This is a genomic window from Streptomyces fumanus, assembly GCF_014655295.1.
GTDB classification, from domain to species: Bacteria; Actinomycetota; Actinomycetes; order Streptomycetales; family Streptomycetaceae; genus Streptomyces; species Streptomyces fumanus.
Window position 1 is genome coordinate 1 of the sequence record NZ_BNBI01000022.1, and the last position, 57,671, is coordinate 57,671.

Consider the following 57,671-nt stretch of genomic DNA (forward strand, 5'->3'; position numbering starts at 1 on the left):
ACCGGACACAGCCCCGAGTACGCCCAGTACGAGGGACTGCGTCCGGCACGCCGAGAGCACGCACCAGACGCCGCGGGGCCCGCCCTCCGGGCGGACGAAGGGACTTTGCGGACACGACCTAGAGCCGCTTCGGCGGCTCGCCGGGGTGCGGGTACGGGTACGGCTCCGGGTCTCGGGGGCCGAACAGCGACGTCAGGCCGAGGTGGACGAGGAGCGCCGCGATCGGCCAGGCCAGCAGCGCGCCCTTGGCGCCGAGCTTCAGGGGCGCGGGGAAGGTCGTGCCCCGGCCCGCCTCCCGGGCGTGCGCGATGACGTCCCCGGTGGGGCCCAGCCACACCCCGAGCCGCCAGGCCAGCAGCGAGCCGAGCAGCCCCCCGACGCCGAGCCCCACGACGATCGGGACGCCGCCGCGCCGCCGCAGCACGAAGACGACCAGCGCGCTGAGCGCACCGAGGCCCAGACCGAGCAGGGTGAACGTGCCGTCGACGCCGATCGCCTGTTCGCCCTCGGAGTCCTTGAGGTAGACCACCCAGCTCTTGTCGACCAGGTCGCCGACGAGCGGCACGCTCGGCGCCAGCCACCACCACAGCACCCCGAGCAGCGCACCGCAGACGGTGACCGCCACGGTGGTCACGGCGGCCTCGCGCAGCTCGGTGCGCAGGCCGGGGCCGTCCGGTCCGGGCTCCTCGTGCGCGCCGGCGGGCGGCGGCACCGGCGGGCCCTGGTACGGCGTCTGCGCGGACGAGTGGTCGTTCGGTGGCGGAGGCGGCGTCAGCGGTGCGGTCACCCTGCCATCGTGCCAGGCCCGGCTGTGCGCCGCGTCACCGGACGGCGGCCCGCCGGTACGCCCAGGTCGCGACGGCCAGCGAGACCACGCCGACCCCCGCGCACACCGCGAGGTCGCCCAGCACATAGGCCCAGTCGGGATGGTCGCCGAAGGTCCGGGCGAAGGCTTCCACGCCGTACGTCGAGGGCAGCAGGTCCCGGGCCAGCTTCACCGCCTGGGGCATCCGGTCGGCGGGCAGCACGCCCAGCAGCAGCGCCGCCGACATGCCGAGCTGCCCGAGCAGCGTGGCCAGTTCCGGCCGGGGCGCGAGCAGGCCGAGGGCGGCGCCGAGCCCGGCGAGCGCGGCACCGGCCAGCGGGATCACCGCGACGAGGATCCACAGGTGGGCCAGCGGCAGCCCGAACAGCAGACAGCCGGAGACGGCCGTCACCACCGTCCCCGGCACGGTGAAGGAGGCGTACGCCCCGGCCGCGCCCAGCACCACCGCGGCCGGCGGCACCGGCAGGGTGGCGTAGTGGTCGAGGCCGCCGCTGCCGCGCAACTGGCCGAAGTACTGGGCGAGCAGGTTGAGCGCGACGAACGCCACCACCAGCACCGCCGACCCGGCGACCACGGCCCGCGCCTCGCCGCCGCCGTCCACCACCCCGCGCATCAGGATCATGATGCCGACGGACTGGAAGGTGGCGACGAACAGCAGCGGGATCCGCGCGACCCGGGCCCGGGACAACTGCGCCCGGTAGACGGCCGCCAGCGCGGGCCAGAGCCGCGCCCGCGGACCCAGCTCGGCCGGGCCGGCCGCTCCGTCCCCGGCGGCCAGGACACCGCCCGGCAGGACATCGGCGGGTACGACACTCACGTCGCGGTGCTCCTCTTCGCTCCGGCGGTCGTGCTGCGGGGTACGTACGGATGCGGGGGCCGGGGTGCTCAGGGCCCTGGCGTTCACGCCTTCACCAGCCCCTGCCGCGCGGCCCCGCCCAGCGCCAGGTACACGTCCTCCAGGCTGGGGGTGGCCAGGGTGAAGTCGTCCAGGGCGGCGAAGGCGGCGCCGCCGGTGACGGTGGCCACCACCGCGCGGGCCTCCTCGGGGGCGAGCCGCAGCGTCCAGCGGCGGCCCGACTCCACTGTCCGGTCGCGCAGCGCGGCGACCTCGGGGACGTGCAGCGGCGCGGCCTCGCGCCACACCAGGTCGACCCGGACCTCGCCGGCCACCTTCTCCTTCAGCCCGGCGGGGCTGTCGCAGGCGATGACCCGGCCCCGGTCCAGGACGGCGACCCGGTCCAGGACCGTCTCGGCCTCGATGACGTTGTGGGTGACCAGCAGGACGGTGGCGCCGTGCTCGGCGCGGCGCCGGTCGACGGCGGCCCAGACCGCGCGCCGTGCCACCGGGTCCATGCCGGTGGTCGGCTCGTCCAGTACGAGCAGCGGGCGCTGACCCACCAGCGCGGCGGCGAAGCAGGCCAGGCGGCGCTGGCCGCCGGAGAGCTTCTTCAGCGGGCGGGCGGCGAGCGGGGCCAGGCCCAGTTCGTCGAGGACGGCGTCCCGTTCGGCGCGGGCCCGGCGGGCGTCCAGGCCGCGCAGCCGTCCGGTGGTCTCGGCGGCCAGCGAGACGGTCAGCTCGTCCAGGGCGGTGGACTCCTGGCCGAGGTAGGCGAGGATGCGGGCGGCCCGCTCGGGGTGGCGGACGATGTCGTGGCCGAGGATCTCCACGCTCCCGGCGTCGGGCCGCATCAGCCCGGTCATCTGCCGGACCAGCGTGGACTTCCCGGCGCCGTTGGGTCCGAGCAGGCCGAAGATCTCACCGCGCCGGATGTGCAGCGTCACGTCGTCGGTGGCGCGGACCTCGGGGGTGGCGGGGGCGCCGCGGCGGCCGCGTACCGCCGGATAGGTCTTGGTCAGCCCCCGCACCACGCACACGGCATCGCCACCGGGTCGAAGTGCCTGTGCCGCGCGCGTACTCACAAGGGACGAGGGTACGGGGTCCGCCCTCGCGCACCGCGTCCGGGTCGGCCCATAAGGGTCGATTCGCGTGTCGCCCGGGCGGCGGGGCTCACCCGCCCGCGGCGGTGGGCTCGGTCGTGGTGCGCACCCCGATCTCGCGCCAGAACCCGGCCCGGATCGCGTACCGGTCGTGCTCGTCGATCTGGTCGTCCTTGTGGGCCAGCAGTCCGAAGCGGGCCGCGTAGCGCAGCAGCTCGCCGTCGATGCGGTGCGGGACGCGGGGGTACATCGCGGACAGCTTCTGCAGATGGCTCTGGTCGCCGAGGCGCTCCACCCACCGGCGGGCGAACACCTGTCCGACCTCGTAGGGGTCGCCGCCGACGGTGGTGATGTCCTCCTCCCGGTCGGCCCAGCGCTGCTCGGCGGTGGTCAACTGGGCGAGCGTCGGCATCGAGGCGGCCTCGGGGGGCTCGGCCGCCGGCCGGTCCACCCAGCCCTTGTCGGAGGACCAGCGCAGGGTCGCGGAGGCGGGGGGCTGGGCGGGCTGGGGGCCGGGGGCGCGCAGGGCGGCCAGGTCCTTGGGGGTGGGGACGCCCTTGACGGCGGCGCCCCGCTCCTCGGAGCCGTTGCGCCCGGGGCCGGGGGCGGGGTGGGGCTGCTCCCCGGCGGTCCGCTCGGCCGCGGCGGCCAGCGCCGACTCGGGCAGCGGCGCGGAGAGGATCGCGGCGATCTCGGGGCGGGGCGCGGGCGGCGGGGCGCACACCCCGGTCAGCTCCTTGGCGCGGACCGCCTGGGTGATCCAGGCCCGGTCCAGGACCCGGCGCTCGTCGGCCTCGGCGACCAGGTCCTCGGACTGGTTGTAGTTGTTGTCGGCGGCCTGCACGGCCCACAGGTGGACGGCGACGCCGTGCTCCTTGGCGGCCATCATGCCCGGCAGCAGGTCCCCGTCGCCGGTGACCAGGACGATGTCGGAGCAGGCGCGGTTGCGGGCCAGCTCGGTCAGCTCGGCGTGCATGGCCGCGTCCACGCCCTTCTGCGCCCAGCGGCCGTCGCTGCGGGTCAGCGCGCCCAGCCGGACGGTGACCCGGGGCATCACGCGCAGCCTGCGGTGCTCGGGCTGCGGGACCCGGTCGGGAGCGCCGTCGAACCAGTAGATCCGCAGCAGCGGCTGCTGGGTGTCGGACTCGGCGCGTTCGCGCAGGCCCTGGATGAGGGCGGTGTGGTCCACGGTGATCCGGGACCGGGAGGGCTCCCCGGCGAGGAGACTGGCGGCGGCCCCCAGCAGATACCCGGCGTCCACCAGGACGATGCAGCGGTCCACGCGATCCACCCTCTTTCCGGGAGGTTTGCTTCGGGCTTGCTTCGAGTCTGCCCGACCACGCGGGGGTTAACGGTCGGAACTCGATCTTCGGCGTGGCGTTTGCGGGCGGAGGGGACCCGACGGCCCGTGTCACGGACGGTAATTGCCCGACATGCGTTCTTTATCGGCCTGTGTGAATCTGAACGCGGCCCTGGCCCCTAACTTCCCACAGGAGGCACCACCATGGCCAAGAACCGGAACAACCGTGACCGTAAGCAGCCCCGGGCCGAGCGCGCCGGGCAGGGCACCCAGGCCGTCCTGGACCGCGAGGAAGAGCTGGCCCCGCCGCTGGCGACGCCGGACGAGGCCCCCCGCGGCAAGCGGCGCAAGCGCTTCGGCCACAACTGATCCGCGGGCCGGGGGCCGTTGCGGCCCGGGTACGCGGCGAGGGGCGCGTCCGGCACCGGACGCGCCCCTCGGCCGTCGCGGGAGGCCGGTCAGCCGGCCAGGCAGGACGGGCCGAGCAGCACCTTCAGGTCGCCGAAGAGGGCCGGGTCCGGCTTGACCCGGTGCCGGTCCAGCCGGAGCACGGTGGTCTTGGTCGGCCCCTGGAGCTTGATCCGGACCTCGCTGTCGCCCCTGTGGTGGGTGAGGATCTCGCCGAGGCGGCTGACCATGGGCGGGGTGACGCGGGTGGCGGGGATGGTGAGCACCACGGGCGCGTTGGCCCCCGCGTTGGACAGGTCGGGGACCTGGAGTTCCATCGCGACCAGCCGGGGCACGTCCTCCCGCTTGTCCAGCCGGCCCTTGACGAACACCACGGCGTCCTCGACGAGTTGGGTCGAGACCAACTGGTAGGTCGCCGGGAAGAACATGCACTCGATGGAGCCCGCGAGGTCCTCGACGGTGGCGATCGCCCAGGCGTTGCCCTGCTTGGTCATCTTGCGCTGCAGGCCGGAGATGATGCCGCCGATGGTGACCACCGCGCCGTCCGCGTGCTCGCCGCCGGTCAACTGGGAGATGCCCGCGTCGGCCTTGTCGGACAGGATGTGCTCCAGGCCGAAGAGCGGGTGGTCGGAGACGTACAGACCGAGCATCTCCCGCTCCTGGGCGAGCAGATAGGTCTTGTCCCACTCCTCGGTGGAGAACTCCACGTCCAGGCCGAAGCCCGGTTCGTCGTTCTGCTCCTCGCCCATGCCGCCGAAGAGGTCGAACTGGCCCTCGGCCTCCTTGCGCTTGACCGCGACCACGTTGTCGATCATCGGCTCGTACTGGGCGGTGAGGCCCTTGCGGGTGTGGCCCAGGGAGTCGAAGGCACCGGCCTTGATCAGGGACTCGGTGGTGCGCTTGTTGCAGACCACCGCCTCGACCTTGTCCAGGTAGTCCGGGAAGGAGGCGTACTTCCCCTTGGCCTTGCGGCACCTGATGATCGAGTCGACCACGTTGGTGCCCACGTTGCGCACGGCGGAGAGGCCGAAGAGGATCACGTCGTCGCCCTGGGCGGCGAAGTTGGCCTCGGACTCGTTGACGTTGGGCGGCAGCACCTTGATGCCCATGCGGCGGCACTCGTTGAGGTAGACCGCCGACTTGTCCTTGTCGTCCTTGACCGAGGTGAGCAGCGCCGCCATGTACTCGGCGGGGTGGTTGGCCTTGAGGTACGCCGTCCAGTACGAGACCAGTCCGTACGCGGCGGAGTGCGCCTTGTTGAACGCGTAGCCGGCGAACGGCACCAGCACGTCCCACAGGGCCTGGATGGCCTCGTCGCTGTAGCCGTTGTTGCGGGCGCCGGACTGGAAGATGGTGAAGTTCTTCGCCAGTTCGTCGGGCTTCTTCTTGCCCATCACGCGGCGCAGGATGTCGGCCTCGCCGAGCGAGTACCCGGCGATGATCTGGGCGGCCTTCTGCACCTGCTCCTGGTAGACGATCAGGCCGTAGGTGACGTCCAGGACCTCCTTGAGCGGCTCCTCCAGCTCGGGGTGGATCGGGGTGATCTCCTGCTGGCCGTTCTTGCGCAGCGCGTAGTTGATGTGCGAGTTCATGCCCATCGGGCCCGGCCGGTACAGGGCCGAGACGGCGGAGATGTCCTCGAAGTTGTCGGGCTTCATCATGCGCAGCAGGGAGCGCATGGGGCCGCCGTCGAACTGGAAGACGCCGAGGGTGTCGCCGCGCTGGAGCAGCTCGAAGGTGGTCGGGTCGTCGAGCGGGAGGCTCAGGAGATCGATGTCGATCCCCTTGTTGGCCTTCACCATCTTGACGGCGTCGTCCATGATCGTGAGGTTGCGCAGGCCCAGGAAGTCCATCTTCAGCAGGCCGAGCGACTCGCAGCTCGGGTAGTCCCACTGGGTGATCGTGACGCCGTCGGTGTGCCGCACCCAGACCGGGACGTGGTCGGTGATGGTCTCGCTGGACATGATCACGCCGGCCGCGTGCACGCCCATCTGCCGCACCAGGCCCTCGACGCCCTTGGCGGTGTCGATGACCTTCTTCACGTCCGGCTCGTTCTCGTACATCGACCGGACCTCGCCGGCCTCCGAGTACCGGGGGTGGCTGGGGTCGGTGATGCCGGACAGCGGGATGCCCTTGCCGAGGACGTCGGCGGGCATGGCCTTGGTGATGCGGTCGCCCATCGCGTACGGGTAGCCCAGCACCCGCGCGGAGTCCTTGATCGCGTTCTTGGCCTTGATGGTGCCGTAGGTGCCGATCATGGCGACCTTGTCGGCGCCGTACTTCTCCGTCACGTACCGGATGACCTCGACGCGCCGGCGCTCGTCGAAGTCGATGTCGACGTCGGGCATGGAGACGCGCTCGGGGTTGAGGAACCGCTCGAAGATCAGGCCGTGCGGGATCGGGTCGAGGTCGGTGATGCCCATGGCGTAGGCCACGATCGAGCCGGCCGCGGAGCCCCGGCCGGGGCCGACCGCGATGCCGTTCTTCTTGGCCCACATGATGAAGTCGGCGACCACCAGGAAGTAGCCCGGGAACCCCATCTGGATGATGACGTCCATCTCGTACTCGGCCTGCTTCTGGCGGTCCTCGGGGATGCCGCCGGGGAAGCGGCGCTCCATGCCCCGGCGGACCTCCTCCTGGAACCAGGTGACCTCGGTGTAGCCCTCGGGGATGTCGAACTTGGGCATCAGGTCGCGCTTCTCGAACATGCCCGTGGTGTCGACCATCTCGGCGATCAGCAGGGTGTTGGCGCACCCCTCCTGCCAGGCGTCGGAGGAGTCGATGGCGTACATCTCCTCCGTCGACTTCAGGTAGTAGCCGGTGCCGTCGAACTTGAAGCGGTCGGGGTCGGAGAGGTTCTTGCCGGTCTGGATGCACAGCAGCGCGTCGTGGGCGCCCGCCTCGTGGGCGTACGTGTAGTGCGAGTCGTTGGTGACCAGCGGGGGGATGCCGAGCTTCCTGCCGATCTCCAGCAGGCCGTCGCGGACCCGGTGCTCGATGTCGATGCCGTGGTCCATCAGCTCCAGGAAGTACCGGTCCTTGCCGAAGATGTCCTGGTAGTCGGCGGCGGCTTTGAGGGCCTCGTCGAACTGGCCGAGCCGCAGCCGGGTCTGCACCTCCCCGGAGGGGCAGCCAGTGGAGGCGACGATCCCCTCGGACCACTGGGAGATCGTCTCCTTGTCCATCCGGGGCCACTTCTGCAGCCAGCCCTCGGCGTAGGCGTCGGAGGAGAGCCGGAACAGGTTGTGCAGACCCGTCTTGTTCACGGCCCACATCGTCTTGTGGGTGTAACCGCCGGAGCCGGAGACGTCGTCCCGCTTCTGGTGCGGCTGGCCCCACTGGATCTTGCGCTTGTTCCGCCGCGACTCGGGGGCGACGTACGCCTCGATCCCGATGATCGGGGTGATCCCGGCCTTCTGCGCGGAGTGGAAGAAGTCGTACGCCCCGTGCAGGTTGCCGTGGTCGGACATGGCGATGTGGGTCATGCCCATCTCGTTGCACGCGTTGAACATGTCCTTCAGCCGCGCGGCACCGTCCAGCAGGGAGTACTGGGTGTGGACGTGCAGGTGCGTGAACGGCGGCTTGGACACGTTCGGCCTCCTGGGAGAACTGTCGGCGACGGACCGGGAACGGTCCGGGGGGTCAGCGTCGAAGTCTATGCCTCGCGGCTGACACTCCGGGGGCTCGCCCGCGTACCGTCGTGCGGGGGCCCGCGTGTCGCGCGGACCCCCGGGGGCGCGGGCACTCGCCCGGCCCCTCGCACGTTGACGGCGGTGGAGACCCGCTCCACCCGTGACGCACCACCCGCACCAGGAGGCACCCAGCGATGTCGGTCCCGCAGCTCGACGAGGAGCACCGCGGCGAGGAGATCCTCGCCGTCTTCGACACCGCCTTCGGCGCGCTGCTGGCCGCCGACCCGGCCGCGTTCCGCGTGAAGTTCCGCAAGATGGCGGCGTCGGCCTTCGCCTTCTACCGGGGCACGGCCTGCCTCTTCTACCACGACCTGGACGCGGAGAAGGACGGCGGCCCGTACCTGGACGAGCGCACCTCGCGCGTGTGGATCCACGGCGACCTGCACGCGGAGAACTTCGGCACGTACATGGACTCCACCGGCCGCCTGATCTTCAACGTCAACGACTTCGACGAGGCGTACGTCGGCCCCTTCACCTGGGACCTGAAGCGGTTCGCCGCCTCGGTGGCGCTGATCGGGTACGCGAAGGCGCTCAGCGACGAGCAGATCACCGAGCTGGTGCGGGTCTACGCGGGCGCCTACCGGGAGCGGATCCGCGCGCTGGCCACCGGCGCCAAGCGCGACGAGGTGCCGCCGTTCACGCTGGACACCGCCGAGGGGCCGCTGCTGGGCGCGCTGCGGGTGGCCCGCTCGCTGACCCGGTTCGGGCTGCTGGACTCGATGACGGAGATCCGCGACTTCGAACGCCGGTTCGCGCCGGGCGGCGGCTCCATCGAGCTGGACGCCGCCACCCGCTACAAGGTGCTCGCGGCCTTCGACGGCTATCTGGAGACCCTCCCGGAGTCCTCGCTGACCCGCCCCGACTCCTACCGGGTGAAGGACGTGGTCGGCCGGCGCGGCATCGGCATCGGCTCGGCCGGGCTGCCGTCGTACAACATCCTGCTGGAGGGCAACAGCGACGCCCTGGAGAACGATGTGGTGATCTACATCAAGCAGGCCCAGACCCCGGCCGTCTCCCGGCACATCACCGACCCGTCCATCCGCGGCTACTTCCAGCACGAGGGCCACCGCACGGTGATCTCCCAGCGCGCCCTGCAGGCGCACGCCGACCCGTGGCTGGGCTGGACCGAGCTGGACGGCGCCGGGCAGTTGGTCGCCGAGGTCTCGCCGTACGCCGTCGACCTGGACTGGGGCGACATCGACGACCTGGAGGAGATCGCCGAGGTGGTCGCCGACCTGGGCCGGGCGACGGCCACCATGCACGCGGCGGCGGACGACCAGTCCGGCGAGTCCCTGGTGCCGTTCTCCACCGAGCGGGCCATCGACGCGGCGATCGCGGCCGACGAGGAGGGCTTCGCGCCCCTCCTGGTCGACTTCGCCCACTCCTACGGCGCCCGGGCCCGCAAGGACCACCAGATCTTCGTCGACCTGTTCCGCAACGGCCGGATCCCGGGGCTGTGATCCCGGGGCGGTGATCCCGGGCGTTCACAGCCACCCTTTAGGGTTCTTTTACCGGAGCCCGTGACACACTCTCCTACGCCATGGACATATCCGGAACCCCGCTCAGAGCCGTCCGCGCGGCGCTGTTCACGGCACTCGTCGTGACCCTCAGCACCGCGTCGCACGTGCTGCTGTCCGGGGTTCCGCTGCCGTTGCCCACGGTGGCCGCGGTCGCCGCCGCCGTGTTCGTCCCGGCGTACGCGCTGGCCGCCCGGGAGCGCACCTTCGGGCGGATCGCCGCCCTGCTGATCCCGCTGGAGCTGGCCGCCGACACGGTCTTCACCACCGGCCAGCACCTCTGCTACGGCCGGGCGGGCGGTCCGGTCACCGGCCCGCTGCGCGCGGTCGGCTTCGACGTGCTGTGCGGCGACGGCACCGGGGTGCGCGCCGGGGTCACCGCCCCGCTGACCCGGGTCACCGGCGCCGACACCGACCGGCTCGCCGCCCTGCTGGCGCACGCCGGCACCGGCACCTCCTGGCTGCTGCTCGCCGCCCACGTCGGCGTCGGCCTGCTCGCCGCCGCCTGGCTGCGCCGGGGCGAGCGCGCGCTGGCCCAGGTGCTGCGGGCGGTGACCGCGACCACGTTCCGGCCGCTGCTGCTGGCGGTGGCCGCGGTCGCCGCGCGGCCCGTCCCGGCCGCCGGCCGGCCCGCGTACCCGGCCCGCCGGCCCGTGCGGGCCCGGGACCGGATCCTCGCGCACTCCCTGGGACGGCGTGGACCGCCGTGCTCGGTCGCCCTCGGGTGACCCGACCGACCCCCGAGCACCAGTCCCCCGCACGTCCCCCGCACACCCGCGTGTGCGAATCCCACGGAGATCATCACCATGAGCAAGCGGAACAGCCAGACGGCGAAGACGGCGGCCCGTGAGCGGCTGCGCCAGGAGCGCGAGCGCCAGGCCAAGCGGCAGAAGGCCAAGCGGCAGGTCATCGTGGCCTGCTCGATCGTCGGTGTGCTGGCGATAGCCGGCGGCATCGGCTACGCCGTCGTCCAGGCCAACAAGCCCGACCACTGGGACGCCGTCGCCGACGAGCAGCTCGTCAAGCCGGCCAACACCTCCGGCACCGACGGCACCACCGTCGTCATCGGCAAGGCCGACGCCAAGAAGACCCTGGAGCTGTACGAGGACCCGCGCTGCCCGATCTGCGCCCAGTTCGAGCAGACCGTCGGCGAGACCGTCGCCAAGGACGTCGAGGACGGCAAGTACAAGATCCAGTTCATCGGCGCCACCTTCCTCGACGACAGCCTGAGCGGCGAGGGCTCCAAGAACGCCCTGAGCGCGCTGGGCGCCGCGCTGAACGTCAGCCCCGAGGCGTTCCTCGACTACAAGTCGGCGCTCTACTCGGCCAAGTGGCACCCCGAGGAGACCGACGACAAGTTCAAGGACGACGCCTATCTGATCAAGGTGGCGGACACGGTGGACGCCCTGAAGGGCAACAAGGAGTTCCAGGCCGCCGTGAAGGACGGCACCTACGACAAGTGGGCGCTGGAGATGTCGGACAAGTTCGACAAGAGCGGGGTGTCGGGCACGCCCACCCTGAAGATGGACGGCAAGGCCCTGACCGGCTCCGACGGCAAGAACGCGCCCATGACGGCGGCCGAGTTCAAGACGGCGGTCGACGCGGCGCTCAAGGGCTGACGCCCCGGCTGACCACTGGCTGAAAAGCGGGCGAACTTTTCCGGTTCGCCCGCTCCCGGGGCTTACCGATCAGTAGCCTGCTCGCCCGTGACCAGTCGATACAGAGCAACCGAGCCGTCCCCGGGCACCCGCCGCGCCACCGAGCAGCCTCCGGCCGTCCGTGCCGCCGCGCCGAGCCGTCGTACGGTCGTCAAGGCCGCGGCCGGGGCTGCCGGCACCGCCCTCGTGGCCGCGCCGCTCCTCGCCGCGCCGCCCGTGGGGGCCGCCGAGGCCGCCCCCGCCTTCCTGCACGGCGTCGCCTCCGGCGATCCGCTGCCCGACGGGATCCTGCTGTGGACCCGGGTGACCCCGGTGCCCGAGGCCATACCGGGCTCGGGGGCCGGCCCGGACACCCCGGTCGAGTGGACCGTCGCCCGGGACCGGGCCTTCACCGACGTCGTCGCCAAGGGCACCGTCACCGCGAGCGCCGCCGCCGACCACACCGTCAAGGCCGACGTGCGCGGTCTCGCCCCCGCGACCGACTACTACTTCCGCTTCTCCGCCGGGGGCACCGACTCCCCCGTCGGCCGCACCCGCACCGCGCCCGCCGCCGACGCCGCCGTCCCCGGCCTGCGCTTCGGCGTGGTCTCCTGCGCCAACTGGGAGGCCGGCCACTTCTCCGCGTACCGCCACCTCGCGGCCCGCGGCGACCTGGACGCCTGGCTGCACCTGGGCGACTACATCTACGAGTACGGCACCGGCCAGTACGGCACCCGCGGCACCGTCGTCCGCCCGCACGCCCCCGCCCACGAGATCACCGGTCTCGCCGACTACCGGGTCCGGCACGGCCGGTACAAGACCGACCCCGACCTCCAGGCCCTGCACGCGGCGGCGCCGGTCGTCGCCATCTGGGACGACCACGAGTTCGCCAACGACGCCTGGTCGGGCGGCGCCGAGAACCACACCGAGGGCGGGGAGGGCGCCTGGACGGCCCGGCAGGCCGCCGCCAAGCAGGCGTACTTCGAGTGGATGCCGGTGCGTCCGGCGCTGGCCGGCACCACCTACCGGCGACTGCGCTTCGGCCGGCTCGCCGACCTGTCGCTGCTCGACCTGCGCTCCTACCGCTCCCAGCAGGTCACGGCCGGCTCCGGCGCGGTCGACGACCCGGACCGCACCCTCACCGGCCGCGCCCAACTGGACTGGCTCAAGGCCGGGCTCTCCGCGTCCGACACCACCTGGCGGCTGGTCGGCAACCCGGTGATGATCTCCCCGTTCGCGATCGGCGCGCTCTCCGCCGAACTGCTGGCGCCGCTCGCCGAACTGCTGGGCCTGCCCCGGGAGGGCCTGGCCCTCAACCCCGACCAGTGGGACGGCTACACCGACGACCGCCGCGAACTCCTCGCCCATCTGCGGGCGGGCGCGATCCGCAACACCGTCTTCCTGACCGGTGACATCCACATGGCCTGGGCCAACGACGTGCCGGTGCACGCCGGTACGTACCCGCTGTCGGCCTCGGCGGCCACCGAGTTCGTCGTCACCTCGGTCACCTCCGACAACCTCGACGACGCGGTGAAGGCCCCCGAAGGCAGCATTTCTGCGGTCGCCGCCCCGCTGATCCGCGCCGCCAACCGGCACGTCCACTGGGTCGACACCGACCGCCACGGCTACGGCGTCCTGGACATCACCGCCGAGCGGGCGCAGATGGACTACTACGTGATCTCCGACCGCACCGACCCGGCGGCGACCTCCGCCTGGGCCCGCTCCTACCGCACCCGCAGCGGCACCCAGCGGGTCGAACGCGCCTACGACCCGGTCTGAGCCCGGCGCGGTCCGGGCCGGCCCCGCTCAGGACTCCAGCGACTCCAGGAAGCCGAGCGCCACCCGCCAGGTGGCCTCGGCGGCCTCCTCGTCGTAGTCCGGCAGCCCGGGGTCGGTGTAGAGGTGGCCGGCCCCGGCGTAGCGGAACACCTCGACATCGGCGCCGATCCGGCCCATCTGGAGGTACCAGGCGCTGAGCCAGTCGTCGGTCTCGAACGGGTCGGGCTCGGCGACGTGCAGTTGGACCGGCAGGTCGGCCACCGAGGCGTTGGGCGCGATGTCCGAGGTGCCGTGCAGCAGGAGCAGTCCGCGCGCCCGGTGGTCGCCGAGGGCGAGGGTCTGGGCGACGGAGGCGCCCAGCGAGAACCCGGCGTAGACCAGGCCCCGCTCGGAGTAGGGCGCGGCGGCCAGCACCGCCCGCCGCAGCAGTTCCTCCCGGCCGATCGACTCGTTGTGCGCCATGCCCTCCTCCACCGTGTCGAACGTCCGGCCCTCGAAGAGGTCCGGGGTCCACACCTGGTGACCGGCGTCACGCAGTCGGCCGGCGGCCTGCCGCACGGCGGGCCGGAGACCGAAGGTCGAGTGAAAGAGCACGATGTTCATGGGGCCATCGTGCCAGCCGGGCCCGGCGGCGCGGCCCGCCCGCTACCCAGGACCGCCGGGAAGTCACATGTTCAGTGCCCCGCGGTCCCGGTTACGTTCGTGGTCATGGAGAACATACTCCGCCCGCTGATCGTGGTCGGCGGCTCGGTCGTGCTGACCCTGTTCATCGGCTGGGCGACCGATCTGCTGCTGCGCAAGGCCGACGAACGACATCATGAGACACCCCTGTGGGGGCTGCTGCGCCGCGCCCGCATCCCGTACCAGCTCGTCCTGTGCGCGGCCCTGCTGAGAGGCTCCTACGTGGAGGCCCGGGTCTTCCCCTCGCACCGGGCCACCATCGGGCACGTGCTGTCGCTGGTGCTGATCGGCTCGGTGGCCTGGCTGGTCATACGCATCGCCGCGGCGATCGTGGAGACCTCCTACGACCGGTACGCCCACGCCCGTGTCCGGCGCGACCCGGCCCGGGTGCGCCGGGTCCGCACCCAGGTGTCGCTGATCATGCGGGTGGTCACCGCGGTGGTCGGCGTGGTCGCCGCGGCCTCGATGCTGCTGACGTTCCCGGAGATGCGGACCGCGGGCGCCTCGCTGCTGGCCTCCGCCGGTGTCCTCGGCATCGTCGCCGGCATCGCCGCCCAGTCCACGCTGAGCAACATGTTCGCCGGGTTCCAGATCGCCTTCGGCGACATGGTGCGGCTCGGCGACACGGTGGTCGTGGACGGCGAGTGGGGCACGGTCGAGGAGATCACGCTGACCTTCCTGACCGTGCGCACCTGGGACGAGCGCCGGATCACGATGCCGGTGTCGTACTTCACCTCCAAGCCGTTCGAGAACTGGTCGCGCGGCACCCCGGAGATGACCGGCGTCGTCTACTGGCACGTCGACCACGCGGCGCCGGTGGACGCGATGCGCGACAAGCTCCGCGACATCCTGCGCGAGTGCCCGGCCTGGGACGGCCGCGCCTACGGCCTGGACGTGACCGACACCACCCCCAACACCCTGCAGATCCGGGGCCTGGCCACCGCCAAGGACGCCGACGACCTGTGGACGGTACGGGTCACGATGCGCGAGCGGATGGTCCGCTGGCTGGCCGAGGAGCACCCGTACGCGCTGCCCCGCGTCAACACCGCGGAGGCGTATCTGCCGCCCGGCCGCGACCGGCGGCGCGGCCTCTCCCCCGACGGGGTGCCCCGCCGCTTCCCGGAGCAGCCGGCCCGGGAGCACTGAACGCCGGGGACCCGGCACGGCTCAGCGCAGGCTGCGGACGTCCAGGTGGCGCAGGACCCGGTCGACGATCTCCGGATCGGCGCCGGGTTCGCTGCGCGCCGCCAGCACCTCGTGCCGGGCGGCGCTGAGCATCTCGCCCTGGATCCGCCGGATCCGGCGCAGCCGCCGCACCCGCTGCTCCTGTGCCTCGCGGCGTTCCTCGTCCCCGATGTCGGGGCTGATCCGCACCCCGATGTCGAAGGCCCGCCGCAGCATCTGCTCGGACAGCTCCTCGGGGAGGTCCTCGACCGCCTCGATCTCGCGCAGCCGCCGCTTGGCGGCCTTGGCGGCGCGCACCGCCAGGTCCCGCTCCAGCCGCTGCTCCCGCTCCGAGTCCGCCCGGACGCCGAGCCGGTCCACCAGCCAGGGCAGGGTCAGCCCCTGGAGCAGCAGCGTCACCATGATCACCGCGAAGGCGATGAAGATGATCTCCTCGCGGTGCGGGAAGGCGGACCCGTCCTCCGTCTTCAGCGGGATGGCCAGGGCGAGCGCGACGGAGGCGACGCCGCGCATCCCGGCCCACCACATGACGATCGTCTCCCGCCAGCTCGTCGGGATGTCCTCGTCCTGGTCCCGCCGGGAGTGCAGCCGCTTGGTCAGCCAGGTGGCCGGCAGCAGCCACAGCAGCCGGACCAGGACGACCACGACGACCACCGCGGCGGCCCAGGTGAGCAGCTCGGCCCAGTGCCCGGACGCGGTGCGCAGCGCGTTGTGCAGCTCCAGCCCGATCAGCCCGAACGCCACCCCGGTGACGAGGGTGTCGACGACGTCCCAGACGGTGTGCCCGGCGAGCCGGGTGAGCACGTCGTCGGCGTCGGCGGCGTACTCGGCGAGGAACATCGCGGTGGTCAGCACCGCCAGCACCCCGGAGCCGTGCAGCTCCTCGGCCAGCACGTAGGAGGCGTACGGCACCAGCAGGGTGAGGCCGATCTGGAGGGTGGCGTCGCCCAGCAGCCCGTGCAGCTTGTTGGCGCCCCAGCCCAGGGCCAGGCCGACGGCGACGGCGACGACGGCGGACAGCACCAGGTCGCCCCCGGCGCTCCAGGGCGAGAAGGTCCCGCTGACCGCGGCGGCGATGGCCACGTGGTACAGGACGATGGCCGTCACGTCGTTGAACAGCCCCTCGCCCTCCAGGATGGACACCAGGCGGCGCGGCAGCCCCAACTGCCCGGCGACGGCGGTCGCGGCGACCGGGTCGGGCGGCGCGACCAGCGCCCCGAGCGCGAAGGCGGCGGCCAGCGGCAGCCCCGGCACGATGGCGTGGGCGACGGTGGCCACGCACGCCATGGTGACGAAGACCAGCGCCACCGCCAGCAGGAAGATCGGCCGTACGTTGACCGCGAACTGCCGCCAGGAGGTGCGCCGCACGGCCGCGTAGAGCAGCGGCGGCAGCAGCGCGGGCAGGATGAGGTCCGGCGGGATGTCGACATTGGGCACGAAGTCCAGCAGCGCCAGGACGATGCCGAACACGGTCATCAGCACCGGCGCCGGGAGCCTGAGGCGGTCCCCGACGGGGACGCTCACCAGGGCCCCGAGCAACAGCAGGAAAAGCAGGCCCAACTGATCCACGGTCAGCGCTCCGGTGTGTCTCGGCGGTCACGGGGCAGACGTCCACCCTGTCACCACCTGCCCCGTCAGCCGGTGCGGCACTCTCGGGTCACAGCGCCCGGCGCATCGCCCGGTGCGGTATCCCGGCGTCCGGGAACTCCGGGCCGTACGCCGTGTAGCCCAGCTTCTCGTAGAAGCCGAGGGCGTGGGTCTGGGCGTGCAGGTCGACCGCGGCGAGCCCGCGTGCCCGTGCGGCCTCCTCGATCGCCCGGACCAGCGCGGCGCCGACGCCCAGTCCGCGGGCGGCCCGGGTCACGGCGAGCCGCCCGAGCGAGCCGACGGACGGGTCGCCGCCGGTCCTGCCGGCCGCCGCCGCGCCGTACAGCAGCCGTCCGGTGCCGAGCGGCACGCCGTCCGCGCCGACCGCCAGGACGTGCACCGCGCCGGCGTCATGGGCGTCGTACTCGATGTCCTCCGGCACGCCCTGCTCGGCGACGAAGACGTCCTTGCGCACGGCGAAGCAGGCGTCCAGGTCGGCCCGGTCCTCGGCGACGCGCACCCGGTAGGGCGGGGTCATGCGTAGGTCTCCTCCCTGACCCGGTCCAGGGCCTGCTGGAGGTCGTCCGGGTAGTCGCTGGCGTACTCCACCCAGTCGCCGGTGCCGGGGTGCTCGAAGCCGAGGCGGACGGCGTGCAGCCACTGACGGGTCAGCTTCAGCCGCTTGGCCAGGGTGGGGTCGGCGCCGTAGGTCAGGTCGCCGACGCAGGGGTGGCGGTGGGCGGCCATGTGGACCCGGATCTGGTGGGTGCGGCCGGTCTCCAGCTTCACGTCGAGCAGGGAGGCCGCGCGGAACGCCTCGATCAGGTCGTAGTGCGTGACGGAGGGCTTGCCGTCCGCGGTGACCGCCCACTTGTAGTCGTGCTGCGGGTGGCGGCCGATGGGCGCGTCGATGGTGCCGCTGGTCGGGTCGGGGTGGCCCTGCACCAGGGTGTGGTAGCGCTTGTCGACCGTGCGCTCCTTGAACTGGCGCTTGAGGGAGGTGTAGGCGCGCTCCGACTTGGCGACCGCCATCAGCCCCGAGGTGCCGACGTCCAGGCGGTGCACGATGCCCTGCCGCTCGGCGGCGCCGGAGGTGGAGATCCGGTACCCGGCGGCGGCGAGCCCGCCGATCACGGTCGGGCCGGTCCAGCCGGGCGACGGGTGGGCGGCGACCCCGACCGGCTTGACGACGACCACGACGTCCTCGTCGTCATGGACGATCTCCATGCCCTCGACCGGCTCGGCGACGACCTGGACGGGCGCGGGCGCCTGGGGCATCTCGACCTCCAGCCAGGCCCCGCCCCGCACCCGCTCCGACTTGCCGACCACCGACCCGTCGACCGTGACCTTCCCCGCGGCGGCCAGCTCGGCGGCCTTGGTGCGGGAGAAGCCGAACATGCGGGAGATGGCGGCGTCGACGCGCTCGCCCTCCAGGCCGTCGGGCACGGGCAGGGTACGGATCTCGGGAATCGTGCTCACCCGGTCGAGTATGCCGGACGGCACCGACACCGGCGTACGCGCGCCCGGTCCCGTGCGCTCAGTCCCGGTGGACGGTGCCGTCCGGGTCGAGGCCGCGGAAGGAGAGCAGCACGATCAGGATGCCGCCGCAGACGATCGCCGAGTCGGCCAGGTTGAACACCGCGAAGTGCTTGGGCGCGATGAAGTCCACCACCGCGCCCTCGAAGACGCCGGGCGAGCGGAAGATCCGGTCGGTGAGGTTGCCGAGGGCGCCGCCGAGCAGCAGGCCGAGCGCGACCGCCCAGGGCAGGCTGTAGAGCTTGCGGGCGAGGCGGGCGATGACCACGATCACGGCCGCGGCGATCACGGTGAAGATCACGGTGAACGCCTCGCCGAAGCCGAAGGCGGCGCCCGCGTTGCGGATCGCCTCCAGCCGCAGCCAGTCCCCGACGATCTCGATCGGCTCGTGGTGCTCCAGCCTGGCGACCACGATCATCTTGCTGACCAGGTCCAGCAGGTAGGCGCAGACGGCCACCGCGAACAGCACGGCGATCCGGCGCCTGCCCGCGGGCCGCGCGCCGGCGCCGCCCCCGGCCTCGCCGGGCGCGGTCCCCGCCCGCTCGGCATCGGGCTCCCGCTGCCCGTCCCCCGCCGCGTCCGGGGTGTCCGGCGTACCGATGATGCGCTCCGCCTCTGCCACGTGAGTCCCTCGACCTAGGTACCTGACTGGAGACGAGCGTACGGCACGCCCTAACGCCGCTCCTGCTTCTGCTTGCACTCCACGCACAGGGTGGCCCGGGGGAACGCCTGCATCCGGGCCTTGCCGATCGGCCTGCCGCAGTTCTCGCACAGTCCGTAGGTGCCCGCCTCCAGGCGTTCCAGGGCGTGCTCGGTCTGGGAGAGCATCTCGCGCGCGTTGGCGGCCAGCGCCAGTTCGTGCTCGCGCGTGATGTTCTTGGTGCCGGTGTCCGCCTCGTCGTGGCCCGCGCCGTCCCCGGAGTCCCGCATCAGGCCCTGCAGCGCCCGCTCGGAGGAGTCCAGCTCGGCGCGGAGCCGGGCCTCCTCGGACTCCAGCTCGCCGCGCGCCTCCTCGACCTCCTGCGGCGTCCAGGGGTCCTCGCCCGGACGCACCGCGAGGTCACCGGGGTCCACCGTGCCCCGCGCCTTCGGAACGGCGGACGTGGCCGCCGTGGCCGTGCCAGGAGTCTTCTTCGCAACCACTGTCGTGGCTCCCGTCTGCTCCGCGGCCTGCGCCGCCCCTTCACAAATGTGATCTTGCTCGCGAACCGTGCTGGGACGATAAATCGACTTCGGTCCCGCGGCAACGGGGCGCACCGCCCGATTCGCCCGCCTCGCGACCGCCGCTCGACGGACCTGCATCCGTTGTGCCCAGCTCACCGCCAGGTATGCGCCGCACCGGGCGCCCCGGCGCGCGCCCGCCCGATCGCCGCCCGGGGCACCACCGGCCGGAAACCGGTCGGCCGCTGTCCGCCGGGCGCCGTACACTGGGCGGAGCGAAAAGCGTGGATGGGGACGAGTAGCGGCGTAGGCAGCCCAGAGCGACCCGGGGACGGTGGGAGCCCGGGGGCGAGCGCGTCGTGAAGATCACCCCGGAGCCGCCGGAAGAAAGCCCGCCAGGGCGAGTAGACCCGGCCTCGCGAGCCCAATGAGGGGGTTCACCGGCGCACCCGACGCACCGGGAGCCAAGGAGGGTGGTACCGCGGGAGCACAGTGCTCTCGTCCCTCCGACGGAAGGCAGCACGTCCGCCGGAGGAATCGCGTTGAATACGCCGCCGCAGTACCGCCAGGTACCCGCCCAGGTCGACCTGCCCGCGCTCGAACACGCGGTGCTCGACTTCTGGCGCGAGCAGAAGATCTTCGCCAAGACCCTGGAGCGGTCCGAGGGACGCCCCGAATGGGTGTTCTACGAGGGTCCGCCCACCGCCAACGGCATGCCGGGCGCCCACCACATCGAGGCCCGCGTCTTCAAGGACGTCTTCCCCCGCTTCCGCACCATGCGCGGCTACCACGTGGCCCGCAAGGCCGGCTGGGACTGCCACGGCCTGCCGGTGGAGCTGGCGGTCGAGAAGGAGCTGGGCTTCAGCGGCAAGCCGGACATCGAGGCGTACGGCATCGCGGAGTTCAACGCCAAGTGCCGCGAGTCGGTGACCCGGCACACGGACGCCTTCACCGAGCTGACGACCCGGATGGGCTACTGGGTCGACATGGACGACGCGTACCGGACGATGGACCCGGAGTACATCGAGTCCGTCTGGTGGTCGCTGAAGCAGATCTTCGCCAAGGGCCTGCTGGTCCAGGACTACCGCGTCGCCCCCTGGTGCCCCCGCTGCGGCACCGGCCTGTCCGACCACGAGCTGGCCCAGGGCTACGAGACGGTCGTCGACCCCTCCGTCTACGTCCGCTTCCCGCTGACCTCGGGTCCGCTGGCCGGCCAGGCCGCCCTCCTGGTGTGGACGACCACCCCGTGGACGCTGGTGTCGAACACCGCGGTGGCGGCCCACCCGGAGGTCACCTACGTCGTCGCCACGAACGGCGAGGAGCGGCTGGTCGTCGCCGAGCCCCTGCTCGACAAGGCCCTCGGCGAGGGCTGGGAGAGCACCGGGCAGACGTTCACCGGCGCCGAGATGGAGCGCTGGACGTACCGGCGCCCCTTCGACCTGGTGGAGTTCCCCGAGCCGGCCCACTACGTGGTCAACGCCGAGTACGTCACCACCGGGGACGGCACCGGTCTGGTCCACCAGTCCCCCGCCTTCGGTGAGGACGACCTCAAGGTCTGCCGCTCCTACGGCCTGCCGGTGGTCAACCCGGTGCGCCCCGACGGCACCTTCGAGGAGGACCTCCCGCTGGTCGGCGGCGTCTTCTTCAAGAAGGCCGACGAGCGGCTCACCGAGGACCTCGCCGAGCGCGGCCTGCTCTTCCAGCACCTGCCGTACGAGCACAGCTACCCGCACTGCTGGCGCTGCCACACCGCGCTGCTGTACTACGCGCAGCCGTCCTGGTACATCCGCACCACGGCGATCAAGGACCGTCTGCTGGCGGAGAACGAGAAGACCAACTGGTTCCCGGACACCGTCAAGCACGGCCGGTACGGCGACTGGCTGGACAACAACATCGACTGGGCGCTCTCCCGCAACCGCTACTGGGGCACCCCGCTGCCGATCTGGCGCTGCGCGGAGGACCACCTCACCGTGGTCGGCTCCCGCGCGGAGCTGTCCGAGCTGTCCGGCACCGACCACTCGGCCCTGGACCCGCACCGCCCGTACATCGACGAGGTCACCTTCGCCTGCCCGCAGGACGGGTGCGGCCTGACCGCCACGCGCGTGCCGGAGGTCATCGACGCCTGGTACGACTCGGGTTCGATGCCGTTCGCGCAGTGGGGCTACCCGTACAAGAACAAGGAACTCTTCGAGTCCCGCTACCCGGCGCAGTTCATCAGCGAGGCCATCGACCAGACCCGCGGCTGGTTCTACACGCTGATGGCGGTCGGCACCCTGGTCTTCGACCGGTCCTCCTACGAGAACGTGGTCTGCCTCGGCCACATCCTCGCCGAGGACGGCCGCAAGATGTCCAAGCACCTGGGCAACATCCTCCAGCCGATCCCGCTGATGGACCAGCACGGCGCCGACGCGGTGCGCTGGTTCATGGCGGCCGGCGGCTCCCCCTGGGCGGCCCGCCGGGTCGGCCACGGCACCATCCAGGAGGTCGTCCGCAAGACGCTGCTGACCTACTGGAACACGGTCGCCTTCCAGGCCCTGTACGCCCGCACCACGGGCTGGGCGCCGAGCGCGGCCGACCCGGCCCCGGCCGACCGCCCGCTGCTGGACCGCTGGCTGCTGTCCGAGCTGCACGCGCTGACCGACCAGGTGACCCAGGCGCTGGAGGGCTACGACACCCAGCGCGCCGGCAAGCTGCTCTCCGCGTTCGTCGACGACCTGTCCAACTGGTACGTCCGCCGCTCGCGCCGCCGCTTCTGGCAGGGCGACCGGGCCGCGCTGCGCACCCTGCACGAGGTGATCGAGACGGTCACCAAGCTGATGGCCCCGCTGACGCCGTTCATCACCGAGCGGGTCTGGCAGGACCTGATCGTCCCGGTCACCCCGGGCGCCCCGGAGTCCGTCCACCTGTCCGCGTGGCCGGAGGCGGACCTGGCGGCGATCGACCCGGAGCTGTCGCGGCAGATGGTCCTCGTCCGCCGCCTGGTCGAGCTGGGCCGCGCCACCCGCGCGGAGTCCGGCGTCAAGACCCGCCAGCCGCTGCGCCGGGCGCTGATCGCGGCGACCGGCTTCGAGACCCTCTCCCCCGAGCTGCACGCGCAGATCACGGAAGAGCTGAACGTCGAGTCCCTGGCCTCGCTGAGCGAGGTCGGCGGTTCGCTGGTCGACACCACCGCCAAGGCCAACTTCCGGGCGCTGGGCAAGCGGTTCGGCAAGCGCGTGCAGGACGTGGCCAAGGCCGTCGCGGGCGCGGACGCCGCCGCCCTCTCCCTGGCGCTGCGCGAGGGCACGGCGTCGGTCGAGGTGGACGGCGAGACCATCGCCCTCGCCCCGGACGAGGTGATCATCACGGAGACCCCGCGCGAGGGCTGGTCGGTCGCCTCCGACTCGGGCGCGACGGTCGCCCTGGACCTGGAGATCACCGAGGAACTGCGCCGCGCGGGCCTGGCCCGGGACGCGATCCGCCTGATCCAGGAGGCCCGCAAGAACAGCGGTCTGGACGTCGCCGACCGCATCGCCCTGCGCTGGACGGCCACCGACCCGGCGGTCCTGGCCGCCCTGACCGACCACGCCGGTCTGATCGCCGACGAGGTGCTGGCGACGGACTTCGCCCAGGGCGAGGCGGACGACAGCTACGGCGCCCCGTTCACCGACGAGGGCCTGTCCCTGACGTTCCGCCTGCGCAAGGCGTAGCCGACGCGAAGAGACCCGGCCCCCCTCGCACGGGGGCCGGGTCTTCGCCGTGCCGCGCGTCCCGGGCACACAACAGGGCGGGCCCCGGGTGGAGAACCCGGGGCCCGCCCTGAACGGCGCCGACGACCAAGCCGTACTACAACCTGCTCGCCGTCGTCAGTTGTCGTCCTCGTCGATCAGGAACCCGCGCATCGGCGACGGCGCCTGCCCCATGGGCGAGGGCCCCTGCGGCCGCACCGGCGCCATCGGCTGCGTCATCGCCGGCGACATCTGCTGCTGCGAGCCGTACGACGGGCCGGTGGACCCGCCCGGGCCGCTGCCCATGGACTGGTTCCCGCCGTAGGACGGGGCGCTCGCGCCCGCCGGAGCCATCGACGGCGCCGGGGACGGCGGCAGCGAGGCGGTCGCCGGGGTGCGCGGCGGCGCCAGCGAGTCGTCGGCCTGCGTCTCCAACTGCCGGAGCTGCGACTCCAGGTAGGACTTCAGCCGCGTACGGTACTCGCGTTCGAAGCCGCGCAGGTCCTCGACCTTGCGCTCCAGCGTGGCGCGGGCGGACTCCAGGGAGCCCATCGCGACGCGGTGCTTCTCCTGCGCGTCCCGCTCCAGGGCGTCGGCCTTGGCGCGGGCGTCCCGCTCCAGGCCCTCGGCCCGCGAACGCGCCTCGCCGACGATCTTGTTGGCCTCGGAACGGGCCTCCGCGATCGCCTGGTCGGCGGTCTGCTGGGCCAGCGACAGCACGCGTGCGGCGCTGTCGCCACCGGGACCCTGGCCCATCGGACCGGGACCCCCCGGGCCGCCCATGGGGCCGCCCATGGGGCCGGGGCCCATCTGTCCCTGCATGGGACCGGGACCCTGGCCCATCGGCCCCGGACCCTGGCCCATCGGGCCGGGACCCTGCGGGCCGCCCTGTCCGCCGGGACCGGCGGGCAGTTGCGGGGCGCCGCTCGGCAACTGGGGCGGGCCTCCCATGGGGCCGCCCATCTGCTGCTGCGGCGGGCCCGATATGCCGGCGGGCACCGGAGCGCCGGGACCTCGCATGCCCTGCTGCGGCATCCCGCCCTGCTGGGGCATCCCGCCCTGCTGCGGCATTCCACCCTGCTGGGGCATCCCGCCCTGCGGCTGGTCCTGCTGCTGCTCGGGGGGCTTGCGCATGTTCTGCTGGTTCTGGGCGGCCGCGCGCGTGGCGGCGGCCAGCTTGGCGCGCAGGTCCTCGTTCTCGCGCAGCAGACGGGTCAGTTCGGCTTCGACCTCGTCGAGGAAGGCATCGACCTCGTCCTCGTCATAGCCTTCTCGGAGGCGGACGGTCGTGAACTGCTTGTTCCGCACGTCCTCGGGGGTCAACGGCATCTCTTCACCTCAACGTAGTCGTCGGCATTCGGCAAGCCCGTATCTCTCTCATCGCTCACAGCCGGCTCACGATCGAGATCAGGATGTAAACGATGATCATCAGTACGAAGAAGGACAGGTCGAGCGCCACGCCCCCGAGACGCAGCGGCGGGATGAACCGCCGCAGAAGCTTCAACGGTGGATCGGTGACAGTGTAGGTGGCCTCCAGTACGACCACCATCGCCTTGCCGGGTTGCCACGAGCGGGCGAACTGGAAGACGTAGTCCATGACCAACCGGAAGATCAGCACGATGAGGAAGCACATCAGCGCGATGTAGACGACATCCAGAACCACGCTCATGACCCGCGCTTCCCTCTCCCCTGATCCAGCTCACCGGTTGCTACGCCTCAGCTCTGGTTGAAGAACCCGCCCTCTGCGATGCGGGCCTTGTCCTCCGCCGTGACATCGACGTTAGCAGGAGACAACAGGAACACCTTCTGCGTCACCCGCTCGATACTGCCGTGAAGACCAAACACCAAACCGGCCGCAAAGTCGACAAGTCGCTTCGCATCTGTGTCATCCATCTCAGTCAGATTCATGATCACCGGCGTGCCCTCACGGAAGTGTTCCCCGATGGTACGGGCCTCGTTGTAGGTCCGGGGGTGAAGCGTGGTGATCCGGTAGGGCTCTCGTTCGGACACGACCTTGGGCATGATGACCGGTGCGCTCTTTTCCAGGCTTGCGCGTTCTTGTGTGATGGACGCCACGGGCGCGATACGCGCCGGACGTCCGGATTCCGCGGCGAGCGAAGTGGATCGGGCCACCGGCTCACGGGGCGCGGGCGGTTGCACGACGCGCACCTCTTCGTCCCTCGGGGACGGGTGCGATCCGTGCGGCGGGTGCGACGGCTCGTGGCGCCGGTGGTCCCGCTCGGGCTCCGGGTCGAGTTCCGGTTCGAAGTCGTCGTCGGGGTCGAACCCCCGGCCGTCGTACCCATCGTCCTCCACGAGGCCGAGGTAGACCGCCATCTTGCGCATCGCGCCGGCCATGCTCTGAGTCCTCCGCTCTGTGGTGGATCGGCTGACGACTGCCAAATGCCCGCGATCCACGAGGTCGTTGCGTCCGCCTTTCGACGGTAATGACCATATTTTCTGCTGTGGTCCGACTTCCTGGCGACGTTACCCGAGCCTGGGGCGGACTCCGAGTACCGCGCTGCCGACGCGTACATGTGTCGCTCCGGCGGCCACGGCCTGTTCGAGGTCCGCACTCATCCCTGCGGAGACCATGTTCGCAGCCGGATGAGCTCGGCGCAGGTGGGTCGACAAATCCATCAGCCGCTCGAAGGCGGCCTGTTGCCGCCCGGCGTACTCCCCCGTCAGCGGGGCCACGGTCATCAGGCCGTCCAGCCGGAGCCCCGGCGCCCCGGCGATCAGGCCGGCCAACTCCTCGATCCCCTCGGGGGCGACGCCGCCCCGCTCGCCGCGCCCGCTCGCCCCCGCGTCCAGGGCGACCTGGACCAGGCAGCCCAGTTCGCGGCCGGCCCGGACGGCCTCCTTCGACAGCGCGGTGACGAGCCGGGCACGGTCGACGGACTGCACCAAGTCGGCATAACCGACCACAGATCGTACCTTGTTGGTCTGCAACTGACCCACGAAGTGCCAGGTGAGCGGCAGATCCGCGCACTCGGCGGCCTTGGGCGCCGCGTCCTGGTCCCGGTTCTCGGCGACGTGCCGCACGCCCAGCTCCGCCAGGAACCGCACATCGCTCGCCGGGAACGTCTTGGTGACCACGATCAGGGTCACCTCCTCGCGCGCCCGGCCGGCCGCCGCGCAGGCGGTGGCGATGCGCTCCTCCACCTTCGCCAGATTCCCGGCGAGTTCGTCCTTACGGTCCGTCATGCCCCATCAGTCCAGCCACACATAGCCCGCCAGCCGCCCGGTGGTGCGGTCGCGGCGGTACGAGAAGTGATCCTTCGACTCCCGGGTGCACACCGGCGACCGCTCCCGGTCCCGCACCCCGAGCCGGTCGAGCTGGGCGTGCACCCCGGCGGCCACGTCGACCGCCGGCGTGCCCCAGCTCGTCTCGGCGTACGCCCCCGGCTCGACGGCGGCCACCTCGGCGCGCATCCGCTCCGGTACCTCGTAGCACCGCCCGCACACGGCGGGTCCGGTGCGGGCGACGACGCGGGCGGGGTCGGCGCCGAGTTCCGTCATCGCCCGTACCGCGGCGGGGACCACGCCGGCCACCAGGCCGGGCCGGCCCGCGTGGGCCGCGGCGGCGACGCCGGCCACCGGGTCGGCGAGCAGCACCGGCACGCAGTCCGCGGTGAGCACGGCGAGGGCGAGGCCCCGGGCGGTGGTGACGACCGCGTCGACCGACGGGACCGGGCGGTCCCCCCAGGGCGCGTCGACCACGGCGACCTCGGCGCCGTGCACCTGGTTCATCCAGACCACCCGGGCGGCGTCGAGGCCGAGCGCCTCGGCGGCCAGGCGGCGGTTGGTCCGCACGGCGCCGGGGTCGTCGCCGACCGCGCCGCCGAGATTCAGCTCCTCGTACGGAACGGCGCTCACCCCGCCCCACCGGTCGGTGAAGGCGAAGTGCGCGCCGTTCGGCGTGCTCGTCGCGGAGCGCTGTCCTATCACTTCAGGAAGTCCGGCACGTCCAGTTCCTCGGCCGCGCTGTCCGAGTAGGTCCGCGACGGCGGGACCGGCGGCGGGGTGACCGGGGGCAGGTCGCTCACCGGCTCCGGCACGACCGGCTCGGGCTCCTCCTTCGGCTTGACGCTGCCGAGGGAGCCGAAGGACGGGCGGCTCTCGGGCTGCCGGGCCGGGGCGGCGGGCTCCTCGCGCTTGGCCGCGGCGGAGCCCAGCACGGTGTCCCGCTTGGCGGGCGGCTGGCCCCCGTCGAACCCGGCGGCGATCACGGTGACCCGGACCTCGTCGCCGAGGGCGTCGTCGATGACCGCGCCGAAGATGATGTTGGCCTCGGGGTGGGCGGCCTCGCTGACCAGTTGGGCGGCCTCGTTGATCTCGAACAGGCCGAGGTCGGAGCCGCCGGAGATGGAGAGCAGCACCCCGCGGGCGCCGTCGATGGAGGCTTCCAGCAGCGGCGAGGAGATCGCCATCTCGGCGGCGGCCACCGCGCGGTCGTCGCCGCGGGCCGAGCCGATGCCCATCAGGGCGGAACCGGCCTCGGACATGACCGACTTGACGTCGGCGAAGTCCAGGTTGATCAGGCCGGGCGTGGTGATCAGGTCGGTGATGCCCTGCACACCGGAGAGCAGCACCTGGTCAGCCGACTTGAACGCGTCGAGCACGCTGACCTGGCGGTCCGAGATGGACAGCAGCCGGTCGTTGGGGATGACGATGAGGGTGTCGACCTCTTCGCGCAGCTCGGCGATGCCGTCCTCGGCCTGGTTGGCGCGGCGCCGGCCCTCGAAGGTGAACGGGCGGGTGACCACGCCGATGGTGAGGGCGCCCAGCGAGCGGGCGATGTTGGCCACGACGGGCGCGCCGCCGGTGCCGGTGCCGCCGCCTTCACCGGCCGTCACGAAGACCATGTCGGCCCCCTTGAGGACCTCCTCGATCTCCTCGCGGTGGTCCTCGGCGGCCTTGCGGCCGACGGCCGGGTTGGCTCCGGCGCCGAGTCCGCGGGTGAGTTCACGGCCGACGTCCAGCTTGACGTCGGCGTCGCTCATCAACAGAGCTTGCGCGTCGGTGTTGATAGCGATGAACTCGACGCCCTTGAGACCGACCTCGATCATCCGGTTGATGGCATTGACACCACCGCCGCCGACACCGATGACTTTGATGACTGCGAGGTAGTTCTGCGGTGCTGCCACGTCGAAGGCCTCTCGCCTCGAGTTACGTGTCGTCGGACCGGGAAGCAACTGCTGCCCCGCGATCCGGCGACTGATGCCGAATGGGACGGTCCGTAGCGCCGACCCGAACCCTAACCCTGAAGTTTAGGGTTACCAGTGTGTCCGTTCCTTGGAGTCTTCTGAACAGGACACTAAGTCGACAAGCCGCGCGCGTTCAACGAACACGCCGAACCTCCCGTTTTTCTTTTCACCCTATGTGATCAGCCGTAGCGGTGCCCAACCAGGGTGCTGGCCTGCACGGATGTGCGTCAACTACCCGTCAACTCCCGGATGACGCCGGGGCGGTGGGAACGCTGACGTCGAAGTGCCGCGCGTCCGGCTCCGCTTTCATCAGCGCGATCAGCGCGCGGGCCTTCGCGCGGCCCTGCTCGGCGCTGCCCCACACCACGGTCCGGCCGTCGGTCAACTCCAGCGCGATGTCGTCGTAGGAACCCACCGTGACCAGGCGTGTCTCGCGGGCGACGGGGGCCGGGACGCGGTCCGCGACCGCGACCGCCGCCCGGGTCAGCCGGTCCTCGCCGAACCGCCGCACACTGGCCGCCGCCGAACCCGGCCGGGACACTGCCATTTTCAGAACGGGGACGCCTTTCGGGGCGCGAGAAACCGTGGCGAAACGGACACCTTTCTTGTCCACTTCCACGTACTTTTCGCCTTTTCGCACCACCAGAACCGGGGTGCGCTCGGTCACTTCCAGTCCGATTCCGTGCGGCCAGTCCCGGGTGACCTCGGCCGTGTCGATCCGGGGCAGATTCCGCTTCAGCCGCGCCTCGATCGCCTCGGTGTCGACGGAGACCAGCGGCTCGCCGACCGGTACGCCGGCGGCCTCGCGCACCTGGGCGGGGGTCAGGACGGAGGTGCCGGAGACCGGGACCTGTTCCACCCGCAGCCAGTCGGAGCCGTACAGCAGCCAGAGCGTGACGGCGGCCAGCAGCACCAGGACGGCGGCCGGCCCGGCGACCGCGCGCGGCCGGGGCGGCCACAGACGCCGCCTGTGGGGCGGGCCGGACGACTCCCGCTGACGGTCACCGCGCCCGGCGGTGGTCGTTCCGGCCACGCTCCCTGCCTTCCGTCAGCCCTGACTAGCGGTGCGCACGGGCGGCGACCGCCTCGTACACCATGCCGACGAGGAGGTCGTCGGCGTCCCGGCGGCCGAACTCGGCGGCGGCGCGGGACATCTCGTACAGCCGGTGCGGGTCGGCGAGCACGGGCAGTACGTTCTGCTGGACCCATTCGGGCGTCAGTTCCGCGTCGTCGACCAGCAGTCCGCCGCCGGCCTTGACCACCGGCTGGGCGTTCAGCCGCTGTTCGCCGTTGCCGATGGGCAGCGGGACGTAGGCGGCCGGGAGTCCGACGGCGGAGAGTTCGGCGACGGTCATCGCGCCCGCGCGGCAGAGCATCATGTCGGCCGCGGCGTACGCGAGGTCCATCCGGTCCAGATAACTTACCGGGATGTACGGGGGCATCCCCGGCATCTGGTGGACCTGCGGCAGTTCGTTCTTCGGGCCGACCGCGTGCAGGATCTGGATGCCGGCCTGCTGGAGCCAGGGCGCGACCTGCTGGACCACCTCGTTGAGGCGGCGGGCGCCCTGTGAGCCGCCGGAGACCAGCAGCGTCGGCAGGTTGGGGTCCAGCCCGAACGCGGCGCGGGCCTGGGGCCGCACCGCCGCCCGGTCCAGGGTGGCGATGGAGCGGCGCAGCGGGATGCCGATGTACCGGGCGTTGCGCAGCTTGCTGTCGGGGGTGGAGACGGCGACCTGGCTGGCGTACCGCGAGCCGATCTTGTTGGCCAGGCCGGGGCGGGCGTTGGCCTCGTGGATGACGATCGGCACCCCCAGCCGCTTGGCGGCGAGGTAGCCGGGCAGGGCGACGTAGCCGCCGAAGCCGACCACGGCGTCCGCCTTGGTGCGCTCCAGGATCTGCTCGGTCGCCTTGATGGTGCCGCGCAGCCGGCCCGGGACGGTGATCAGCTCGGGGGTGGGCTTGCGCGGCAGCGGTACGGCGGGGATCAGCGCCAGTTCGTACCCTCGCTCGGGTACGAGACGGGTCTCCAGGCCGCGCTCCGTGCCCAGGGCCGTGATGCCCACGGTCGGGTCCTGCCTGCGCAGGGCGTCCGCGAGGGCGAGCGCGGGCTCGATGTGGCCCGCGGTTCCTCCGCCGGCGAGTACGACATGCACCGAAATTCACCGCTCTCCGGACGAGCGCGCCGCCGAGGCACGCCGTCGCATCGTGTTCCAACTCCGGGGACTCCCCTTGGACCCGGTGCCCCCGGCCCCCCGCTTTCTACCAAAGCGAGGTTGCCGCATCGCAAGCGCCGCCCGCGCAGCGGGCTCGTCGCGCGCGAAGGCGATCAGCAGCCCGATGGCGAACATGGTCGGCAGCAGGGCGGACCCTCCGTAGGAGAACAGCGGGAGCGGGACGCCGGCGATCGGCAGCAGCCCGAGGACCGCACCGATGTTGATCACGGCCTGGGCCGTGATCCAGGTGGTCACGCCTCCCGCGGCATACCTCACGAAGGGGTCCTCCGTGCGTCCGGCCACGCGGATACCCGCATAGCCTAGAGCCGCGAACAGGGCGAGTACCGACAGCGTGCCCGCCAGGCCCAGTTCCTCACCGGTGACGGCGAAGATGAAGTCGGTGTGCGCCTCGGGCAGTTGACCCCATTTCTCCACGCTGGCGCCGAGTCCGGAGCCGAACAGCCCGCCCGAGGCGAGGGCGTAGATGCCGTGCACCGCCTGCCAGCAGGAGTCGCCCGGGCCCGGGTCGGTGGCGCCGATGCAGGCGAGCCGGGCCATCCGGTTGGGGCTGGTCTTGATGAGGATCACGCCGAGCAGCGCGGCCACCGACAGCACCCCGGCGAACAGCCGGGTGGGCGCCCCCGCCAGCCACAGCAGGCCGAACAGGATCGCCGTCAGGATGATCGCGGTGCCCATGTCACCGCCCATCATGATCAGCCCGAGCAGCATGAAGGCGACCGGCGCCAGCGGCACCAGCATGTGCTTCCACTGGGTCAGCAGCCTCTTGTCCTGCTTGCGGGCGAGCAGGTCGGCCCCCCACAGCACCAGGGCGAGCTTGCCGAACTCGCTGGGCTGGAGCTGGAACGGGCCGCCGACGGAGATCCAGTTCTGGTTGCCGTTGACCGACCGCCCTATCCCCGGCACCTGCACCAGGGCCATCAGGAAGACGGCACCGGCGAGTATCGGGTAGGCCAGTGCCCGGTGCAGCCTGATCGGCATCCGCATCGCGGCGGCCAGCAGCCCCGCGCCGAGCGCGGCGGCCAGGAACTGCTTGCGGAAGAAGTACGAACCCGGCAGCGACAACTGCAGCGCGGTGATCTGGGAGGCGGAGTACACCATCACCAGGCCCAGCACGGTGATCAGCGAGCTGCCGCCGAGGATCAGGTAGTACGCGGTCAGCGGCCGGTCCCAGGCGCGGCGCAGCCTGGTGACGAGCCGCACCGCCGGGTTGTCGCGGGCCGGCCGCGGGGCGGGGGGCCGCCCGGCGGCGCGCTGCGCGGGCGGACGTCCGGTACGGCTACCGGGACTACCGGGCATAGCGGCCTCCGCTGTACGTCGGCCTGGACCGTCCCACGCGTCCCTCCCAGGGTCGCCCGGCGCAGGCGGCCGGGTCTACAGGGCGGCGAGTTCGCGAACGGCCTCCGCGAACGCGTCACCGCGCTGGTTGTAGTTGGCGAACATGTCCATGGAAGCGCAGGCCGGGGCCAGCAGCACCGTGTCGCCGGGCCGGGCGAGCCGCCGCGCCTCCTGGACCGCCTGGAGCATCGCCCCAGTGTCGGTCCGGTCGAGGTCGACGACCGGGACCTGGGGGGCGTGTCGCGTCAGGGCTTCGCGGATCAGCGCGCGGTCGGCGCCGATCAGCACCACCCCGCGCAGCCGGTGCGCCGCGCCCGCGACCAGTTCGTCGAAGGTCGCGCCCTTGGCCAGGCCGCCCGCGATCCACACCACCGACCCGTACGCCGCCAACGACGCCTCGGCGGCGTGGGTGTTGGTGGCCTTGGAGTCGTCGACGTACGCCACCTGGTCCACGTCCGCGACGTGCGCGATGCGGTGGGCGTCGGGGGTGAAGGCGCGCAGCCCGTCGCGGACCGCGGCCGGGGGGACGCCGTAGGCGCGGGCGAGGGCCGCGGCGGCGAGCGCGTTGGCGATGTTGTGCGGGGCCGGCGGGCGCACGTCGGAGACCTCGGCCAGCTCCTGGGCGTTCTTCTGCCGGTCGGCGACGAAGGCCCGGTCGACCAGGATGCCGTCCACCACGCCGAGTTGGGAGGGCGCCGGGGTGCCGAGGGTGAAGCCGATGGCCCGGCAGCCCTCCTCGACGTCGGCCGCGCGGACCAGGTCCTCGGTGGCCTTGTCGGCCGCGTTGTAGACGCAGGCGACCCGGTTGCCCTCGTAGATCCGGCCCTTGTCGGCGGCGTACGCCTCCATGGAGCCGTGCCAGTCGAGGTGGTCGGGGGCGAGGTTGAGGACGGCGGCCGAGTGGGCGCGCAGCGAGGGCGCCCAGTGGAGCTGGTAGCTGGACAGCTCCACCGCCAGCACGTCGTACTCCTGCTCGCCGGTGACCGCGTCCAGCAGGGAGACGCCGATGTTGCCGACGGCGGCGGTGCGCAGGCCCGCCGCGGTGAGGATCGACGCGAGCATCCGGACGGTGGTGGTCTTGCCGTTGGTGCCGGTGACGGCCAGCCAGGGCGCGGCGTTCTCGCCCCGCAGCCGCCAGGCCAGTTCGACGTCGCCCCAGACCGGGACGCCGGCCTCGCGCGCCGCGGTGAACAGCGGCTTGTCGGGCCGCCAGCCGGGGGCGGTGACGACGAGGTCGGTGCCCTCGGGCAGGGTGTCGCCGTCACCGAGGCGCACGGTGACACCGAGCTCCTCCAACGGGGCCGCCTGCGCCCGGGCGCGCTCGTCGGCGCCGTCGGCGACGACGGTCACGCGGGCGCCCAGGCCGCTGAGCACCTTGGCCGCCGGGACGCCGGAGACGCCGAGTCCGGCGACGGTGACGTGCTTGCCCTGGAAGTCCGGGGACGCCGATTCGGTCACTTGTCCGCTGCCCATCCCGCGTAGAAGAGGCCCAGTCCGACGATCACGCAGATGCCCTGGATGATCCAGAAGCGGACCACGACAAGGACCTCGGACCAGCCTTTGAGTTCGAAGTGGTGCTGGAGCGGTGCCATCCGGAAGACCCGCTTGCCGGTCATCTTGAACGAGCCGACCTGGATGACCACCGACATGGTGATCAGGACGAACAGACCGCCGAGGATGGCCATCAGCAGCTCGGTGCGCGAGCAGATCGCCAGACCCGCCAGCACGCCGCCGAGCGCCAGCGAACCGGTGTCGCCCATGAAGATCTTGGCCGGCGAGGTGTTCCACCACAGGAAGCCGAGGCAGGCGCCCATCAGCGCGGAGGCGACCACCGCGAGGTCGAGCGGGTCGCGCACCTCGTAGCAGGCGCCCGGGTTGGTGAGGGTCTGCGCGTTGGCGCAGGACTCCTGGAACTGCCAGACGCCGATGAAGGTGTAGGCGCCGAAGACGAAGACGGAGGCGCCGGTGGCCAGGCCGTCCAGACCGTCCGTCAGGTTCACGCCGTTCGACATCGCCAGGATCATGAACAGCGCCCAGACCACGAACAGCACCGGGCCGATGGTCCAGCCGAAGTCCGTGATGAACGACAGCTTGGTGGAGGCCGGGGTGTTGCCCCGGTTGTCCGCGAACTGCAGCGAGAGCACCGCGAAGGCGATGCCGACGATCAACTGGCCGGCCATCTTCGCCTTGGCCCGCAGGCCCAGCGACCGCCGCTTGACGATCTTGATGTAGTCGTCCAGGAAGCCGACCAGGCCCATGCCGACCATCAGGCCGAGCACCAGCAGTCCGGAGAAGGTCGGCGCCGCGTCCGCCTTGGGGTCCAGATAGCCGGTGATCACCTTGGCCAGGAAGTACGCGGCGACCGTGGCCAGGATGAAGGCGATGCCGCCCATGGTCGGCGTACCGCGCTTGCTGGCGTGCTCGCGCGGGCCGTCGTCGCGGATGTACTGGCCGTAGCCCTTGCGGGCCAGCAGCTTGATCAGCAGCGGAGTGCCGATCAGGGTCAGGAACAGCCCGAGGACACCTGCGAACAGGATCTGCTTCATCATCGGGCGGCAACCTCACCCTCGGCGCCGGTCTCCAGCAGCGCCGTGGCGACGCGCTCCAGACCCACCGAACGGGACGCCTTCACGAGCACGACGTCCCCCGGGCGCAGCTCGCTGCGCAACAGGTCGACCGCCGCCTGTGCGTCGGACACGTGCACCGACTCCTCACCCCACGAACCCTCGTTATATGCGCCCAGTTGCAGCCATTGGGCTTCCCTGCCCCCGACCGCGACGAGCTTGCTGACGTTGAGCCGGACGGCGAGCCGTCCGACCGCGTCGTGCTCGGCGAGCGCCTCGTCCCCGAGCTCGGCCATCTTGCCGAGCACCGCCCACGTACGGCGTCCCTTGCCCATGGCCACGAGCGCGCGCAGGGCGGCTCGCACGGACTCGGGGTTCGCGTTGTAGGCGTCGTTGACGACCGTCACGCCGTCCGGGCGCTCGGTGACCTCCATCCGCCAGCGGGAGAGGGAGCCCGCCTCGGAGAGCGCGACGGCGATCTCGTCAGCGGACATGCCCAACTCGTGGGCGACGGCGGCCGCGGCGAGCGCGTTCGACACGTGATGCTCACCGTACAGGCGCATGGTCACATCGCTTGCACCGGAGGGTGTGTGAAGCCTGAAGGAGGGCTGTCCGGTGTCCGTGAGTCGTACGTTCTCGGCCCGGACGTCCGCTTCGTCGGACTCTCCGAAAAGGATCACCTTCGCCTTCGTACGGGAGGCCATGGCCCGTACGTACGGGTCGTCCGCGTTGAGGATCGCGGCGCCGTCCTCGGGCAGGGACTCCACCAGCTCGCCCTTGGCCTGGGCGATCTGCTCCCGGCCGCCGAACTCGCCGATGTGCGCGGAGCCGACGTTGAGGACCAGGCCGATCCTCGGCGGCGTCAGCTCGGTGAGGTAGCGGATGTGGCCGATGCCGCGGGCGCCCATCTCCAGGACGAGGAAACGGGTCTCCTCGGTGGCGGTGAGCGCGGTCAGCGGCAGCCCGATCTCGTTGTTGAGCGAGCCGGGCGTGAACACCGTGGGCGCCCGGCGCTGGAGCACCTGCGCGATCAGGTCCTTGGTGCTGGTCTTGCCGGCCGAGCCGGTGAGCCCCACCAGGGTGGCCCCCAGCCGCCGTACGACATGGCGGGCGAGGGCGCCGAGGGCGGCCTGGACGTCGTCCACGACGATGGCGGGCACGCCGACGGGCCGGGAGCCGAGCACGGCCGCCGCACCCGCCTCGGCCACCGCGGCGGCGAAGTCGTGGCCGTCGGCGCGCTCGCCGACGAAGGCGACGAAGAGACAGCCGGGCCCCGCCTCGCGGGAGTCCCGGACGACCGGTCCGGTCACCATGGCGGACGGATCCGGTATGTCGTGCATCTGCCCGCCGACGACGTCTGCGATCTCGGCGAGAGAGAGGGCGATCACAAGTTCATCCCCTGGATCATTCGGGAGTTCATCCCTGGGTCTTCTGGATGGCTTCGCGAAGCACCTGGCGGTCGTCGAAGGGACGGACCACCCCGGCGATGTCCTGGCCCTGCTCGTGGCCCTTGCCCGCGACCAGCACGGTGTCGCCGGGCTCGGCCCGGGCGACGGCGGCGGCGATGGCGGCGGCCCGGTCCTCGAAGACGGCCACCTCGCCGCGCTCGTGCGCGGGCACCGACGCCGCGCCCCGGAGCATGGCGGCCAGGATCGCGAGGGGGTCCTCGGAGCGGGGGTTGTCGGAGGTCAGTACGGCGGTGTCGGCGTGCCGGGCGGCGGCGGCGCCCATCGGCTCGCGCTTGCTGCGGTCGCGGTCGCCGCCGCAGCCGAGGACCACGTGCAGCCGGCCCTCGGTGACCTTGCGCAGCGCCTTGAGCACCGACTCCACGGCGTCCGTCTTGTGCGCGTAGTCCACGACGGCCAGGTACGGCTGCCCGGCGTCGATCCGCTCCAGCCGCCCCGGCACGCCCGGCACCGCGGCCACCCCGTCGGCGGCGCGCTGCGGGTCCAGGCCGGCCGCGGCCAGGGCGGTGATCGCGGCGAGGGTGTTGGCCACGTTGAACGGCCCGGCCAGCGGCGACCGGGCGGCGATCCGCTGCCCCTCGGGGCCGACCGCGGTGAACGTCGAGTCCAGCGGGCCGACCTCGACGTCCTCGGCCCGCCAGTCGGCGTCGGGGTGCCCCTCCGCCGAGTACGTGACGACCGGGACGCCGGCCTCCTTGGCGAGCCGGCGGCCGTACTCGTCGTCGGCGTTGACCACGCCCAGGCGGCTGCGCACGGGCGTGAACAACTGCGCCTTGGCCTGGAAGTAGTCCTCCATGCCGGAGTGGAACTCCATGTGCTCCGGGCTGAGGTTGGTGAAGACGGCGACGTCGAAGACGCAGCCGTCGACCCGGCCGAGCACCAGGGCGTGGCTGGAGACCTCCATGGCGACGGCCTCGGTGCCGCGTTCGCGCATGACGGCGAAGAGGGCCTGCAGGTCGGTGGCCTCGGGCGTGGTCCGCTCGGACTTGATGCGCTCGTCGCCGATGCGCGTCTCGACCGTGCCGATCAGTCCGGTGGACTTCGCCGTGCGCAGACCGCCCTCGACGAGGTAGGCGGTGGTGGTCTTGCCGGAGGTGCCGGTGATGCCGATCTGGAGCAGATCGCGGCCGGGGTGGCCGTAGATCGTGGCGGCCAGTTCGCCCATGTGCCCGCGCGGGTCGTCCACGACCAGCACCGGCAGGCCGGTGGCGGCGGCGCGGGCGGCGCCGGACGGGTCGGTCAGCACGGCGGCGGCACCGAGGCCGGCGGCCTGGGTGACGAAGTCGGCGCCGTGCGCGCGGGCGCCGGGCAGGGCGGCGTACAGGTCGCCGGGGCGGACGGCCCGCGAGTCATGGGTGATGCCCGTGACCTCGGCGGTGCCCTCCGGCGCGGTGACCCCCAGTTGGCCGGCGAGTTCCGCGAGGGGTGTGGCGGAGACCTGTACCGGCCGGGGCGGTCCCGGATGGCTCACGGGTTGGCCCTTCTGGGTGGTTCGGGACTGATCAGGCTGTGGCACGGCGGTGAGCGTACCGGGCTGACCGGCCTCCGGGCGAAGCGAGGGGCGGGGGCCGTGCTGGTTCCCGGGATCGGGGGTGATCGTTGTCACGGGTGGTTCCTGGTGGCTCGGTACGGCATCGGTTCGATCAGGGCTGGAAGGTGACCGGGAAGCTCTCGGGCGCGGCCCCGGTCGGCGGGACCTGGAGGGTCTTCAGCGCGAACTCCATCACCCGCTTGTAAACCGGTCCGCAGATCTGGCCGCCGAAGTAGCTGCCCCGGGTGGCGTTCTGGATGGCGCAGTAGACGGTGACGCGGGGCTGGTCGGCGGGGGCGAACCCGGCGAAGGACGAGGTGTAGCCCTTGTACTTGCCGGTGGCCGGATCCACCCGGTTGGCGGTGCCGGTCTTGCCCGCCACCCGGTAGCCGGGGATGCGGGCCTTGGTGCCGGTGCCCTCCTCGTCGTCGACGACCGACTCCAGCATCCGGGACAGGGTCTTGGCGGTCTTCTCGCTGATCACGCGGGTCTTCTTGGGCTTGGCGGCGGCGGTGAAGCGCCCGTCGGGGCCGGTGGTGCCCTTGACCAAGGTGGGTTCGACGCGGACGCCGCCGTTGGCGATCGTGGAGTAGACGGAGGCCGCCTGCATCGCGTTGAGGGAGACGCCCTGGCCGAAAGGAATCGTGTACTGCTGCGAGGTCGACCACTGCTCGGGGGCGGCGAGGATGCCCTTGGTCTCGCCGGGGAAGCCCAGGCCGCTGTAGCTGCCGAGGCCGAACTTGCGCAGGTAGGAGTAGAGGACCTGGTTGGCCTCCCGCTGGTTCTCGCCGAGTTCGCCGGTGGCCAGGATGGTGCCGATGTTGCTGGACTTGGCGAGCACGCCGTTGAGCGTGAGGTACCAGGTGGGGTGGTCGATGTCGTCCTTGAACAGCCGGTCGCCGCGGTGCAGCCGGTTGGGCACGGTGACATGGGTGGTCGGGGTGGCGGCGTTCTCCTCCAGCACGGCGGCCATCGACATCACCTTGGCGGTGGAGCCGGGCTCGAAGGCGTCCTGGAGGGCACCGTTGCCCAGGGCGTCGGGGTCGGCGTGGGCGAGGTCGCCCGGGTCGAAGCCGGGTGAGTTCGCCATGGCGAGGATCTCGCCGGTCCGGGTGTCCTGGACGATGACGTAGCCGCCGTCCGCCGCCGACTCCTCCACCTGGTCGCTGATGGCGTCCTGGGCGGCCCACTGAATGTCCCGGTCCAGGGTCAGCTCCACGTCGCGGCCGGGCACGGCGGGCGTCTCGTTGGCGCCGACGGTGGGCACCTGGTGGCCGCCGGACTGGGCGTAGCGGATCTCCCCGTCCTGGCCGGCCAGCGTCTTGTCCAGCTTGCGTTCGAGGCCGCCGCCGCCCTGGCCCTCGGCGTCGACCCAGCCGATGACGCCCGCGGCGAGGTCGCCGTTGGGGTAGATCCGCTTGCTGCTGGGGTCGGCGAAGACCCCGGCGAGGACGTTGACGGCCGACTTGTCGGTCTCGGCCTTCTTGGTGAGCGCGCTCTTGAGGTCCTTGATCTGGTTCCACACCTGCGGGGTCCTGGCCCGGGCCAGCCGCACGTAGCGCAGGTCGCGGTCGTTCGGGCGGAGCCTGGCGACCAGGTCCTCCTCGCGCTCGCCGAGGATCGGCGCGAGGAGTGCCGCCGCCTGTTCGGGGCCGTCGCCGACCTTCAGCTCCTCGCGGGTGAACATCGTGGGGTCGGCGGTGATGTCGTAGGCGTCCACGGTGGTGGCCAGGGCCACGCCGTTGCGGTCGGTGATGCCGCCGCGCTCGGCGGTCAGGGTGTGCACGACGTACCGGTTCTGCTCGGCCTTGGCGGTGTAGGTGCCGGCGTCGACGGCCTGCACCTGGAGCAGCCGGACGGTGAAGGCGATCAGCACCAGGGCCAGCACGAAGCCGATCAGACGCAGCCGGGGCCGGGGGCTGCCCAGGCGGATGGACCGGGGCGGGGCCGGGCGGCGCGGCGGGGCCGGGCGGCGGGCGGGGCGGGCGCCGGGACCGGGCCGGCGTCCGCCGCCGGAGCGCACCGGCCCGGCGGGTCCGGGCACGCGGCGGCGCGGCGTCTGCCTGCCGGAGTCGTTGGCCACTTCCGTCACCTGCCGGGGGTCGGGGTCGGGGTCGCCGGGACCGGTCGCGCGGTGAGCGCCTCCGGGGCGAGGACGAGGGGCGCGCTCGCGGCCGAGGCCGGGCCGGGGACGCCCTTGACCTTGCCGTCCGGGGAGAGGAAGGCGGGGTCGCCGCCGGGCACCATGCCCAGTTCCCGCGCCCGGCGCTGCAGGGCCTGCGGGGCGGAGTAGGCGTCGACGTCCCGCTGCAGGCCCTGTTCCTCGTCGGTGAGTTCCTTGGTCTGCTGCTTGAGGTCGTCGAGCTGGAACGATCCCTCGCTGAGCGCGGAGTTCAGCACCAGCAGCCCGATCAGACCGCCGCCGAGGAGCAGGACGACGAGGAGGACGAAGGGGGCACGGGCGGCCTGTCCGCCGCCCGCCGGGAAGAGCCGGGCGAGCCGGGCGGCCCTGCCCTTCAGTTCCGGTTTGCCGCTCACACGCCCTCCCCTCGGTACGGGCCGCGTCCGCGCCTGGCCTGGCTCACTCGGCGTCCTCCCTGATGCGCTGGGCCCCGCGCAGCCTCGCCGGGGCGGCCCGCCGGTTCTCGGCGATCTCCTCCTCGGTGGGAAGTTCGGCACCGCGCGTGAGCAGCTTGAGCCGGGGGGCGTACCGCTCGGGCACGACGGGCAGTCCGGGCGGGGCGGTGGTGGCGGCGCCCGCCGCGAAGACCTGCTTGACCAGCCGGTCCTCCAGCGAGTGGTACGACAGCACCGCGATCCGTCCGCCCACGGCGAGCGCCTTGACGGCGGCCGGGATCGCCCGCTCCAGGACGGCGAGTTCGCCGTTGACCTCGATGCGCAGGGCCTGGAAGGTGCGCTTGGCCGGGTTGCCGCCGGTGCGCTTGGCGGCCTGCGGCAGGGCGGCGCGGATCAGCTCCACCAGGCGGGCGCTGTTGCTGAACGGCTCCTTCTCGCGCTCCCGCACGATCGCCGAGACGATCCGCTTGGCCTGCTTCTCCTCGCCGTACGCCCGCAGGATCCGGACGAGTTCGCCCGGCGGGTAGGTGTTGAGGACCTCGGCGGCGCTCATGCCGGTGGTCTGGTCCATGCGCATGTCCAGCGGGGCGTCTTGGGCGTAGGCGAAGCCCCGGTCGGCCTCGTCGAGCTGCATGGAGGAGACGCCGAGGTCGAACAGGACGCCCTGGACGCGCGGGAGGCCGAGCCGGGCGAGGACCTCGGGCAGCTCGTCGTAGACGGCGTGCACCAGGGTGGCGCGCTCGCCGTAGGGCGCGAGCCGCTCGCCGGAGAGCCGGAGGGCCTCCTTGTCCCGGTCGAGGGCGACGAGCCGGACCCCGGGGAACCGCTCCAGCAGCGCCTCGCTGTGGCCGCCGAGTCCCAGGGTGCAGTCGACGACCACGGCTCCCGGCTCCTGGAGGGCGGGCGCCAGCAGGTCCAGGCACCGCTGGAGCATCACCGGGACGTGTCGACTCTGGCTCAAGGGGGGTCGGCCTCTCGGGTCCGGCACGGCGTCACGTACCGCCGGGTCCCCGCCCTCCGGTGAAGGGGAGACCTGCCGGCGCCTGCGAGCGTCGGCCGGCCGGGAGCGGGAGGAGGCCGAGCCGTACGTACGCGCCGCGCACGTGGGGAGACCTGGCGGGACAGTCGCAGGTCTCCGGGGTTCCAGTCCAGCGGGGAGAGCCTCGCCTCCCGCTTCGCGCCACTTTAGTCCACCGGCACTCGCGGTCAATCAACCGGCCTGCGCGTCGCGGGCCCGGGCGGCGGGAAGCGGACGGCGGCGGCCGCTCACCCGGACGGACCCGGCCGCACCACTCCTGTGGCCCAGCTCACAGCGGCGTCTCGCGGTGTCCGCCGTCCCCGCGCACGGCGCGCCAGGTCGGCGGCCGGCCAGTACCGTCATGAACGGGGACGGCTTCCGCGGGACAGTGAATCGATAGGACGTGCGAAAGGCCGCAAGAGCTGACATATCGCTGGCAGTTGTCCACAGGCGAGTGACACGAATCGGTAACGGCGGCAAGAATGCCTGAAGCGGTGCCGTGCGGAACTTTTCCCGCCCGGTGTCCGTGTTCGGGGTGGGCCTGTCCGCGGTACGGGGCATCGGTCCGGAAAGAGCTGGGGTGACCCCGCGCCTGTCAGCGGGCGCGGGGATGGGCCGAGGAGGGCCGGGTGACGACCTATGACGATCGGGCGAGCCATGGGGGTCCCCCCACCGGAGTAGGTCCGCGGGTGGGGGACGATCTGACCGCCGTGGTCGAGCGGGTCCGCGGTTCGGTGGAGGGCGTGATCGAGGGCAAGCCCGAGGTCGTACGGCTCGCGCTGACCGTGCTGCTCGCCGAGGGGCATCTGCTGATCGAGGACGTCCCCGGAGTCGGCAAGACCATGCTGGCCAAGGCGCTGGCGCGGTCCATCGACTGCTCCGTGCGGCGCATCCAGTTCACGCCCGACCTGCTGCCCTCGGACATCACCGGGGTGTCCATCTGGGACCAGCAGCGCCGGGACTTCGAGTTCAAGCCCGGCGCGATCTTCGCGCAGGTGGTGATCGGCGACGAGATCAACCGCGCCTCGCCGAAGACCCAGTCCGCGCTGCTGGAGTCCATGGAGGAGCGCCAGGTCACCATCGACGGCAGCACCTACGAGCTGCCCAGCCCGTTCATGGTGGTGGCCACCCAGAACCCGGTCGAGATGGAGGGCACCTATCCGCTGCCCGAGGCCCAGCGCGACCGGTTCATGGCCCGGGTCTCCATCGGCTACCCGAGCCCGGAGGCCGAGTTGCAGATGCTCGACGTGCACGGCGGGGTGAGCCCGCTGGACGACCTCCAGCCGGTGGCGCACGCCCACGAGATCGTGAAGCTGATCGAGGCGGTGCGCGGCGTCCACGTCTCCGACCCGGTCCGGCGGTACGCGGTCGACCTGGTCGCCGCCACCCGCGTCCACCCCGACCTCAGACTCGGCGCCTCGCCGCGCGCCACGCTGCACCTGCTGCGCGCGGCGAAGGCGACCGCCGCCCTGAGCGAACGGGAGTACGCGCTCCCGGACGACGTGCAGTCCCTCGCCGTCGCCGTCCTGGCGCACCGGCTGCTGCCCACCGCCCAGGCCCAGCTCAACCGCCGCACCGCCGAGCAGGTCGTGCAGGAGATCCTCCAGCGCACGCCGGTGCCCGCGGCGCCCCAGCAGCCGAGCGGCTTCGGCCTGGGCCGCGGCGGTCCGGCCTATCCCCAGCAGCCGCCGCGGAGGCTGTGATGACCGCCGGGGGGACGGGCCGGGCGGCGGACGGGGCGGACGGGCCGGACGGGGCCGGCGGCAAGGGCGGCGTCCGCACGGCGCTGGCCGGCCTGACCACCCGTGGCCGCTCCTTCCTGGCGGCCGGTGTCGCCGCCGCGGTCTGCGCCTACGTCCTCGGGCAGAGCGATCTGCTGCGGGTGGGGCTGCTGCTGGCGGTGCTGCCGCTGGTGTGCGCGACGGTGCTGTACCGCACCCGGTACCGGGTCGCGGGCAGCCGCCGGCTCTCCCCCGCGCGCGTGCCCGCCGCCGGCGAGGCCCGCGTCCACCTGCGCATCGAGAACGTCTCGCGGCTGCCCACCGGCCTGCTGATGCTCCAGGACCGGGTGCCCTACGTGCTCGGCCCGCGCCCCCGGTTCGTCCTGGACCGGGTCGAGGCGGGCGGCCGGCGCGAGGTGTCCTACCGGGTCCGCTCCGACCTGCGCGGCCGGTATCCGCTCGGGCCGCTCCAGTTGCGCCTGTCCGACCCGTTCGGCATGTGCGAGCTGACCCGGTCCTTCTCCACCCACGACACGCTGACCGTGATCCCGCGCGTGGAGCCGCTGTCGCCGGTGCGGTTCGGCGGCGAGGCCAAGGGGTACGGCGACGGACGCCGGCGCTCGCTGGCGCTGGCCGGCGAGGACGACGTGATCCCGCGCGGCTACCGCTACGGCGACGACCTGCGCCGGGTGCACTGGCGGTCCACCGCGCGCTACGGCGAGCTGATGGTGCGCCGCGAGGAGCAGCCGCGGCGCTCCCGGTGCACGGTGCTGCTGGACACCCGGGGCGTCGCCTACGCGGGCGCGGGACCCGACTCGGCCTTCGAGTGGGCGGTGTCCGGTACGGCGTCGGTGCTGGCGCACATGCTGGAGCGGGGCTTCTCCGTCCGGCTGCTCACCGACACCGGCAGTTCGCTGCCCGGCGAGGGCGGTGGCGGCTTCGCGGGCGCCAGCCAGGAGACGGCGGACGCGGCCGGGCTGATGATGGACACCCTCGCGGTGATCGACCACTCCGACGGCACGGGCCTGTCCCGCGCCTACGACGTGCTGCGCGGCGGCAACGAGGGGCTGCTGGTGGCGTTCTTCGGCGACCTCGACGAGGAGCAGGCGGCGGTGGCCGCGAAGATGCGCCACCGCAGCGGCGGCGCGATCGCCTTCGTGCTGGACAGCGAGACCTGGCTGCGCGAGCCGACGGACGTGCCCGGCCCGGCCGACGACAGCGACCAGCGGCTGCGCCGGCTCCGCGAGGCCGGCTGGACGGCCGTCCGCGTCCCCCGCGGCGCCGCCCTGGACACCCTGTGGCGCACGGCCGACCGGACCCGCGCCGGCCTGACGGCCGCGGGTGGCGGGGAGGGCGTGCGATGAGCGGGCGGGCGAGTGCCCGTGTGCCGCGCGGCGGGGCGTGGCGGCGGGGGCGGGCGATGAGCGGCCGGACGGGCTCGGTGCCGGACGCCTCCCGGCGGCAGCGCCCGCCCGCGCGGCGGACCGGCGGGGAGGGGACGCGATGAGCGGGCGGGCGAGGCTGGCGCTGGGGGCGTGGGCGGCGACGTTGATGGCGTCGTGCGCGCTGCTGCCGCTGGTCGATCCGGCGACCTGGATCTTCCAGGCCGCGTTCCTGCTGGCGATCCAGTCCGGGGTGGGCGCCGCGGCCCGCCAGGTGCCGCTGCCCCGGCCGCTGACGGTCGCGGCCCAGGCCCTGGTGGGGCTGCTGGCGCTGACCCTGGCCTTCGCCCGTGAGCAGGCCCTGGCCGGACTGCTGCCCGGCCCCGGCACCTTCCGGCACTTCGCCGATCTGCTCCGGCAGGGCGGCGACGACATCGCGCGGTACGCGATCCCCGCGCCGCTGGAGTCCGACGGCATCCGGCTGATGCTGATCGGCGGCGTACTGGTGATCGGCCTGCTGGTGGACACCCTCGCGGTCACCTTCCGCAGCGCCGCCCCGGCCGGGCTGCCGCTGCTCGCGCTGTACTCGGTGGCGGCGGGCCTGTCCGAGGGCGGCACCGACTGGCTGTGGTTCCTGGTCGCGGCGGCCGGCTATCTGATGCTGCTGCTGATCGAGGGCCGGGACCGGCTCTCCCAGTGGGGCCGCGTCTTCGGCGGCGCCCCGCGCACCCCGGGCGGCGAACCGGCCGCCGCGACGGCACCGGTGCGCACCGGGCGGCGGATCGGCGCGGTCGCGCTCGGCGTCGCCCTGGTCGTGCCGCTCGCCCTGCCGGCGATGGACGGCGGGCTGCTCGACGGCACCGGCACCGGCGTGGGCTCCGGCGGCGGGGGCGGCGGCACCATCTCGGCGGTGAACCCGCTGGTCTCCCTGCGCGACAGCCTGAACGTGGACGAGGACCGCCAGGTCCTCTCCCTCCGCACCAGGACCAGCGACATCTCCGACCTGTATCTGCGCATCGTCTCCCTGGACGACTTCGACGGCACCACCTGGAAGCCGTCCAAGCGGCAGATCGTCTCCGTGCCGGACGGCACCTTCCCGCTGCCCACCGGCCTCAGCCCCGAGGTCGAGCGCACGGAGATCACCACCGCCATCTCGGCGGCGGACTGGTACGCCCAGGACTGGCTGCCGATGCCGTACCCGCCGAGCGGTGTCCGGGTCGGCGGCGAGTGGCGGTACGAGCCGGTCGGCATGACCCTGGTCGGCGACCACGGCCAGAACACGCGCGGTCTGACGTACCAGGTGCGCAGCCTCCAGGTGCGGCCCACGGCGGAGCAGCTCGCCGCCGCGCCGCGGCCCCCGGCCTCCCTGGAGAGCGAGTACACCGAGCTGCCCGACTCGCTGCCGCCGGTGGTGGCCAGGACCGCGCGGGAGGTCACCGAGGGCGCGGCCACCGCCTACGACCGGGCGGTCGCGCTCCAGGAGTACTTCGCGATCAACGGCGGATTCGAGTACGACACCGACGTGCAGGTGGGCAGCGGCTCCCAGGCCATCGCCCGTTTCCTCAAGGAAAAGCAGGGCTTCTGCATCCACTTCTCCTTCGCCATGGCGGCGATGGCCCGTTCCCTGGACATACCGGCCCGGGTCGCGGTCGGTTTCGCGCCGGGTTCCCCGCAGACGGACGGCTCGGTGTCGGTGAGCCTCAGGGACGCCCACGCCTGGCCGGAACTGTACTTCGAGGGCGTCGGCTGGACCCGCTTCGAGCCGACCCCCAACCGCGGCTCGATGCCGGCCTACACCGTGCCGGACGCCCCGGGCACCTCCGTACCGGACGTGGCGCGGCCCTCGCGGGAGGCGTCGGAGGCGCCCTCCGCGTCGGCCTCGGCGAGCGAGAGCTGCACCGCGCAGCAGAAGAAGCTGGAGGGCTGTGCGAGCGAGTCCCCCGAGGCGGCGCTCGCCGCGGGCGACGACGGCCCGAAGTGGTACGCGCTGCTGCTGTGGGCCCTGGCGGGCCTGCTGGTGCTGGCGGTCCCGCTGTCGCCGATGCTGTGGCGGGCCCGGGCCCGGGCGGTACGGCTCGGGGCGCACGGCCGCGGCGCGGCGGACGCGGCGGCGCACGCCCTGGCGGCCTGGCAGGAGCTGACCGACACGGCGTGGGACTACGGGATCGCGCCGGACGACTCGCAGACCCCGCGCGGGGCGGCGGCCCGGATGATCCGGCTCGGCAGGCTCGACCCGGCTGCGGCCGAGGCGGTGCACCGGGTGGCGGGCGCGGTGGAGCAGGTGCTCTACGCTCCCCGGCCGCGCCCGGCGGCGGGCCTCGCGGACGACGTCCAGCGGGTGACGGCGGGGCTGCGGGCCAGGTCCGGCCGGAGCACCCGGCTGCGGGCCCGCTTCGCCCCCCGCTCGGCGGTACGCGCGGCCTGGGCGGCCTCGGCCCGCTGGACCGCCCTGCGCCACCGCGTCCGGGCGGCCCGCCCGACCCTGCCCCGCCGACCACTGCGCCAACGGGGCTGAGCCCGGGGCCCGGCGGCCCCGCGCTCGCTCCCTGCGGGGAGTGCCCCGGCTGTGCCGCTGCTCAGGGCGCGGGCGCGGGGCCGGCGTCGTTCTTCGCGTCGCGGGCGCGGGCCGCCATCTCTGGGGTATGCGTGAGAGGGGTGACCACCTCGCCGGTGGTCACCCCTCTCACGTACGTCTTTCCTGGCGCCGCCCGCCGGGCTAACGGCCGCCCTGCTGCTCGTCGCGGCGGCGCTGCCAGCGCTCCTCGATGCGGTCCATCATGGAGCGCCTCGGGCGTCCCTGACGGCGGCCGTGCGGCGCCGCTCCGGCGGCGGGCTGCTCACCCGGTTTGGGAGCCTTGCGCCATCCGGTCACCGCCAGGACGGCACAGCCCAGCATGACGAGGAATCCCACCACACTGAGCCAGACCTGCTGGGCGACCATACCGGCCATGAGGAGCGCAATACCTACGAGGAAGCCCGCGACCGCCTGGTAGACCCGTCGCCGGGTGTACGTACGCAGCCCGCTTCCCTCGAGCGCTGTCGCGAACTTGGGATCTTCGGCGTACAGCGCTCGCTCCATCTGCTCGAGCATGCGCTGCTCGTGCTCCGAGAGCGGCACGGAGTCCTCCTCATCGTGCAGTCGCCGGGGCGACCCGGGGGGGTCCCTTCAGGATAGGCAGGGAATCGCCCCCGTGAAACCCGCCCCTCTACGCCAATTGGCCAACCGGACTCCGTCATGGCCGTCCCGGCTCGCTGAGGTTCCCATTCCCCGGCGGCCGACCCGTCATGCCGAGCGGTCTCCCTCGATCATACGGCTCCGGGCCCCCGTTCGGGGGTCCTGTGGCGTACTCCATGTGCCCGCAACCCGCTGATCAACGGCCGGTCCCGGGGGTGACTCAGGCCCCTGTCGTCCCGTCCGCCCCAACGGTCTCACCGAGCACATGGAGCTGGGTGGCCACGGAGTGGAAGGCCGGCAGTTCGGCCGCGGCGGCCTCCAGCTTCAGCAGCGCGTCCAGGGCGCCGGGTTCGGTGTCCACCAGCACGCCGGGGACCAGGTCCGCGAAGACCCGCACCCCGTGCACGGCAGCCACCCGGAGGCCGGCGCCCTCGACCAGTCCGGTGAGCTGTTCGGCGGTGAAGCGGCGCGGCACGGGGTCACCCGAGCCCCAGCGTCCGTCCGGGTCACCGAGGGCCTGCCGGGCCTCCGTGAAGTGCCCGGCGAGGGCGCGGGCCAGCACGGCGCCGCCGAGCCCGGCGGCGAGCAGGCTGAGGACGCCGTCGGCGCGCAGCGCGGCCACCGCGTTGCGGACGCCCTCGGCGGGGTCGTCGACGTACTCCAGGACGCCGTGGCACAGCACCGCGTCGTAGCCGCCGCGCTCGGCCACGTCGAACAGGCCGTGGGCGTCGCCCTGGACGCCGCGCACCCGGTCGTCGACGCCGGCCTCGGCGGCCCGGCGCTCCAGCGCGAAGAGCGCGTTGGGGCTGGGGTCGACGACGGTGACGCGGTGCCCGAGGCGGGCCAGGGGCACGGCGAACTTGCCGCTGCCGCCTCCGGTGTCGAGGACGTCCAGCGCCTGCCGGCCCGTGGCCTTGACCCGGCGGTCGAGGGCGTCCTGGAGGACCTCCCAGACCACGGCGGTACGGAGGGAGGCGCGGGGGCGCGACGGGTCCGACACGGCAGTTGACTCCTCGGCGCGAACGGGGTGCCGCCCCGGCCGGGTCCGGCGGGGGCGGGCGGGCTTCAGGCGCCCTCCACCCTATTGCCTCGGCCGCCGTGCCTGGTCACCCCGGTGGACGGGGCGGGCCGGGCGGGCTCACCCCGCGTCCGGTATGCCGCGGCCCCGGGCGCCGGTGCCCGGCCGGTCGGTGTCGGGGCGGGGCTGCGGGAGGACCGGCTGGAGGACGAGCATCCGCTCCACCAGACGCAGGAACATCGCCACGTCCCGGATCAGGTCGTCGGCGTCCCGGCTGCTGGCCGCGCCCTTGATGCCCGCCTCGGCCCGGGCGCGGCGCCGGGCCCCGGACGCGAACAGCGCGCTCCACTCGGACAGCTCGGGCGCGATCTCGGGGAGCACCTCCCAGGCGCTGCGGATGCGGGCGCGGGCCCGGGGCGTGGTCTCGGGGCGCCCCCGCGCGGCGAGCACGGCGGCGGCGGTGCGCAGGGCGGCGAGGTGCGCCTGCGCGTACCGCTCGTTGGGGGTGTCGAGGACGGTGGCCTCGTCCAGTCCGGCGCGGGCCTGGGCGAGCAGGTCAAGGGCGGCGGGCGGGGCCGTGGCCCGGCGCAGCACGGGGTGGACGTCGCTCGCCGGCCCGGTCAGTGAGGGGGCAGGGCCGGCGGCGCGGCGCCGACGGGCGGCGGCTGCGGACGAGTTGGCCATGACGAACCTCCTGTCGTCGCTGTGACAGCACACGGAGTGCTGTATGTGCCCATCGTGCGGTATGCCACTGACAATCCGTTCTGACCTGGTCTTTTGCCCCTCGGGCGGCGATTCAGTCCCGGGCTCCGGCGCGGACGGGGCCGACGAGCCGCGGGGCGGCGGGGCCGCGGGACGGCGGGGCGGCAGGGCCGCGGGGCCGCGGGACGGCGGGCGGCAGGGCCGCGGGACGGCGGGGCCGTGGGGCCGCGGCGAGGGCAACGGGAAAGCGCCGGTCCACGATGGCCGCGTCCCCCGCGGGCCCTCGCCGACCGGCGCTCCCTGTTGCTCCCCCGTACGTTCCCCCGTCGGACCCCCGTTTTCTCGGTCGTCCCCCGGGTTCCCCCTGTCTCGCTCCCGCCGACCGCGGCCGGCGGAAGGAGCGGATCGCGGACCCGGTCCGTTCCGGCGCCCCGTGTCGCCGGTGCCGGACCGTGCCCCTCTCCGTGCCCCCTACTTTCCCGTCCGCGCAGGTCGCGGCCCATCCGCGCGACTACTCAACTCCCCGGCTAGGTACGCGTACTCACCCCTGCGTACCCCGCCCCGCACGGTCCGGGATCGCCGCAGGTCAGGGGCCCGGCGGGCCGGGCTGTCGGTGGTGGCCGATAAAGTCCCCGGCATGGCACGGATTGCGGTGATCGGCGCCGGGATGGGCGCGATGGCGGGGGCCGCCCGGCTGGCCGTCGCGGGCCACCGGGTGGTGGTGTACGAGCGTACGCAGACGTACGGCGGGGCGGTGCGCGGCTTCGAGCGGGACGGCTTCCGCTTCGACACCGGCCCCGGTCTGCTGCCGCTGCCCGCGGTCTGGCGGGACCTGTTCCTGAAGACCGGCAGGGAGCCGCTGGAGAGCCACGTGGAGGCGGTGCAGGTCGACCCGTCCGCGCGGCACGTGTTCGCGGACGGCACCGAGGCCGCGCTGCCCAACGCCTCCCGCGCGGGCGTCGTCGCCGCCCTGGACACGGCCCTCGGGGCGGGTGCCGGGCAGCGCTGGGGCGACTTCCTGGTGCGGGCCCGGGAGTCCTGGGACCGCACCCGCAGACCCCTCCTGGAGGAGCCCCTGTGGCCGAACTGGCGGGTGCTGGCCGAGCGCGAGCCCTACCCGGCGGTGCCGCACAAGCGGCTGCTGCGCACCCGGCGGGCGGGCACGCTCGCCGAGATCGGCGCGTGGGAGCTGCGCGACCCCCGGCTGGCCGCCCTGCTGGAGAGCCACGCCCTGGCGTACGGCCTGGACCCGCGCACCACCCCGGCGAGCGCGGCCGTCCTGCCCTACATGGAGCACGCCTTCGGCACCTGGTACGTCCGCGGCGGGATGCGTGAGCTGGCCCGAGCGGTGTACGAGCGGTGCCTGGCCCGCGGGGTGGAGTTCCGCTTCGGCACCGAGGTCACGGCGGTCGTGGAGAAGGACGGCCGGGCGGCCGGCGTGGAGCTGGCCGGCGGCGAGGCCGCGGAGGCCGACTTCGTGGTGGCCGGTGTGGCACCGGACGTCCTGGACCGCGTCGCCGGCGGTCTGGCGGAGCGCGCTGCCGGTGAGGTCCCGGCGCGGCGGTCGGCGGCGAGCCGGCTCACGGTGCTGCTGGCACTGCGGGGCGCCCGCCCCGAGGGCACCGCGCACCGCACGGTGGTGCACGCGCCGGACCGGGACGCCGAGTTGGCGTCCGTGTTCGACGGGGCGCCGGGTCCGTCCGCGCGCCCGACGGTGACCGTGCTGCGGCCGGACGACCCGGCGCTGGTCCCCGACGCCGGGCACGAGGCGGTCGTGCTCTCGGCGACGGTACCGGCGGCCTTGGGTGCCGCCGCGGACCCCGGGAGCCGGTCCGGGGATCCGGCAGCCGGGGCCGAGGAGCTGATCACCGCGGCCACGCGCGCGATACCGGGGCTGCGCGACCGGCTGCTCTGGCACGAGGTGCGCACCCCGGCCGACATCGAGGCGGCGACCGGCGCGGCGGGCGGCGCGGTCCCGGCGCCGGCGCTGGCCGCGGCCGGCGGACGGTTGCTGCACCCGGCGAACGGCACCCGCACACCGGGCCTGTTCACCGTGGGCGGCTGGTCGCACCCGGGCGGCGGGCTGCCGCACGCCGGGATGTCGGGCGCGCTGGTGGCCGGACTGATCGTGGAGGGACCGGAGTTCCGGGGCTCGCAGTGAGAACCCGCACCCCGTGACGGACCGTCAGTTCCGACTGAACTCCCGCCCCGGGGCTCGCGGGGAGATCCGAGCCGCGCCCGCCCCGTGGCTCTCCGTCAGGATCAGAAGCGGTACTGCTCGTCGAACCCGTGCCCCTGGCTCTGGCCCTGGTTCTGCCCTTGGCCCTGACCCTGCCCGTCGCCGTGGTACGGCGGGTACGGCTGCTCGGGCGGGAGTTCGCCGCCGTAGGAGCCGTCGGTGCTGCGCTGCTGCGGCACCCAGACGCCGCCCGCCGGGGTCTGGTCGCCGTAGCCGCCGGTGGCGTACGGGTCCTGCGGGTAGCTCTGCGGGTACTCCTGCGAGCCGTACGGCGGCTGCGCCCCGGCGCCGGTGTCGTACCCGGTGCCGTACGGGGCCCCGCCGTAGGTGTGGGCACCACCGATGTACGGGTCGGAGTAGGCGGCGTACTGCTGCTGGTCGGCGCCGTCGTAGCCGTACCCCTGCTGGGGGTAGCCGGAGGGGTCGTAGGCGTAGGAAGCGTCGGCGGCCGGGGCGTGCTGGTCGTGGCCGTAGCCCGCGCCGCCGTAGGTGTCGTAGGAGGCGGAGTCCTCGGGCATCGGCTGCGGTGCGTAGACGGCGGTGGTCTCCGCGGCCGTGGGGTCGGCGGGGCGGGCGGGGGTGAAGACGTCGTCCCGGTCGTGGTCGTGGTCGTAGGCGCCGGCGCCGTGGTCCGGGGCGGGGGCGTCGTGGCCGGGGGCGGCCGCGTCCGGTCCGGGGACCTCCGACGGCGGTTCCTGGTGGCCCCGTTCGGGGCGGCGGCGCTTGCTGCCGACCAGGCCGGCCGGGGCGTTGACCGCCCAGCCGGAGGCGAAGCCGCGGCGGAACGACAGGGTGACGTAGGTCTGGCCGACCGCGAAGGCCGCCGCGCCGAGTCCGATGACCACGACCGACGCGATCGCCACTCCGGCCACCACACCGAGGAAGCCGGCGAAGGCGAGCAGCCGCCAGCGCAGCCGTGCCTTGTACTGCAGCAGCACCTCACCGAGCAGCCACAGCGCGACGATGCCGAACGCGATGTAGAGGACCGTCCAGCCCATGTACGCCCCTCTCCCAGTGACCGCTACGCAGTGTGTCGCATGTACGTGCGGCCGGTCTAGGCCCGCGGTGGCTGGTGCAGGCCGAGGTTCTCGTAGATCTCCAGCGTCGCCGTGGAGTTGTTGAGCGTGATGAAGTGCAGTCCGGGCACACCCTCGGCCAGCAGTCGCGCGCAGAACTCCGTGGCGAACTCGATGCCAATGGAGCGTACAGCGGTCGGATCGTCCTTTGCTGTGAGGATCCGTTCTTTCAACGCGGCCGGGAACGAGGCGTTGCTGAGCTTGGGCAGCCTTTCCAGCATTTTCACACTGGTCACCGGCATGACCTCGGGGATGATCGGGGTCGCGCAGCCGGCCGCCGCCACCCGGTCGCGCAGGCGCAGGTACGACTCGGGGTGGAAGAACATCTGGGTGATCGCGTAGTCGGCGCCGGCCCGGCACTTGTCGACGAAGTGCCCCAGGTCGGTGTCCGGGTCGGCGGAGCGCGGGTGCATCTCCGGGAAGGCGGCCACGCCGACGCAGAAGTCGCCGGACTCCTTGATGAGTTCGACGAGCTCGGCGGCGTAGGTCAGGCCCTGGGGGTGCGGGACCCAGTCGGCCGTGGGGTCGCCGGGCGGGTCGCCGCGCACGGCGAGCATGTTGCGGATGCCCGCGTCGGCGTACTGGCCGATGATGTTGCGCAGCTCCGCCACGGAGTGGTCGACCGCGGTGAGGTGGGCGACGGGGGTGAGGGTGGTGTCGGCGACGATCTGCTGGGTCTCCCGGACCGTGCCGGCCCGGGTGGAACCGCCCGCCCCGTACGTGACGGAGACGAAGTCCGGAGCGACCGCCTCCACCCTGCGCAGCGCGCTCCACAGGTTCTTCTCGCCCTTGGCCGTCTTCGGCGCGGAGAACTCGAACGAGTACGTCGTCTTGCCGGACGCGAGCATGTCACGGACGGTGCGTGCGCGATCAGTCCTGGTGGACGCGGTTCCGAGGGCCATACCGGCAGGTTAGCCAGGGCGCGCCGGTCCCCCAACCGGAAGCGAAGGATTGTCCGAATTGTCGATTAGTTGTCCACCCCTTGGACAGCGGGGGCGGAGCGCAGTTTCTTGGCGAACTCGGCCGCCGCGGCGCCCGGGTCCTCGGCCTCGGTGAGCGCGCGGACGACGACGACCCGGCGGGCGCCCGCGTCCAGGACCTGGTCCAGGGTGCCGAGGTCGATGCCGCCGATGGCGAACCAGGGGCGGTCGGTGCCCAGCCCGGCGGCGTAACGGACCAGGTCCAGGCCGGGGGCGTGGCGGCCGGGCTTGGTGGGGGTCGGCCAGCACGGGCCGGTGCAGAAGTAGTCGACGCCGTCCTGCGCGGCCGCCGCGGCGGCCTCGGCCTCGGCGTGGGTGGAGCGGCCGATGAGGACGTCCGGCCCGAGGACGGCGCGGGCCGCGGGCACCGGCAGGTCGCCCTGGCCGAGGTGGAGCACGTCGGCGCGGGCGGCGTGAGCGACGTCCGCCCGGTCGTTGACCGCGAGCAGCTTGCCGTGCCGGGCACAGGCGTCGGCGAGGACGGCCAGGTGCTCCAGCTCCTCCGCGGCCTCCATGCCCTTGTCCCGCAACTGCACGATGTCGACGCCGCCGGCCAGCACCGCGTCCAGGAACTCCGGCAGGTCGCCCTGGCGCTTGCGCGCGTCGGTGCACAGGTACAGCCGGGCGTCGGCCAGCTTCTCACGCGCGGTGGCGCCCCCGCTGTCGGCGGTTTCGGGCATACGGGACTCCCCCTCTGGTCGGTGGCGCGCCGGCGGGCGGCACCGGTCGGCGGTGGCGCACCCGGCGGCGGCGCCGGATCAGGACGGCGCACCCGCACCGGCGCGCCACGCGGTGGTGGCGCCCGGCGCGGGCGGCGCCGGTCTTCGGCGGCGCACCGGCCGGGCCCCCTCGGGGGCGCGGCCCGTACGCCGGGTGGTCGGTCGGGTCAGACGGCGAGCGCCTGGGCGCGGCGCTTCACCTCCGTGCCGCGATTCTCGCTCAGCGCCTGCGCGGGGGTGCCGGGCAGGGACGGGTCCGGCGTGAAGAGCCACTCCAGCATCTCCTCGTCCGTGAACCCGTCGTCACGCAGCAGCGTCAGGGTCCCGGTCAGGCCCTTGACCACTTTGTCCCCGTCGATGAAGGCGGCGGGCACGTGCAGCGCGCGGTTCTCCCCGCGGCGTACGGCGATGAGCTGGCCCTCCTTGACCAACTGCCGGACGCGGGTCACCTCCACGTCGAGCATCTCGGCGATGTCGGGCAGGGTGAGCCATGCGGGGACGAGAGCATCGATCTTTGCGTCAATCTCGGTCACGTATCCAGCCTGCCATCTGCCACTGACACTAGGAAGCCGGACCCGTCCGACCAGGGCGGACGGGCTACGCGACGGCCGCCTTCAGCGGCCGGGCCGGGTCGGTCAGCAGCCCCGGGTCCAGGGGCGTGCCCGCGTCGATCAGCCGCTTGCCCTGGGCGAGGTCGCGCGGGCGGCCGACCGCCAGCAGGGCGACCAGGCGGTCGCCGCGCAGCCAGCACACCGTCCAGGCGGGGCCGGACGGGTCGCCGCGCCACAGCGTGGTGTCGGCGGCGGTGTGGTGACCGGCGTACTGCACGAAGCGGCCGAACTGCTCCGACCAGAAGTACGGCACCGGGTCGTACACCGGCGGCTCCTCGCCCGCCTCGGCGCCGACGATGCCGGCGGCCACCGTGCGCGGTCCCTGCAGGGCGTTGTCCCAGTGGTGCACGAGCAGCCGCTCGCCGTACCGGCGGGAGGGGAAGGACGCGCAGTCGCCGACCGCGTGGACGTCCGGCACCGAGGTGCGCAGTTGCTCGTCGGCGAGGACCTCGCCGTGCGCGCCGAGCGCGATGCCGGACCCGGCCAGCCAGGCGGTGGCGGGGCGGGCGCCGATGCCGACGACGACCGCGCCGGCGGGCACGCGCGTGCCGTCGTCGAGAACCACCGCGCCGGGCTCGACGCGGGCCACGCGCGCGTGGGTGCGCAGCACGGCGCCGGCGTCGGCGTACCAGCCGGCCATCGGCGCCGCGACCTCGGCGGGCAGCGCGCCGGCCAGCGGGCGGTCGGCGGCCTCCACGACGGTCACCGCGCAGCCCGCCTCCCGCGCGGCGGTGGCGAACTCGGCGCCGATCCAGCCCGCGCCGACCACCACGATGTCGTGCTGCCGGGCGAGCACCGGGCGCAGTTGCTCGGCGTCGTCCAGGGTGCGCAGCAGATGGACGCCGGGGACGCCCTCGGTGCCGGGCAGCCGGACCGGTTCGGCGCCGGTGGCCAGCACCAGGGCGTCGTACGGCACCGGGCCGGCGGAGGTGTCCAGGAGGCGGGCGCCGGGGCGGACGCCCAGGGCCTCGCAGCCGAGCCGGAGTTCGATGCCGAGCGCCTCGAAGTCGACGTCGAAGGCGGAGCCCTCGGCGGTGCCGAGGAGGACGGCCTTGGACAGCGGGGGCCGGTCGTAGGGCTGGTGGGGTTCGGCACCGATCACGGTCACCGTGCCGGTGAACCCCTGTTCGCGCAGGGCGACGGCCGTCTGCACGCCGGCCATGCCCGCTCCCACGACGACCACGCGCCGCCGCGCGGACGCCGTCCGTTCCTGCGTCTGATCGCTCACCTGATCACCATAGACACCTGACGGTCCGTCAAGCAGGGGGCACGGTGAGTGAGGTGTTGCACAGCCCTCCGCCGGGCCCGCCGCCGGGACACTCCCTTACCGGCGCGGGAAGCGAGCGGTTAGGGTGGCCGACGTAACGCACTCGCGGGAGCCCGGACGCACCGGGCTGAGAGGGAGGCTGGCGGCCTCCGACCGTACGAACCTGATCCGGGTCATGCCGGCGAAGGGAGGGGCTGGACGCCCATGCCGTCCGAGCGATCCACACGCACCCCGGACGTCCTCGTCGTCGGGGGCGGCATCATCGGCCTGGTCACCGCCTGGCGGGCCGCGCAGCGCGGGCTGGCCACGGCGGTGGTCGACCCGGCGCCGGGCGGCGGGGCGGCCCGGGTGGCGGCCGGGATGCTGGCCGCCGTCACCGAGCTGCACTACGGCGAGCAGACCCTGCTCGCGCTGAACCTCGCGTCGGCCCGCCGCTACCCCGCCTTCGCGGCCGAGCTGGCCGAGGCGACCGGGCACGACCTCGGGTACCGCCGGTGCGGCACCCTGGCCGTCGCGCTCGACGCCGACGACCGCGCCCACCTGCGGGACCTGCACGCCTTCCAGGTGCGTTCGGGCCTGGACGCGCAGTGGCTGTCGGGGCGTGAGTGCCGGCGCCTGGAGCCGATGCTCGCGCCGGGCGTGCGCGGGGGGCTGCGGGTGGACGGCGACCACCAGATCGACCCCCGGCGGCTCGCCCGCGCCCTGGTCACCGCCTGCGAGCGGGCCGGGGTGGTCCTGCACCGGGTGCGCGCCGAGCGGCTGACCGTGGTCCGGGACCGGGCGGCGGGCGTGGTCACCGAGGACGGTACGGCGCTGGCGGCCGGCCGGGTGGTGCTGGCCGCGGGCAGCCTCAGCGGACGGCTCCCGGGCGTGCCGGAGGAGGTCCTGCCGCCGGTACGGCCGGTGAAGGGGCAGGTCCTGCGGCTGGCCATGCCGGCGGACCGGCCGCCGCTGCTGCACCGCACGGTCCGCGCGGTGGTCCGCGGCAACCCGCTCTACCTGGTGCCCCGGGAGAGCGGCGAACTCGTCGTCGGCGCCACCAGCGAGGAGCTGGGCTGGGACACCACGGTCACCGCCGGCGGCGTGTACGAGCTGCTGCGCGACGCCCACGAGCTGGTCCCGGGCATCACCGAGCTGCCCCTGACGGAGACCCTGGCGGGGCTGCGGCCCGGCTCCCCGGACAACGCGCCGCTGCTCGGCCCGACCGCGCTGGACGGGCTGCTGCTGGCCACCGGCCACTTCCGCAACGGCGTGCTGCTCACCCCGGTCACCGGCGACGTCATGGCCCATCTGCTGACCACCGGCGGGCTTCCCGAGGAGGCCCGCCCGTTCACCCCCCGGCGCTTCGACACCGCCGCCGTCCCCACGGAGCAGCCCGTATGAACATCTCGGTCAACGGGGAGCCGCGCGAGGTGGCTCCCGGCACCGCCCTGGACGCCCTGGTGCGCACGCTCACCGAGGCGCCCTCCGGAGTGGCCGCCGCCCTCAACGAGACCGTCGTCCCGCGCGCGCGGTGGTCGTCCACGGCCCTGGCCGACGGCGACCGCGTCGAAGTCCTCACCGCCGTCCAAGGAGGCTGACCCATGGCCGACGACCCCTTCGTCCTCGGTGGTACGTCTTTCACGTCCCGTCTGATCATGGGCACCGGCGGGGCGCCCAGCCTCGATGTGCTGGAGCGCGCGCTGGTGGCTTCCGGGACCGAGCTGACCACGGTCGCCATGCGGCGCGTGGACCCGTCGGTGCACGGCTCGGTGCTGTCGGTGCTGGAGCGGCTCGGCATCCGTGTGCTGCCCAACACGGCGGGCTGCTTCACCGCCGGGGAGGCCGTCCTGACCGCCAGGCTGGCCCGCGAGGCCCTCGGCACCGACCTGGTCAAGCTGGAGGTCATCGCC

At 73.2% G+C, this 57,671-nt stretch carries 48 protein-coding genes, 1 pseudogene and 1 riboswitch (1 of these 50 running past the window's edge); of the genes and pseudogenes, 14 read left to right on the forward strand and 35 right to left on the reverse strand.

Annotated features, from left to right (window positions below):
• Nucleotides 1-118: 118 nt before the first annotated feature.
• The 4 genes from IE316_RS33350 to IE316_RS33365 all read right to left on the reverse strand — a co-directional run bounded on the left by IE316_RS33350 (nt 119) and on the right by IE316_RS33365 (nt 4,046).
• Entirely contained in the window at nt 119-787 is a 669-nt protein-coding gene (locus tag IE316_RS33350) for an AAA family ATPase (RefSeq protein WP_190208308.1), read from the reverse strand.
• Nucleotides 788-821: 34 nt separating this feature from the next.
• Nucleotides 822-1,643, reverse strand: a complete 822-nt coding sequence (locus IE316_RS33355; protein WP_190208309.1) for an ABC transporter permease — start codon at nt 1,641-1,643, stop codon at nt 822-824.
• A gap of 83 nt (nt 1,644-1,726) precedes the next feature.
• On the reverse strand, nt 1,727-2,701 hold the full coding sequence (locus IE316_RS33360; protein WP_190208390.1) for an ABC transporter ATP-binding protein: 975 nt from the start codon (nt 2,699-2,701) through the stop codon (nt 1,727-1,729).
• Nucleotides 2,702-2,834: 133 nt separating this feature from the next.
• Entirely contained in the window at nt 2,835-4,046 is a 1,212-nt protein-coding gene (locus IE316_RS33365) for an NYN domain-containing protein (RefSeq protein ID WP_190208310.1), read from the reverse strand.
• A 222-nt stretch (nt 4,047-4,268) separates the two neighbouring features.
• Here IE316_RS33365 and IE316_RS33370 point away from each other — a divergent pair, with 222 nt between their 5' ends.
• Nucleotides 4,269-4,433, forward strand: coding sequence for a hypothetical protein (locus IE316_RS33370; protein ID WP_190208311.1), 165 nt, complete (start codon nt 4,269-4,271; stop codon nt 4,431-4,433).
• Between the two features lie 89 nt (nt 4,434-4,522).
• Here IE316_RS33370 and dnaE read toward each other — a convergent pair whose 3' ends face one another.
• A complete protein-coding gene (dnaE, locus tag IE316_RS33375) occupies nt 4,523-8,062 on the reverse strand; it encodes a DNA polymerase III subunit alpha (protein WP_190208312.1) in 3,540 nt (1,179 codons plus the stop codon).
• Nucleotides 8,063-8,298: 236 nt separating this feature from the next.
• On the opposite strand from dnaE, the gene IE316_RS33380 reads away from it, so the two are divergent.
• The 4 genes from IE316_RS33380 (at nt 8,299) to IE316_RS33395 (ending at nt 13,097) form a co-directional block, all read left to right on the forward strand.
• Nucleotides 8,299-9,624 (forward strand): DUF2252 domain-containing protein, encoded by a 1,326-nt coding sequence (locus tag IE316_RS33380; protein WP_190208313.1) that lies wholly within the window; start codon nt 8,299-8,301, stop codon nt 9,622-9,624.
• Between the two features lie 80 nt (nt 9,625-9,704).
• Complete coding sequence (locus tag IE316_RS33385; protein ID WP_190208314.1) at nt 9,705-10,409, forward strand: hypothetical protein; 705 nt, start codon at nt 9,705-9,707, stop codon at nt 10,407-10,409.
• A gap of 78 nt (nt 10,410-10,487) precedes the next feature.
• Nucleotides 10,488-11,300, forward strand: coding sequence for a DsbA family protein (locus IE316_RS33390; RefSeq protein ID WP_190208315.1), 813 nt, complete (start codon nt 10,488-10,490; stop codon nt 11,298-11,300).
• A gap of 87 nt (nt 11,301-11,387) precedes the next feature.
• The gene (locus tag IE316_RS33395; RefSeq protein WP_190208316.1) at nt 11,388-13,097 is read left to right on the forward strand and encodes an alkaline phosphatase D family protein; all 1,710 of its coding nucleotides are present in this window, start codon (nt 11,388-11,390) and stop codon (nt 13,095-13,097) included.
• 27 nt (nt 13,098-13,124) lie between these two features.
• Here IE316_RS33395 and IE316_RS33400 read toward each other — a convergent pair.
• Nucleotides 13,125-13,718 (reverse strand): annotated as a pseudogene (locus IE316_RS33400) (dienelactone hydrolase family protein); the annotation flags it as partial.
• 87 nt (nt 13,719-13,805) lie between these two features.
• Here IE316_RS33400 and IE316_RS33405 point away from each other — a divergent pair.
• Nucleotides 13,806-14,924: a mechanosensitive ion channel family protein gene (locus IE316_RS33405; protein WP_190208318.1), complete on the forward strand. Its 1,119-nt coding sequence runs from the start codon at nt 13,806-13,808 to the stop codon at nt 14,922-14,924.
• A 21-nt stretch (nt 14,925-14,945) separates the two neighbouring features.
• Here the strand turns inward: IE316_RS33405 and IE316_RS33410 are convergent, their stop codons facing one another.
• The 5 genes from IE316_RS33410 to IE316_RS33430 all read right to left on the reverse strand — a co-directional run bounded on the left by IE316_RS33410 (nt 14,946) and on the right by IE316_RS33430 (nt 19,514).
• Nucleotides 14,946-16,532, reverse strand: a complete 1,587-nt coding sequence (locus IE316_RS33410; RefSeq protein ID WP_190208319.1) for a Na+/H+ antiporter — start codon at nt 16,530-16,532, stop codon at nt 14,946-14,948.
• A gap of 88 nt (nt 16,533-16,620) precedes the next feature.
• Complete coding sequence (locus IE316_RS33415; RefSeq protein ID WP_190208320.1) at nt 16,621-17,088, reverse strand: GNAT family N-acetyltransferase; 468 nt, start codon at nt 17,086-17,088, stop codon at nt 16,621-16,623.
• A complete protein-coding gene (locus IE316_RS33420; RefSeq protein WP_190208321.1) occupies nt 17,085-18,029 on the reverse strand; it encodes an RluA family pseudouridine synthase in 945 nt (314 codons plus the stop codon). Before IE316_RS33420 ends, IE316_RS33415 begins: the two co-directional genes overlap by 4 nt.
• Before the next feature lie 58 nt (nt 18,030-18,087).
• Nucleotides 18,088-18,708, reverse strand: a complete 621-nt coding sequence (lspA, locus tag IE316_RS33425) for a signal peptidase II (RefSeq protein WP_190208322.1) — start codon at nt 18,706-18,708, stop codon at nt 18,088-18,090.
• A gap of 50 nt (nt 18,709-18,758) precedes the next feature.
• Nucleotides 18,759-19,514, reverse strand: coding sequence for a TraR/DksA family transcriptional regulator (locus tag IE316_RS33430; protein ID WP_373311387.1), 756 nt, complete (start codon nt 19,512-19,514; stop codon nt 18,759-18,761).
• Between the two features lie 275 nt (nt 19,515-19,789).
• Between IE316_RS33430 and ileS the strand changes: the two genes are divergently transcribed.
• Nucleotides 19,790-22,936 (forward strand): isoleucine--tRNA ligase, encoded by a 3,147-nt coding sequence (ileS, locus tag IE316_RS33435; protein ID WP_190208323.1) that lies wholly within the window; start codon nt 19,790-19,792, stop codon nt 22,934-22,936.
• A 156-nt stretch (nt 22,937-23,092) separates the two neighbouring features.
• On the opposite strand, the gene IE316_RS33440 is transcribed toward ileS, so the two are convergent.
• The 16 genes from IE316_RS33440 to rsmH all read right to left on the reverse strand — a co-directional run bounded on the left by IE316_RS33440 (nt 23,093) and on the right by rsmH (nt 40,832).
• Nucleotides 23,093-24,283, reverse strand: coding sequence for a DivIVA domain-containing protein (locus IE316_RS33440; RefSeq protein ID WP_190208324.1), 1,191 nt, complete (start codon nt 24,281-24,283; stop codon nt 23,093-23,095).
• A 55-nt stretch (nt 24,284-24,338) separates the two neighbouring features.
• Complete coding sequence (locus tag IE316_RS33445) at nt 24,339-24,623, reverse strand: YggT family protein (protein ID WP_007448661.1); 285 nt, start codon at nt 24,621-24,623, stop codon at nt 24,339-24,341.
• Between the two features lie 47 nt (nt 24,624-24,670).
• On the reverse strand, nt 24,671-25,312 hold the full coding sequence (locus IE316_RS33450) for a cell division protein SepF (RefSeq protein ID WP_190208325.1): 642 nt from the start codon (nt 25,310-25,312) through the stop codon (nt 24,671-24,673).
• Nucleotides 25,313-25,441: 129 nt separating this feature from the next.
• A complete protein-coding gene (locus IE316_RS33455) occupies nt 25,442-26,161 on the reverse strand; it encodes a YggS family pyridoxal phosphate-dependent enzyme (RefSeq protein ID WP_190208326.1) in 720 nt (239 codons plus the stop codon).
• A gap of 6 nt (nt 26,162-26,167) precedes the next feature.
• Complete coding sequence (gene pgeF / locus IE316_RS33460) at nt 26,168-26,905, reverse strand: peptidoglycan editing factor PgeF (RefSeq protein ID WP_190208327.1); 738 nt, start codon at nt 26,903-26,905, stop codon at nt 26,168-26,170.
• On the reverse strand, nt 26,902-28,104 hold the full coding sequence (ftsZ, locus tag IE316_RS33465; RefSeq protein WP_190208328.1) for a cell division protein FtsZ: 1,203 nt from the start codon (nt 28,102-28,104) through the stop codon (nt 26,902-26,904). Before ftsZ ends, pgeF begins: the two co-directional genes overlap by 4 nt.
• A gap of 298 nt (nt 28,105-28,402) precedes the next feature.
• Nucleotides 28,403-29,197 carry a cell division protein FtsQ/DivIB gene (locus tag IE316_RS33470; protein WP_190208329.1) on the reverse strand — a complete coding sequence of 265 codons (795 nt, stop codon included), beginning with the start codon at nt 29,195-29,197 and terminating at the stop codon, nt 28,403-28,405.
• A gap of 25 nt (nt 29,198-29,222) precedes the next feature.
• A complete protein-coding gene (murG, locus tag IE316_RS33475) occupies nt 29,223-30,317 on the reverse strand; it encodes an undecaprenyldiphospho-muramoylpentapeptide beta-N-acetylglucosaminyltransferase (RefSeq protein WP_190208330.1) in 1,095 nt (364 codons plus the stop codon).
• Between the two features lie 6 nt (nt 30,318-30,323).
• Nucleotides 30,324-31,694: a putative lipid II flippase FtsW gene (gene ftsW, locus IE316_RS33480; RefSeq protein WP_190208331.1), complete on the reverse strand. Its 1,371-nt coding sequence runs from the start codon at nt 31,692-31,694 to the stop codon at nt 30,324-30,326.
• 75 nt (nt 31,695-31,769) lie between these two features.
• Nucleotides 31,770-33,206: a UDP-N-acetylmuramoyl-L-alanine--D-glutamate ligase gene (gene murD, locus IE316_RS33485; protein WP_190208332.1), complete on the reverse strand. Its 1,437-nt coding sequence runs from the start codon at nt 33,204-33,206 to the stop codon at nt 31,770-31,772.
• Nucleotides 33,188-34,279, reverse strand: a complete 1,092-nt coding sequence (gene mraY / locus IE316_RS33490) for a phospho-N-acetylmuramoyl-pentapeptide-transferase (RefSeq protein WP_190208391.1) — start codon at nt 34,277-34,279, stop codon at nt 33,188-33,190. Before mraY ends, murD begins: the two co-directional genes overlap by 19 nt.
• Entirely contained in the window at nt 34,279-35,685 is a 1,407-nt protein-coding gene (locus tag IE316_RS33495; RefSeq protein WP_190208333.1) for a UDP-N-acetylmuramoyl-tripeptide--D-alanyl-D-alanine ligase, read from the reverse strand. The genes mraY and IE316_RS33495 overlap by 1 nt, the downstream gene beginning before the upstream one ends.
• A 28-nt stretch (nt 35,686-35,713) precedes the next feature.
• The gene (locus IE316_RS33500) at nt 35,714-37,234 is read right to left on the reverse strand and encodes a UDP-N-acetylmuramoyl-L-alanyl-D-glutamate--2,6-diaminopimelate ligase (protein WP_190208334.1); all 1,521 of its coding nucleotides are present in this window, start codon (nt 37,232-37,234) and stop codon (nt 35,714-35,716) included.
• Between the two features lie 172 nt (nt 37,235-37,406).
• Nucleotides 37,407-39,386, reverse strand: a complete 1,980-nt coding sequence (locus IE316_RS33505; RefSeq protein ID WP_190208335.1) for a peptidoglycan D,D-transpeptidase FtsI family protein — start codon at nt 39,384-39,386, stop codon at nt 37,407-37,409.
• Complete coding sequence (gene ftsL / locus IE316_RS33510) at nt 39,383-39,832, reverse strand: cell division protein FtsL (RefSeq protein WP_190208336.1); 450 nt, start codon at nt 39,830-39,832, stop codon at nt 39,383-39,385. The genes IE316_RS33505 and ftsL overlap by 4 nt, the downstream gene beginning before the upstream one ends.
• 43 nt (nt 39,833-39,875) lie before the next feature.
• Complete coding sequence (gene rsmH, locus IE316_RS33515; protein ID WP_190208337.1) at nt 39,876-40,832, reverse strand: 16S rRNA (cytosine(1402)-N(4))-methyltransferase RsmH; 957 nt, start codon at nt 40,830-40,832, stop codon at nt 39,876-39,878.
• A 686-nt stretch (nt 40,833-41,518) separates the two neighbouring features.
• Between rsmH and IE316_RS33520 the strand changes: the two genes are divergently transcribed.
• The 3 genes from IE316_RS33520 to IE316_RS33530 all read left to right on the forward strand — a co-directional run bounded on the left by IE316_RS33520 (nt 41,519) and on the right by IE316_RS33530 (nt 46,507).
• Nucleotides 41,519-42,592, forward strand: coding sequence for an AAA family ATPase (locus IE316_RS33520; protein WP_373311390.1), 1,074 nt, complete (start codon nt 41,519-41,521; stop codon nt 42,590-42,592).
• Entirely contained in the window at nt 42,592-43,974 is a 1,383-nt protein-coding gene (locus IE316_RS33525) for a DUF58 domain-containing protein (protein WP_190208339.1), read from the forward strand. The genes IE316_RS33520 and IE316_RS33525 overlap by 1 nt, the downstream gene beginning before the upstream one ends.
• Before the next feature lie 139 nt (nt 43,975-44,113).
• Nucleotides 44,114-46,507: a transglutaminase TgpA family protein gene (locus IE316_RS33530; protein WP_190208340.1), complete on the forward strand. Its 2,394-nt coding sequence runs from the start codon at nt 44,114-44,116 to the stop codon at nt 46,505-46,507.
• Nucleotides 46,508-46,708: 201 nt separating this feature from the next.
• Here the strand turns inward: IE316_RS33530 and IE316_RS33535 are convergent, their stop codons facing one another.
• The 3 genes from IE316_RS33535 to IE316_RS33545 form a co-directional block, all read right to left on the reverse strand.
• Nucleotides 46,709-47,110 carry an SCO2097 family morphological protein gene (locus IE316_RS33535; protein ID WP_190208341.1) on the reverse strand — a complete coding sequence of 134 codons (402 nt, stop codon included), beginning with the start codon at nt 47,108-47,110 and terminating at the stop codon, nt 46,709-46,711.
• 277 nt (nt 47,111-47,387) lie between these two features.
• Nucleotides 47,388-48,167 (reverse strand): methyltransferase, encoded by a 780-nt coding sequence (locus IE316_RS33540; RefSeq protein ID WP_190208342.1) that lies wholly within the window; start codon nt 48,165-48,167, stop codon nt 47,388-47,390.
• A gap of 138 nt (nt 48,168-48,305) precedes the next feature.
• Nucleotides 48,306-48,869 (reverse strand): SAV_6107 family HEPN domain-containing protein, encoded by a 564-nt coding sequence (locus tag IE316_RS33545; RefSeq protein WP_190208343.1) that lies wholly within the window; start codon nt 48,867-48,869, stop codon nt 48,306-48,308.
• 655 nt (nt 48,870-49,524) lie between these two features.
• Between IE316_RS33545 and IE316_RS33550 the strand changes: the two genes are divergently transcribed.
• Entirely contained in the window at nt 49,525-51,048 is a 1,524-nt protein-coding gene (locus IE316_RS33550; protein WP_190208344.1) for a phytoene desaturase family protein, read from the forward strand.
• Nucleotides 51,049-51,149: 101 nt separating this feature from the next.
• On the opposite strand, the gene IE316_RS33555 is transcribed toward IE316_RS33550, so the two are convergent.
• The 5 genes from IE316_RS33555 to IE316_RS33575 all read right to left on the reverse strand — a co-directional run bounded on the left by IE316_RS33555 (nt 51,150) and on the right by IE316_RS33575 (nt 55,740).
• Nucleotides 51,150-52,124: an SCO2102 family sporulation regulator gene (locus IE316_RS33555; RefSeq protein WP_190208345.1), complete on the reverse strand. Its 975-nt coding sequence runs from the start codon at nt 52,122-52,124 to the stop codon at nt 51,150-51,152.
• A gap of 56 nt (nt 52,125-52,180) precedes the next feature.
• Entirely contained in the window at nt 52,181-53,104 is a 924-nt protein-coding gene (metF, locus tag IE316_RS33560; RefSeq protein WP_190208346.1) for a methylenetetrahydrofolate reductase [NAD(P)H], read from the reverse strand.
• Nucleotides 53,105-53,169: 65 nt separating this feature from the next.
• The gene (thiE, locus tag IE316_RS33565) at nt 53,170-53,862 is read right to left on the reverse strand and encodes a thiamine phosphate synthase (RefSeq protein ID WP_190208347.1); all 693 of its coding nucleotides are present in this window, start codon (nt 53,860-53,862) and stop codon (nt 53,170-53,172) included.
• A 206-nt stretch (nt 53,863-54,068) separates the two neighbouring features.
• Complete coding sequence (locus IE316_RS33570) at nt 54,069-54,434, reverse strand: Rv2175c family DNA-binding protein (protein ID WP_190208348.1); 366 nt, start codon at nt 54,432-54,434, stop codon at nt 54,069-54,071.
• Between the two features lie 64 nt (nt 54,435-54,498).
• Nucleotides 54,499-55,740, reverse strand: coding sequence for an NAD(P)/FAD-dependent oxidoreductase (locus tag IE316_RS33575; RefSeq protein ID WP_229910664.1), 1,242 nt, complete (start codon nt 55,738-55,740; stop codon nt 54,499-54,501).
• A gap of 134 nt (nt 55,741-55,874) precedes the next feature.
• Nucleotides 55,875-55,986: riboswitch (TPP riboswitch) on the forward strand.
• Here IE316_RS33575 and thiO point away from each other — a divergent pair.
• The 3 genes from thiO to IE316_RS33590 form a co-directional block, all read left to right on the forward strand.
• Nucleotides 55,984-57,162 (forward strand): glycine oxidase ThiO, encoded by a 1,179-nt coding sequence (gene thiO / locus IE316_RS33580; protein ID WP_190208349.1) that lies wholly within the window; start codon nt 55,984-55,986, stop codon nt 57,160-57,162. Its footprint overlaps the riboswitch before it by 3 nt.
• Entirely contained in the window at nt 57,159-57,359 is a 201-nt protein-coding gene (gene thiS / locus IE316_RS33585) for a sulfur carrier protein ThiS (protein ID WP_190208350.1), read from the forward strand. Before thiO ends, thiS begins: the two co-directional genes overlap by 4 nt.
• Before the next feature lie 3 nt (nt 57,360-57,362).
• Nucleotides 57,363-57,671 carry the 5' portion of a thiazole synthase gene (locus IE316_RS33590; RefSeq protein ID WP_190208351.1) on the forward strand. 486 nt of this gene lie beyond the right edge of the window, so only the first 309 of its 795 coding nucleotides appear in the window; its start codon is at nt 57,363-57,365; the stop codon falls past the right edge of the window.

Coding starts and splice junctions, on each gene's coding strand:
- IE316_RS33370 (WP_190208311.1), top strand. CDS start 4,269: ATGGCCAAGAACCGGAACAACCGTGACCGTAAGCAGCCCCGGGCCGAG.
- IE316_RS33380 (WP_190208313.1), top strand. CDS start 8,299: ATGTCGGTCCCGCAGCTCGACGAGGAGCACCGCGGCGAGGAGATCCTC.
- IE316_RS33385 (WP_190208314.1), top strand. CDS start 9,705: ATGGACATATCCGGAACCCCGCTCAGAGCCGTCCGCGCGGCGCTGTTC.
- IE316_RS33390 (WP_190208315.1), top strand. CDS start 10,488: ATGAGCAAGCGGAACAGCCAGACGGCGAAGACGGCGGCCCGTGAGCGG.
- IE316_RS33405 (WP_190208318.1), top strand. CDS start 13,806: ATGGAGAACATACTCCGCCCGCTGATCGTGGTCGGCGGCTCGGTCGTG.
- IE316_RS33415 (WP_190208320.1), bottom strand. CDS start 17,088: ATGACCCCGCCCTACCGGGTGCGCGTCGCCGAGGACCGGGCCGACCTG.
- IE316_RS33440 (WP_190208324.1), bottom strand. CDS start 24,283: ATGCCGTTGACCCCCGAGGACGTGCGGAACAAGCAGTTCACGACCGTC.
- IE316_RS33445 (WP_007448661.1), bottom strand. CDS start 24,623: ATGAGCGTGGTTCTGGATGTCGTCTACATCGCGCTGATGTGCTTCCTC.
- IE316_RS33450 (WP_190208325.1), bottom strand. CDS start 25,312: ATGGCCGGCGCGATGCGCAAGATGGCGGTCTACCTCGGCCTCGTGGAG.
- IE316_RS33455 (WP_190208326.1), bottom strand. CDS start 26,161: ATGACGGACCGTAAGGACGAACTCGCCGGGAATCTGGCGAAGGTGGAG.
- ftsW (WP_190208331.1), bottom strand. CDS start 31,694: ATGCCCGGTAGTCCCGGTAGCCGTACCGGACGTCCGCCCGCGCAGCGC.
- murD (WP_190208332.1), bottom strand. CDS start 33,206: ATGGGCAGCGGACAAGTGACCGAATCGGCGTCCCCGGACTTCCAGGGC.
- mraY (WP_190208391.1), bottom strand. CDS start 34,279: ATGAAGCAGATCCTGTTCGCAGGTGTCCTCGGGCTGTTCCTGACCCTG.
- IE316_RS33525 (WP_190208339.1), top strand. CDS start 42,592: ATGACCGCCGGGGGGACGGGCCGGGCGGCGGACGGGGCGGACGGGCCG.
- IE316_RS33530 (WP_190208340.1), top strand. CDS start 44,114: ATGAGCGGGCGGGCGAGGCTGGCGCTGGGGGCGTGGGCGGCGACGTTG.
- IE316_RS33545 (WP_190208343.1), bottom strand. CDS start 48,869: ATGGCCAACTCGTCCGCAGCCGCCGCCCGTCGGCGCCGCGCCGCCGGC.
- IE316_RS33550 (WP_190208344.1), top strand. CDS start 49,525: ATGGCACGGATTGCGGTGATCGGCGCCGGGATGGGCGCGATGGCGGGG.
- IE316_RS33555 (WP_190208345.1), bottom strand. CDS start 52,124: ATGGGCTGGACGGTCCTCTACATCGCGTTCGGCATCGTCGCGCTGTGG.
- metF (WP_190208346.1), bottom strand. CDS start 53,104: ATGGCCCTCGGAACCGCGTCCACCAGGACTGATCGCGCACGCACCGTC.
- thiE (WP_190208347.1), bottom strand. CDS start 53,862: ATGCCCGAAACCGCCGACAGCGGGGGCGCCACCGCGCGTGAGAAGCTG.
- thiO (WP_190208349.1), top strand. CDS start 55,984: ATGCCGTCCGAGCGATCCACACGCACCCCGGACGTCCTCGTCGTCGGG.
- thiS (WP_190208350.1), top strand. CDS start 57,159: ATGAACATCTCGGTCAACGGGGAGCCGCGCGAGGTGGCTCCCGGCACC.